A 57,671-nucleotide genomic window follows, 5' to 3' on the forward strand; every position below is an offset into this window, starting at 1 on the left:
ACAGCCAATAAATCTGAGTTTGCAAATGGTGCATGTATCTATACTTCAAATGCATCTTCGATTCGTTACTTCCGTGAAAATATCGATGCAGGAATGCTGGGAGTTAACTTAGGTGTTCCAGCTCCAATCGCTTTCTTTCCGTTCTCAGGATGGAAATCTTCCTTCTATGGAACATTACCTGCCAACGGAAAAGACGGGGTTGAATTCTATACGCATAAAAAAGTTGTTACGGCTAATTATAAAACACCAAAATTCGAATAAGTGATAGCAACATAAAATGCTATTATCCTGTCCTCTACGGTCAGGATAATAGCTATTACATAGATAGGAGAGGATTACAAGTTGAGTAAATTGCTCCGAAAGCCCAATCAAAAAGAAACGTCACCAGGAGTTACCATCGTTCAGGAAGTAACTAGTGAAAACTCCCCGTTAGAATATGTTGGTTTTAAAGTAGTAGATTTAGCCCCAGGTGCTAAGTATACAGAAGACTTAAGCAAAGTGGAATGCTGCATCGTTGCCCTAACAGGAAAAATAAATGTGTCGGCTGGCGGAGAAGTATTTGAGAATATTGGCACAAGGGAAAGCGTTTTCGAAAAGAGACCAACCGACAGTGTCTATGTTTCAAATGATCGTTCTTTTGAGGTAGAGGGTGTTACACAAGCTCGTGTGGCTCTTTGCTACTCTCCTTCGAACAATCAACTCCCAACAAAGTTAATAAAGGCTGAAGAGAATGGAATTGAAAATAGAGGAAAATACAGCAATAAGCGTTTAGTGCATAATATCTTACCTGATTCAGATCCGTCTGCAAATAGCTTGCTAGTTGTAGAGGTATTCACAGAAAGCGGAAACTGGTCAAGCTATCCGCCGCATAAACATGATCAAGATAATTTGCCGGATGAATCTTTTTTAGAAGAAAGCTACTATCATGAAATGAACCCGCGGCAAGGATTTGTCTTCCAACGCGTCTATACAGATGACCGTTCACTTGATGAAACCATGGCAGTAGAGAATGGTGATGTTGTATTGGTACCGGCTGGATACCACCCAGTTGGTGTGCCTGATGGTTATGAGTCCTATTATTTAAATGTAATGGCAGGACCAACACGTATCTGGAAATTCTACAACGAACCTGCCCATGAATGGATTCTAAACCGAAAATAAAGGAGTGGCTTTAATCATGAAAATTCAATTTCATTCTGATAGAGAGTTCGATCTTATTGCCATCGGCCGTGCTTGCATGGACTTGAACGCAGTGGAATACAATCGTCCAATGGAAGAAACGATGACATTTAAAAAGTATGTAGGCGGTTCACCAGCAAATATCGCCATCGGTTCATCAAAGCTTGGATTAAAAGCAGGATTCATTGGGAAACTTGCCGATGATCAGCATGGCCGATTTATTGAGCAATATATGAGCGGTGTGGGTGTGGATACATCCAACATGGTGGTGGATCAAGAAGGTCATAAGACAGGCTTGGCTTTTACAGAGATTAAAAGTCCGGAAGAGTGCAGCATTCTCATGTACCGTGATGAAGTGGCTGATCTTTATTTACAGCCTTCAGAAGTAGATGAAAATTATATTAAAAGAGCAAAAGTTCTGCTTGTTTCTGGAACCGCTCTTGCCAAAAGCCCTTCTCGTGAAGCGGTGTTAAAAGCGATTCAGTTAGCAAAGAAAAATGATGTAAAAGTAGTATTCGAATTAGACTATCGCGGATATACATGGACATCTCCTGAAGAAACATCTGTTTATTATACATTAGTAGCACAGCAGTCAGATGTTGTTGTTGGTACACGCGACGAATTTGATGTCATGGAAAATGTGACTGAAGGCAGCAACGCAGCAACCATCGAACAGTTGTTTAAGCATTCTCCAGAATTAGTTGTGATCAAACATGGTGTAGAAGGTTCCTATGCCTATGCAAAGTCAGGAGAAACCTTTAGAGGCCGCGCTTACTTAACAAAAGTATTAAAAACGTTTGGTGCAGGCGACTCTTACGCATCTGCCTTCTTATACGCTTTAATCACAGGCAAGGATATTGAAACCGCTCTTAAATTCGGCAGTGCCTCTGCAGCCATTGTGGTAAGTAAACACAGTTCTTCAGAAGCGATGCCAACCGTATCTGAAATTGAACAGTTGATTGCGGAAAGATCAGAAAAAGCTGAACAAACAGTTTGAGGTGAGAATAGCCATGGGGAAAATTAGATTAACAACGGCGCAAGCATTAATTAAATTTTTAAATCAACAATATATCCATGTGGACGGAAAAGAATTTCCATTTGTTGAAGGAATCTTTAATGTATTTGGACATGGAAATGTTTTAGGAATCGGGCAGGCACTTGAGCAATACTCAGGCCATTTAAAAGTGATTCAAGGCAAAAATGAACAGGGGATGGCACATGCAGCCATCGCCTACAGTAAACAGATGCTTCGACAAAAAATTTATGCCGTAACAACTTCTGTTGGGCCAGGGTCAGCGAACTTGGCCGCAGCGGCTGGAACAGCTTTGGCTAATAACATCCCTGTATTGTTTATCCCGGGTGATACCTTTGCATCCAGACAGCCTGATCCCGTTTTACAACAAGTAGAACAGGAATACAGCTTGGCTGTAACGACAAATGATGCATTAAAACCAGTCTCTAGATATTGGGATCGGATTACACGGCCTGAACAGTTAATGCCAAGTTTGCTTCGTGCCTTTGAAGTGATGACTGACCAGGGAAAAGCTGGTCCGGCAACGATTTGTATTGCGCAAGATGTAGAAGGGGAAGCGTTTGACTATGATGAAAAATTCTTTGAAAAACGCGTCCATTATGTGGATCGTAAAGCACCAGTTGAGCGGGAACTTAAGGGAGCTGCTGAACGGATTCGTGCAAGCAAAAAACCGGTCATATTAGTTGGCGGTGGCGCAAAATACTCCCAAGCACGTGAGATTTTGGTCTCGCTTTCGGAAAAACATAATATCCCATTAGTAGAAACACAAGCCGGTAAAGCTACAATAGAATCTGATTTCAAAAATAATCTAGGTGGAATGGGGATTACTGGTACACTGGCAGCCAATAAAGCAGCACGTCAAGCCGATTTATTTATTGGAATTGGTACACGATATACCGATTTTGCGACTTCTTCCAAAACGGCCTTTGACTTTGACCGAACCAAGTTTTTAAACATCAATGTCAGCCGTCTGCAAGCATATAAAATGGATGCCTTCCAAGTTGTCGCAGATGCAAAAACAACATTAGAGCAATTGGCTCCATTATTAGAAGGATATGAAAGTGATTTTGGCAGTGAAATTGCTGAATTGAAAGCGGAATGGAATGCTGAACGCGACCGTTTGAGTCATGTAACATTCCAACGTGAAAATTTCCTTCCGGAAGTAAAAAATCATTTTTCGCAAGAAGTACTAAATGAATATGCGGACGCACTTAACACAGAGCTTGCTCAGACGACCGCATTACTAGCTGTGAATGAGACGATTTCACCTGATAGCGTGATCATCACCGCAGCTGGTTCCCTTCCAGGTGACGTACAGCGGATTTGGAATACGTCTGAACCAAATACGTACAATGTCGAGTACGGATACTCTTGCATGGGGTATGAAGTCTCCGGTGCATTAGGGGTAAAATTGGCGGAGCCAACGAAAGAAGTGTATTCTCTTGTTGGTGATGGCAGCTTCCTATTGCTGCATTCTGAATTAATCACGTCTATTCAATACGGACAAAAAATCAATGTTGTCCTCTTTGATAATTCAGGATTTGGATGTATCAATAATTTACAAATGGATCATGGCGGAGGCAGTTATTTCTGTGAATTTAGAACCCATGATAATAAAATCTTAAATATTGATTATGCAAAAGTGGCTGAAGGATATGGTGCAAAAACCTACCGCGTCAATACTGTTGAAGAATTAAAGGCTGCGTTAGAGGATGCCAAGAAGCAGGAAGTCTCTACACTAATCGATATTAAAGTCCTTCCAAAAACAATGACAGATGGCTATGATAGCTGGTGGAATGTCGGTGTGGCAGAAGTATCCGATAAAGAAAGCATCCAAAAGGCATTTGAGTTAAGGAAGCAAAAATTAGAAACTGCAAAACAATACTAAAAAAAGTTAAAACAACATGAGGTTGGATCAAATTCACTTGAATTTGATCCGCCTTAATAAATTTGAAAATTCAGATAAGAGAGGTGGGATGGAAATGATCTCAACATCGTGTTTAGTTCCGATGAAAGAAATGCTTGAGAAAGCGAAACAAGAAAAATATGCAGTGGGGCAATTTAATATCAACAGCTTTCAATGGGCAGAAGCGATGCTAGAAGCAGCTGAAGAGGAGCGGTCTCCTATCATTGTCGCTTCATCTGATAGATTAGTAGATTATTTAGGCGGATTTAAGACGATTGCTACGATGGTGAATAGAATTGTAGAGGAAAAGAAGATTACGGTACCAGTTGCCCTGCATCTTGATCATGGGAAAAGTGTGGAAAGATGTAAGGAAGCCATTGATGCTGGATATACTTCCGTGATGATTGACGGTTCGCACTATTCCATTGAAGAAAACATTGCCATGACAAAGCAAGTGACGGATTATGCCCGACTTCATGGTGTGACAGTTGAAGCGGAGGTCGGGACCGTGGGCGGTAACGAAGACGGTCTCATCGGCGGTATTAATTACGCAGATCCACAGGAATGTTTACGGCTTGTACAAGAAACAGAAGTTGATGCACTGGCAGCGGCCCTCGGCTCTGTACATGGCCCCTACCAAGGAGAACCAAAATTAGGGTTCGCTGAGATGAAAGAGATTTCAGAATTAACCAATGTGCCGCTTGTATTACATGGCGGTTCAGGCATCCCGTTACACCAAATCCATCAAGCCATTGAACTGGGGCATGCCAAAATTAATGTGAATACAGAATGCTTGCAGGCATGGACGAAAGCTGTCCGAAATGTTCTAGAGAACGATAAAGAAGTGTATGACGCCCGGGCAATCCTTACACCAGGTAAGGAAGCTGTGAAAGAAACAGTTAAAGAGAAGATTAGAGAGTTTAGATCAAGCAATAAAGCATAAAATCAACCGGGCGATCTTTGCCCGGTTTTTTCTTAAACTTTATTAACTTGGAGGTGGTATGCCTGAGTACATTACGATCAAATAGAAACAAATATCTTTTTATTGTTGTTTCCTTTCTATTGTGGTTTCCGCAATTTCTCTATGTTCCTATTTTTTCACCTTATATGGAATCGCTGGGCGGAAAGTATACTTTCATTGGAATCGTATTGAGCAGCTACGGAATCATGCAGCTTTTATGCCGACTGCCGATTGGAATCTTTTCTGATGTAAAGAAAGTGCGGAAACCGTTTATCATTTTTGGCATGTTGGTCAGCCTGTTTAGTTGTGTGATTTTTCTACTTACAGATAGTTTGGGCTGGATTCTCGCAGCCCGCGCACTTGCTGGGATTTCAGCAGCAACATGGGTGGCCTTTGCAGTTTTATATCCAAGTTATTTTGCTGCTCATGAAGTACATCGGGCAATGGGGAGTATTTCATTCATTATCGTACTTGCCCAGTTTTTAGGCATGAGTTTCAGTGGGTCAATCGTAAGTGAATGGGGTTGGAAAGCTCCATTTTGGTTGGCTGTATCTTTCAGCATTCTCGGTGTAATTCTATCCCTGTTTATCTATGAATCAAAAGAAGGAATCGAGAGAGAGCCTTTAAAGGTGAAGGAATTAGCAGCTGTTATCAAAGAACCTTCATTGTTGAAGGTGGCTCTCTTATCGATTTTGGCACATAGTATTATTTTTTCAACGATGTTTGGCTTTACATCCAACTATGGCCTCCTAATTGGCTTTACGAAAAGTGAGCTAACTTGGATCGTGTTTGCGTTTATGATCCCTCATGCCATTGCGACTCTTTTTATGGGGAGAGTCCTGGTTCCGCTATTGGGAGAATGGAAGGCCCTAAAGACGGCCTTTTTCTTTGCTTCTGTTTTTACCATACTGACTCCGTTCGTTCAGAGTAAAGGATTATTTTTGGCCGTACAGATTTTTAGCGGATTTTCTCTGGGCTTAATATTCCCGTTGCTGTTGGGATTGGCCATTGATAAAATTGCACCCGAAAAAAGGGCGACGGCGATGGGGGCCTACCAGGCGATTTATGCTGTCGGCATCTTTGCAGGGCCATTTTTTGCAGGGATCTTTAATTCGCTTATGGGAATTAAAGCAGGATTTTATTTTGTTGGGATACTTGGATTATTGGCTACGCTCCTCATCATCATTTGGGGGAAAGATCATGCTGAAATGGCAATAGAAAAATCTATTGAAGAAAGTAAGGCTCGTGCCTAGTTAATCTTTGGAAGAAGAGCTTCCCCTTTTCAAAAAAGGACAGACTCTTCAAAGGGAACGCCATAAGAAAGATTAAAGGCACAACTAGCTAAAAATCCACTAGTTGTGCCTTTTTGTGGGCAAAACTTCCGATTGTCCCCTGTAAGAACCGTCCCCAGGTCCCTAACCCGATCTTTTTCCAAGATAGGCTTCCACAATTCGAGGATCTTCTAGTAAAGTTTCTGCTTTTCCGCTGATAATTACTTTTCCTGTTTCCAATACGTAACCATAGTCAGCGACTCTCAGAGCTTGCTTGGCGTTTTGTTCAACGAGGAGCACGGTTGTGCCAGCATCTTTTATTTCTCTTATAATCTTAAATATATCCGCTACAATTAAAGGAGCAAGTCCCATAGATGGCTCATCTAAAAGTAATAGTTTTGGCCGTGAAAGTAGTGCCCTTGCGATCGCCAGCATCTGCTGCTGCCCGCCTGAAAGGGTACCTCCCAACTGGTTCTGTCTTTCTTTTAATATCGGAAAGTGTTTCATGACATCTTCAATATCTTTTCCAATCTCTTTATCGTTTCGATGGTAAGCTCCCATTTCCAGGTTTTCCATCACCGTCATACTCGATAGGATCGCTCGTCCCTCCGGTACAAGCGCAATCCCCTTTCTAAGAAGCTGGTCCGGCCTAAAACCTGTCACATCTTCTCCTAAAAACTCCACGGATCCATTCTTTGGCTTTAATAAACCGGCGATGGTTTTCATGGTCGTTGTTTTTCCTGCTCCATTGGCACCAAGAATGGTTACAATCTTGCCTTGTTCCACTTCAAGACTTACTCCTTTTAGTGCCTGAATTTTTCCATAAAAGGTCTCAATTCCTGATACTTTAAGCAATATCGTCTTCCTCCTCTTTTCCGAGGTAGGCTTCAATAACAGCTTGATTGTTTTGAATTTCCTCAGGTGTGCCCTCAGCTAGTTTCTTCCCAAAGTTTAAAACGGTAATTCGGTCGCACAGCTTCATGACAAGAGGCATGTCATGTTCAATTAAAAGAACAGTAATCCCTCTTTGTTGGACTTTTTTAATTAAATCAAATAACTCCTCTGTTTCGGTTTCATTCATTCCTGCAGCTGGCTCATCCAACAATAATAGCTTCGGATGACTTGCTAACGCTCTAGCAATCTCAAGTCTTCTTTGCTGACCATAGGCTAGGTTTTCAGCATCCACATCTTTATAAGGGGATAAACCTACCAGCTCCAGAAGTTCTTTTGCAGTTTGGTGCAGCCTTTCTTCTTCCAGGCGCTGAGACTTTGTCTGAAAGACGCCGCTCAATACTCCTGACTTACTGCGGGAATGCCCGCCAACCAATACATTTTCTAAAGCGGTCATTTGCGAGAAAAGGCGGATATTTTGAAAGGTGCGGCAAATCCCCTTATCGGTAATTTTGTAGGGTTTGAGCCCTGTTATACTTTCACCAATAAAGCTAATCTCTCCAGAAGAAGGGGGAAACATGTTGGTAATCACATTAAACATCGTTGTTTTCCCAGCGCCGTTTGGACCAATGAGCCCATAGATTTCTCCTTCATGAATGGAAAAAGTAACATCGGTTAAAGCGGAGATGCCGCCAAAGTTTTTAGATATGTTTTTGATTTCCAGTACCATGAGCGGCCCCCTTTTTTGACTTTTTAAACCATTGCATGGTGGATACATCAATCAATCCTTGCGGACGGAATGCCATCATGAAAATCAGGATAAGACCATAAATGATGTACCGGTACTCGCTAATAAATCTTAGCGCCTCAGGCATGATTGTCATAAAAGTCGCTCCAAATACGGCTCCCCAAATGACGTCACTGCCGCCAAATATGGCAAAAATCAGGATTTCCACAGCGCGGTGATAGGAGAAGTCAGCCGGACTGATGAATCCCATGACATGAGCAAATAACGCTCCGGCAAAGCCTGACAGAACAGCGCCTTGAGCAAAGGATAAAACTTTATAATAGGTAATATTGATTCCCATGGCTTCGGCAGCTTTTTCATCCATTTTGATCGACGCGAAGGCCCGTCCCACACGGGATTTATTTTGTCTGATCAAAAAACAAATAAGGAAAAGGTTAATAACTAACAAAATGATGAGGACAAGTAAATAAACAAATTGATTATTTCTTAAGCCGAGGGTACTCGGGTCAAATCCAGCCTCTCGAAAAATCCGGAATAACTCTCTGCCGATTTGCGGAATACCGGAAATTCCGATGGCTCCATTCGTAACAGATTCCCAGTTTACAAAGAATACTCGGATGACCTCTCCAAATCCCAAAGTGGCAATCGCCAAGTAAACACCTGTTAACCTAAGAGACGGTATTCCAATCAAAATGCCGACGATCCCGGCAACGACAGCACCAGCAATGATACCAAGAATAATAGGAACATCATAATGGATAGTCAATATAGCAGATGTATAGGCTCCGATTCCCATAAACCCAGCATTTCCTAAAGAGAGCTGTCCGGAAGAAAGAGTAACGTATATGCTTAAGCCAAGAATAATATTGATCAAAATAAAGGAACCGACTTGTAGGTAGTAGGGATTGATTAATTCTCCAAGCATATCATGGCCTCCCCGCTCCAGCTGTCTTTTGCCCAAAAAGTCCTTGAGGTCTTAATAAAAGAATGATGATGATGATGATAAAGGCAATTGCATCGCGATATCCCGAATCTCCATACGCTACAACCAGCGTCTCCGACAATCCAAGAATCAATCCTCCTGCCATGGCACCTTTCACATTTCCCATTCCGCCTAAAATGATAATGGCAAGCCCCTTAAGCCCCATTGATAATCCCATTTGCGGGTTAACGGAGTTGAAGGCCATACCCACTAAAATCCCAGCAATACCTCCCATTGCTGATGCAATAATCACCGTTAGCGTAATGATTCGTTTTGTATTGACCCCCAGGATACTAGCCGTTTCCAAATTTTCTGCTGTTGCCCGGAGCGCTTTTCCAGCCTTCGTTTTGGAAAGCCAATACGAAAGAGCCATCATTAAAACAATCGAAATGACAAAAATTAAGATTTGAACTGCATAAATGGTGATGGAGCCAATCTGGAAACGAATCTCAGCAAACGCATTACTGAAAGGATGATTTCCTGCTCCGAATAAGTGATGCGAAAGATTTTCAAGTAAAATCGACACGCCGATCGTACTGATTAATGGAGCAAGGTGTGAGACGCCTTGCTTCCCGCGGAGTGGTCTTAGTGCAAAGCGCTCAAGCAAATAGCCCAAAATGACCGTTACAAGGATCGCAGCGGCAAAGGCCACCCAAAGCGGCAGCCCCAGCGTACTCGTAACGATAACTCCTATAAAAGCCCCAAACATAAAAATTTCACCATGTGCCATATTAATGATGCCCAGAACCCCAAAAACCAGTGTGAACCCAAGAGCAACGATGGCGTAGATGCTTCCTAGTGTAATTCCGTTAATTAGCTGCTCTAAAAACAAGACATCTCACCCTTTACTACTTTTTTATTCAAACAGTTGGAACTTGCCGTCTTTGATGATGAGTACGGTTGGGTCCATGACAACGTCTCCCTCTTTATCAAAGGAGAATTTACCAAGTACACCGTCTAAATCTTTGATTTCAGCAAGTGCATCGCGAAATGCATCTCTGTCAGCTTCACCTGCATTCTTCAACGCTTCCGCATAAATATACAGAGCATCATAGGCTTGAGCAGCAAATTGGTCAGGTTTCTTGCCGTACTCTTTTTCAAATTTTTGAACAAAGTCCTTTACTTTCGGATCATCTTTTTCCGCAAACCATGGAGTGGCAACAATTAATCCCTCAGAAGCTTTTCCTGCAATATCAATAACCTGCGGAGAGTTAAAGCCATTTCCTCCTACAAAAGGTACATTAATCCCCATTTTTCTTGCCTGATCCATGATAACCGCACCTTCATTATACAGAGCCGAGCATAAAATCAAGTCTGGATTAAGGCCCTTGATTTTTGTTAATTGAGCATTATAGTCGGACTGTCCTTTTTGGAAGGTTTCAATCGTTAAAACATCAAGCCCCATCTTTTCTGCTTCTTTTTTCATCGTATCAAAGCCTGATTTTGTAAACACATCGTCATTACCATAAAGAATGGCAACCTTTTTCGCACCGTATTTATCGACTGCTTTTTTAATCGATGCCGGAATGGCAAGTGATTCAGGTATTGAATTTCGGAAAACATAGTCGCCAATCTGTGGAATTCCCACAGCAGTTGTTGATGTACCCATAATTGGAATTCCGTTTAAATCCGCCTCAGGCCCAACAACGTTCATTTCCGTACTTAAAGTAGGTCCTAAAAGGGCAACAATGTCATCATCACTCATTAGTTTTTGAGCTGCTGCTAAAGCTTGTTCCTGTTTACCCGCGGAGTCTTCAATCACAAGTTCAATGTTTACATCGCCCTTTGCGTTAATTTCTTTTTGTGCTAACTTAAAACCACTCGTAATTGCTTCACCATAAGCTGCACCAGGACCGCTTAAATACGTGATCACTCCTATTTTTGCTTTCAAACCCTTAGCCTGTCCCCCATCTTTCGCTGAATCCTTTCCTGAAGTTTCGGTACTTTTACCACAAGCTGCTAAAGCCACAAGTAATAGTACAGAAATCAATAGAAATGACTGTTTTACAATCTTCCTCATTACTCTACCTCCTAGTTTTTTGAAAATTTGAAATATATTTATATTAAATAACAATTATATTACAAAGTAAACGTTTTCAATGTAATTTTTAGAATTTTTGCAGAATAGTAAAAAACCATAGGGACGGTTCTTTCAGGAGACAATCGGAAGTTTTGCGCCCAAAAAGGCAGAAACTATTCTATTATTTGAAATGGCAATACGATGTGTGTAACGCACAAGGTATTCCATTACTGCTATAGGACCTGAAAAAGTTTTTTTGGTGTAACTGCACCAATTAATTAAAAATTATTAGTATTTTCTAAATTGTGTTAAAATTTTATATATTATGATTGGGGGGGAAACGATGAAAAGAAATAAGTTAGTAGTTGTGGGAGTAGGACATGTGGGCTCTTATGTTCTGGCGGATGCCATGAAATTGGGACTATTTGCCGAAATAGCTGTCATTGATATTGATAAGGAGGTTGCTTATGGCGAAGCTCTTGACCAAGAACATGCAACCGCTCTGACATATATGTCAAATACAACGGTATACGCCGGAGATTATTCCGAATGCGCAAATGCAGATGTAATCATCTGTGCTGCCGGTCCCAGCATGGTAAAAAGTGATGAAGATGCGATGCCGGACAGGGCACAATTAGCTGTTGTCAATTCAGAGGTAATTCGTGAAGTCATGACGGGAATTACGAAATACACAAAAGACGCAATCATTATTCTCATAACAAATCCATTAGATACCATGGTCTACATAGCAGAAAATGAATTTGGCTATCCAAAAGGACGATTATTCGGAACTGGAACGATGCTTGATTCTGCACGTCTTCGCAAAATAATTGCTGCTAATTATGACATCGATCCAAAAAGTGTAACAGCTTATATGATGGGCGAACACGGCCATACCGCTTTCCCGGTATTAAGCCGTTTAAGTGTGCAGGGGTTTAGTGAAAAAGAATTAGACCAAGTTTTTCAAGGAAAAGAATTATTAAGCCGGGAAGGTATTAAAAAACAAGTTGTTAAGGCAGCCTTTGATGTGTTAAATGGGAAAGGGTGGACAAATGCAGGGGTTGCCCAAGCTGCTGTTACTCTAGCAAAAGCGATTATGCTGGATGAACGTAGTGTTTATCCGGTGTCCACAACCTTACACGGACAATATGGATACGATGGAGATGTTGCATTAAGTATGCCATGTGTCATCGGGAGAAATGGAATAGAAAAACAATTAGAAATTGCTCTCGACTCCCAAGAACTTGAATGGCTTCATCAATCAGCGGAATATATTAAAGAAGCGATGAAAGTTGCAAAGTGTAGCTTTAAGCATTAGGATCAATAGCTTCTATTTATACTAGGGATCCAGATTGTGATCTAGTAGAAATTTCTAACTATTAAAATTTTATTTGCTGTTAATTAAATTTACGGGTGCGATGCTTGAAAAACAAGAGTATCACTTCCCTTGTTCAAGAAACGGGCGCCGTTGCTGAACAAAGAGCAGTGGCTTACTAGACGGATCCGAATAGTTCTATAATAATTGGATGTAAATAATTAAGAAACCCAGCTAATCTTCTCATGTGAAGGTAGCTGGGTTTTAAAGTTGTATGTGTAAAATAAATCCACTTTGTACGGACAATGCAATTGCTGTAATAAAAAACATAAGAAGGCTTCTAAATAATTCAAGATAAATCAATGAGGCTGGGACAAAACCCTCTCTAGAATCTAAAAAGCCTGTGAATTTTACTTAGAGTAAAATTTCACAGGCTTTGATTATTTTTTAAATAAAATTAAGGACCACTTCTGATAAAATAAAGTTATCACACAAAATTTTCATCGTAACGAATGATTCTATCGAAAACGTAAAATCGATATGGAGCCAGTTTTTGGATTCTTGAAGGCTAATTTGTGTTTTACTCGATTTTCTGTACGAGGAAAATCGGGGGTAGAAAACAAAATAGGACTCGCGTTAATGGCAGTAATTTTATGAAAATTCACTGCCACCAACTAAGGTAATAGAAGATTTACACGCAAAAATAATAGAAAAAGGTGAATTTGAGTGCGCTCAAATTCACCTTTTTTATTATTTAAAGCTAGTTATGTTCAAGCCTCATTTTTTGCTTTTTATGTGGATATCTAAAAGGGTAACGTTTACCCTACCCCTAAGAAATGATGAGAATATCATTTCTTAGGAAAGTTTACTTAAAAAGGTCTTTATAATTAGGATTCTCTTCTTCCTCGATTTAATAAATAAAATGTTGACTTGAGTATAAATGGATAATATAATCGTAAAAAAAGGGGTAACGTTTACCTAAAAAATATAATCATTTTCTTTCAGGTATAATCTACAATATTTTTTGCTTTAGAGGTTTAATAGATTCCTAATATTTATGAAAAAAGGAAAACGTTTTACTTAACAATAATCCAAAAAAAGGCAGGGATTTACGATGGAAAAGGTTAGGGTAGGGATTGTAGGATTAGGAAGATTAGGAAGACAACATGCAGAGAATTTAGCGTTTCGCATACCAAATTGCGAATTGTATGCTGTTTGCAGTGTGATTCTAGAAGAAGTTGAAAAAGTCCAAAAGGAATGGGATATACCATACGCATATACCAGCTATGATGAAATGCTAAAAAATAAAGAACTGGACGCAATCTTTATTGCTTCTCCGTCAGGGTTTCATTGCGAACAAATCGAGAAAGCATTACATGCAGGTTTTCATGTATTCAGTGAAAAACCGCTTGGTTTATATATGGAGGAAGCATTGCGCGTTCAAGAAGTAGTGAACAAGCATAAAGACCGAGTATTCATGCTCGGTTTTATGAGAAGATATGACAAGTCCTATGCATATGCGAAAAAGAAAATAGAGGAAGGCAAAATTGGTGAGCCATACTTAATTCGCTGTTATGGTTTTGATCCTGCAAAGGCAATACATGGATTTATGCAATTTGCAAAAAATAATTACAGTGGCGGTTTGTTTTTAGATATGGCTATTCATGATTTGGATCTTGCCAGATGGTTATTAAACGTTGAAGCTAAACAAGTTTGGGCAATTGGCGGCGCTTATGGATATCCTGAAATAGCGGAGTTGAACGATGCAGAAACAGGGACTGCCTTAGTGAAATTTGAAAAAAATAAAATGGGCGTTTTTATTGCCGGACGTAACTGTGCACATGGATATCATATTGAAACAGAAATCATTGGTACAAAAGGTACATTACGAATTGGAACCATTCCTGAAAAAAATATGGTCACGGTATTTGATGAATCTGGTGCTGTAAAGGAATGCTCGGATGGATTTTTAGAGAGATTTGAACAAGCCTATTTAAGTGAGGTCGAAGAGTTTATTTCTTGTGTCAGAGAAAAGAGACAGCCTAATGTTACGGTTGAAGATGGAGTATTATCAACAGCTCTTGGTTATGCTTGTAAAGAGTCGTTTGAAACAGGAGAATTGATAACTGTTCAATCACCTTATAAAATTTTTTCATCTAATTAAATTCATAAATAGGTTCTTTTTTTAGACAGTTTGCTTTAGGGCAGCACTGTCTATTTTTCTGATGTTCATGGCTTTAAAGTGTTATAATCACAACATAAAAAAGGTTACTGGGAAAGAAGGGTCAATTATGAAGGTAACCATTCATAGTGTCGCTCAGGAAGCAGGTGTTTCGACAACAACTGTTTCGAAGGTGATCAATCATACTGGCAGCATTAGTGAGCAGACCAGAAAAAAAGTATGGGAAGCAATGAAAAAACTTAATTATTCTCCCGATGTAGCTGCAGCCTCATTAAGGGGAAAGCGAACAAAAGCTTTCGGCCTACTAGTTCCGGATGTTTCGAATCCATTTTATGCAGAAGTTGCAAGAAGTATTGAAGACCGAAGTCATGATTTTGGATATAACGTGATGATGTGCAATACAGATAATGATTCTGAAAAAGAGAAGAGCTATTTATCGCTGTTAACCAGTCAAAGGATAGATGGTCTGGTTGTAGCATCTGCTTTCCGAAGTCCGGATTTACTTGAAGAGATGCTGGATAAAGGATTCCCGATGGTATTATTAGCTTCAGATATTCCAAAATTATCCGTAAATACTGTGACTGTGGATGACTATAAAGGGGGATATTTAGCAACTTCCCATTTACTTTCCTTGGGCCACAAAAGAATTGCAATCATCATCGAAAATGTTCGTAGTAATACCGCGCGGATGGATGCATTTAAGGAAGCAATGCTTGAAGCGGACTTACCGATACCGGATGGCTTTATTGTAAAAACAGAAGCAACCATTCGAAAAGGTTACCAAAGCGGAAAAAAAATTCTTTCAATGAAAGAGAGGCCATCAGCAATTTTTGCGAGCAATGATTTATTAGCAGCAGGGGTATTACAGGCTGCTAAGGAAGTTGGTTTAAACGTACCACAAGATTTATCGGTTGTTGGTTTTGATAACACTGTGCTTTCTACCACAACATCCCCAATGTTAACAACCATATCACAGCCGATTAAACTAATGGGAGCGAAAGCGGTTGAATTGTTAATCGGGGAAATGAAGGAGGAAAAGATGAACAAGGAACGTTTGTTACTTTCTCCGGAATTAATTATTCGACAATCAACAGCTAAATTTAACACAGCCAAAAAATAAAATTTTTCCATGAGAAACTTTAAGGCAGGGCATCACTGGCCATAAAACCATCCATTTAAAAGGTCGAATGGAGAGATATTACAATTCGTAGAAGAACGAAAGGTCATGTGAAAAACACCAGCCCATTCCCACTGTTATTTTTTGAGAATAGGCTGGTGCTCATGTTGATATATCTTTTGGTTAACTTTTGGCGAAATACTTGAAAACAAAAACATTAGTCATGTACGCGTGTAATATTCTCGAATATCTTTTTTTCCCTACTTACCGTTGTTTTTCTTGATTCATTTGGCTAAAAACAGTAAGCGTGAAACATAACCTGTTGACTTGATTTTCTTTAAGTTTATTATTTTAATAAAACTTTCAAAAAATTACAAATACTTTTAAAATAAATATTGAATTCTCTCTTGTGAGGGGTTATTATTAATAGGGAAAGCGCTTAACCTAATAAATCTGTAATATATTAATTTCTTAATAGATTTAAAATAAGGAGGAAAACTATGAGAAAAATCCGATGGGGAGTTTTAAGTGCAGCTAATATAGCATACGATGAGCTTGTCCCGGCATTACGCCGTTCAAACCGTGCAGTGGTAACTGCTATTGCTTCAAAGAGTTCTGATAAGGTTAAGCGCTTTAATTTTCCTATTGTTTATCAAAAGTATGAACAACTAATTGAGGATCCATCCATTGATGCTGTGTATATTCCACTTCCCAATTCATTGCATGCTGAATGGGCTGTAAAAACAATGAAAAATGGAAAGCACGTTCTTCTGGAGAAGCCGGCTGCATTAACAGAAGCCGAAATGGAGTCAATCCACCATGCTGCACAAGAAAATAACGTAGTTTTTTTGGAAGCGTTTATGTATCAATTTCATTGTCAGCATGACCGTGCAAAAGAGTTAATCAACTCGGGAGTCATCGGTGAATACAGTCATATCAAAGCCCATTTCTCATGGATGCTCGAGGATCAGGGGGATATTCGATTAAATCAGGAATTGGGCGGAGGTGCTATGAGGGATGTAGGCTGCTACGGACTTCATGCAGTAACTCAAATGATCGGCTTTAAACCAGTTCAAATCTCTATGAGCGGAAAGATTCATCCTGAATACGGTGTTGATACAACTTCCGTCTGTGTTTTAAAAGACGAACAAAATCGGATCGCTGAAGTGTCCGCTTCGATAGAACTCCCATTTATTAATCGCTATGAAGTAATAGGACCAAAAGGTTCCATAACAGTAGATTCCTCTTTTCGGCCTGACGTTTCTGATGATAAATGCGGAAAAATTACTATCAGAGATGAAAATAATAATGTTATTCTTTTTGAAAGATTGAAAGATGATCAATATTTAAGACAGGTTGAACATTTCCAAGACTGTATACTTAGTAAGGAAAATCCAGTATATAATTCAGATCACTCCATTCAAATGGCACACTATCTGGAAAAAGCCTACTGGTCATTGTCAAACGGATCTGTTATGACAAATATTAAACATTAGGATGGTAGTATTTTAAAATTTTTACAACATTTATCCAAAATATGTTCAAAGAATATTCAAAATATTGTTGCATATTGAGAATATGATGATATAATTTTAGATAAAGGGAAAGCGCTTACCTAAAAAGTTCTCGTTACATTTAGGGGAAAACGAAGAAAGGGGATCAGATATGGTTGTACATACAAGGAGCCTCCTCGAAATAAAAGGAATTAAAAAAAGCTTCAATCAAAACCATGTACTAAAGGGGATCGACCTCGATGTAAAAGCTGGTGAAGTTCATGTGTTGCTTGGGGAAAACGGAGCAGGCAAATCAACTTTAATCAAAATTTTAACAGGCGCTTATCAAAAGGATGCTGGAGAAATTTACTGGGAAGGGAACCTGGTTCACCTAAATAACCCGGTTGATTCAATGACATTAGGTATTGCGACAATCTATCAGGAACTGAATGTTATTCCAGAACTAAAAGTATATGAAAATATCTTTCTTGGAAGAGAATTAAAACACGGCGGCAAAATGTCCTTGCTTAACCGCAGAGCAATGCGAAAAGAAGCAGAGCGCTGTTTGGAGTTGCTTGGGCAGGACCCAAAACTTGCAGATGAGCAGCTTGGGAAACTAGGCATTGGGCAGCAACAGCTGGTTGAGATTGCGAAAGCGATCGCACTGGATGCGAAATTAATTATTATGGATGAGCCGACTTCCAGCTTAAGCGCCCAGGAAGTAGAACAGTTATATAAGGTGGTCGAAGAACTTAGGAAAAAAGGAATCGGGATTATCTTCATTTCCCATCGTCTTGAAGAAATTAGGCACCTTGGTGACAGAATTACCATTCTACGTGATGGATTCAAAATTGCAACTTTACCAGTAAAAACAACTGAAACCGACCTCTGGATAGAATTAATGGTTGGACGTTCACTGGATGAAAAATTTCCAAAGCAATCCTTTAATTTGGGAAAAGAAGGATTCCGGGTTGAAAATTTAGTTGTAGCAGGCACAAATGAGCCGGTTGATTTTTCAGTCCGATATGGCGAAATTGTAGGGATCTCAGGACTTGTTGGCGCAGGACGTACCGAATTGGCCAGAGCGATTTTCGGTGTTGATCAACATAAAGGCGGGAAGGTCTTTATTGATGGTCAGGAAATCCGGATTAAATCTCCACGGGACGCTATCAACGCAGGAATTGCCTTTATAACAGAGGATCGCAAAAGTGAAGGCCTGTTGCTTGATATGACGCTTGACTTTAATATGGCCATAGCTAATATGGATAAGTTTAAAGGAAATACAGGATTGCTCGATTTAAAAGCAATGCGTAGAGAAGCAGTAAATTATGTGAAAGAGTTAAAAATTCGTCCAGGAAACATTGAACTTCACTCTCGGAACTTGAGTGGAGGAAATCAGCAAAAGGTTGTTATCGCCAAGTGGTTATGTACCCAGGCAAAGGTATTTATTTTTGACGAACCGACAAGAGGAATAGACGTAGGTGCAAAAGTTGAAGTCTATCGTTTAATGAATCAATTAGTTGAAAACGGTTCTATCGTCATTATGATTTCATCAGACCTTCCTGAAATTCTTGGGATGTGTGATCGAGTGTTAGTTATGAGTGAGGGAAAATTAACAGCAGATTTGCCGATTAGAGAAGCTTCACAAGAGAGAATAATGAAAGCGGCTACAGGAGGATGAAAAAATGAGTCAAGTTCAAGTCGTAACAAAATCTGAAACCGAATTACCAAAAGATAAAAACACATTTAAGAAAGTAATCAGTAAGCTGGGACCTCTATTAGCTCTTATCATCTTGGTTGTAATCCTTTCTTCCCTGTCAGATAAGTTTTTAACGGTTAATAACCTCATGAATATTGCCAGTCAATCTTCCATTAATGCTCTCCTTGGGATCGGAATGCTTTTGGCAATCTTGACTGCTGGGATTGACTTGTCAGTAGGTGCAATTCTTGCAGTATCGATTATGATTATGGGAATTGTAACCGTCAACATGCACATGAACCCGATTATCGGAATCATTGTTTGTCTGGGTGTAGGCACTTTCTTCGGTTGGATAAATGGAATTTTATTAACAAAACTGCATTTACCACACCCATTCATTTCAACTCTTGGAACACAATTTATAGGCCGGGGAATTGCCCTTATTGTAACTGCGGCTGCACCAATTGCAGGTTTCCCGCTTATGATTCAATTTGCTGGAAATCAATTCGTTGGTCCGATTCCAGTAAGCTTTCTTCTAGTAATTGTTGTTTATGTAATCTTTCATATTTTCCTCACAAGAACTAAGACAGGCCGCTATATTTATGCGATTGGTGGCAATCCGGAGGCCGCTCGTCTATCAGGGATCAAGGTTGATCGTGTGCTTATGATCGTTTATTCATTAAGTGGTTTGATGGCAGGTCTTGCAGGGTTAGTAATGGTAGGACGTGTTAACTCAGCATTCCCGCTTGCAGGACTTAACTATGAATCTGATGCGATAGCAGCTGTTATCATCGGTGGCGCCAGTTTCTTTGGCGGGGTTGGTACAGTTTCAGGTACATTAATCGGTGCATTAACAATTGCTGTTCTTCGGAATGGTTTAAACCTTCTGAACGTTTCTGCAGACTCGCAAATGGCTGTAATTGGAATCGTTATCATCGCGGCAGTTTATGTAGACGTAATCCGTCAACGCAGAGCAAAGAAAAAGTAATTCTTTTGTTTGTATCTTGTTCGCCAAATATCTATACAAAACGCGACTTCTTTATCACTATGTGGTAGTCATAAAACTTCATTAAAAACAGGAAAAGTGGGGGAATACAAATGAATACGAATAAAATTAAATTAGTTGGTGCTGCTGTAGCCTTATCCTGCATGACATTTATCGCCGGTTGTTCATCAAGTACTAGTAAAAGTACCAGCGCAACCGCAAGTAATAACAGCGATAAAAGCGTCACTGTTGTATTAAAAACATTATCAAGCCCTTATTGGCAATATGTCCAGGCTGGTGCTGAGGCAGCAGGTAAGAAGCTGGGGGTTAATGTAAATGTAGTAGGACCATCAGCTGAATCACAAGTTATGGAACAAGTTAACATGATTCAAGACCAAATCAGCCAGTCACCAAGTGCAATTGTTGTATCTCCATCGCAGCCAACCACGGTTGTACCAGTATTAACCAGTGCGGTAAAAGCGAAAATACCGGTGCTTTTAATTGATTCAGACGCTACATTTGATGGCAAAACTACCTTCATCGGTACGGATAATGCAACAGCAGGTGCTCAAGCAGGTAAATTGCTTGGTTCCATGCTTCACAAAGGTGATAAAGTTGTCCTTATTGCAGGAGCACTCGGTAACCCTGCCACTGACCAACGGATTAAAGGTGCTAAGGACGAACTTATTAAAGAAGGAATAAAAGTCGTTGCACAACAGCCTGCCGATAGCGACAAAGCAAAAGCATTGTCAGTTATGGAAAATATTATTGAGAAACACAGTGACGTAAAAGGTGTATTTGCAGCTAATGATGATATGGCACTTGGAGCATTGCGTGCGGTTCAGGCAAAACACTTGGATATTAAAGTAATCGGTACTGATGGTACTCAAGAAGCAGTTCAATCAATTCTTAGCGGAGGTCTTGCTGGTACTATTGCACAAAGTCCATATAATATGGGATACCAAGGTGTTGAAAATGCTTTAAAAGTAGCTGATGGCAAAAAGATCTCAAACCGCATCGACAGTGGAATTCAAGTTATTACGAAGGATAATGCTCAAAAACAACTTGATTTCTTAAAGAGTATTTCAAAATAATTAGTCCTGGTATTACCCCCAAAATTCCTTCATGGTAAAATGGTATCAAAATAGGACAGTTTAGAAGGAGTTTGAAAGTGGATGAAGCCGACGATTTACGATGTAGCTGAAAAGGCGGGGGTCTCCATTGCAACCGTATCAAAGGTAGTTAATAATTCAGGTCGGATCAGTGAAAAAACCAGAAAAAAAGTGACTGAAATAATGCGGGAACTTGACTATCAGCCAAGCAGTGTTGCAGCGGCATTAACAGGAAAGCAAACATATACGATTGGAGTTCTTGTTCCTGATATTTCAAATGCCTTCTTTGCAGAAGTTGGGCGGGCGTTGGAAAACAATGCACGCGAGATGGGCTATGCAATTATTATGTGTAGCACTGATTACCAAATTGAGCGGGAAAAGGAATATTTGGATCTTTTATTAAAAAAGCAAGTTGACGGGATTATTATCGCGACAGAGCAGGAAGATTGGAAGGTATATAAAAATCTACAAAGAAAAAACATCCCCCATTTAATGTTTTCAATTGATAACCTCCGTTTTTCATCACACATTGTTACTACTGATGATGTACGAGGTGGATATATGGCAGGCCGTTATTTATTAGATAAAGGACATACGGATATTGCGATCATAGCCGAATTAAATCGAGCCAGCGGACGCATGCGTTTAGAGGGATTCAAACAATCGTTAGCTGGTGAAGGGATTTCGTTAGAGGAAGAATGGACGGTCAACGCGATGTCTACTATTGACGAGGCAAAAGCCGCAGCAAGGAAAATATTTTCTTTAAAGGATAGGCCTACTGCTGTGTTTGCCTCAACAGATTTGATTGCTGCTATCCTTATTAATGAGTCCCGGAAAGTAAATATTCGTATACCGCAAGATTTATCAATTGTTGGTTTCGATAATACCATTTACGCTGAATTAGCAGATCCAGGTTTAACAACAATTGCTCAGCCGAAAGAAGAATTAGCCCACTATGCGATTGATCAGCTCTTAAAATTAATGAAAGACCCAACGATGCCACAGCAGCGGATCATGCTCTCACCTATGCTGGTAGAACGGAATTCTGTAAGAAGTTTAAAAAATATTGAAGGAAAACCCAGCTAGGTCGGGGTTTTTCCCTTTTAGAGTAAGCGCTTAATCACTTTAAGTTAAAATTAAGGAAATTCAAATAACTGATCGATGAAAATATATAGAAAATGTATAATCGTTGTTAAGGAAAACGCTTAACCGAATAATATTATTGGAGGAATCATTTCATGACTTCATTGACAATTGGGATTATTGGTGCAGGACGGATTGGAAAATTACATGTAGATAATTTAAGAAAGATACCACAAATTCGCATTAAAAGTGTTTCAGATGTTTTTATAGATCACCTTGAATCATGGGCAAAAGAAAAACAAATTGAGGTTTTAACAGCTGATTATCACGAGTTGCTAAATGATCCGGAAATTCAAGCCGTTTTCATTTGTTCACCAACCAATACACACGCTACTATCATTAAAGAAGCAGCTCTTGCCGGCAAAGATATCTTCTGTGAAAAACCGGTTAGCTTTTCAGTTGAGGAAACAGAAGAGGCATTGGCAGTTGTTGAAAAAGCCGGTGTAAAACTGCAAATTGGTTTTAACCGCCGCTATGATCCTAACTTCCGCAAAATTCAAACACTTGTGAAAGACGGCCAAATTGGCGAGCCTCATATTTTAAAAATTACCTCACGTGACCCGCAGCCACCAGGTGTTGATTATGTGAAGGCTTCCGGCGGATTGTTTATGGATATGATGATCCACGATTTCGATATGGCCCGTTATGTAATGGGTAGTGAAGTAGTAGAGGTATCAGCTGCAGGGGCAGTCCTTGTTGACCCGGCAATTGGCGAAGTAGGTGATATCGATACTGCAATCGTTACGCTAAAATTTGCCAATGGAGCTTTGGGAGTCATTGATAACAGCCGCCAGGCAGTGTATGGCTATGACCAGCGTCTTGAAGTTTTCGGTGCCAAAGGGGCAGCACAAGCCGATAACAATCGTGCCACTAATGTAGAAGTATCAACAGCAGAGAGTGTTACGAAAGAAAAGCCGCTTTACTTTTTCCTTGAGCGTTATAATCAAGCATATATCGATGAAGTGGTAGAATTTGCTTCCGCTATTCTCAAAAATACAGAAGTTAACTGTACGGGCTTTGATGGCTTACAAGCTCAGAAAATTGCAAAGGCAGCAAAAGAATCGCTTGAAAAGGGTGCACCTGTTCAATTAAATCAAGCAGCTTTAGTAATTTAATAGAAATGAAGAAATAAACTACGAACCTCCTAATAGTAGAGAAAATCATCCGCTTGATCTGCCGTTTTTAGGAGGTTATGTATTACTAAATGGCAAAGAGAAGAATAGGCCATTATTACAAACTCAGAACAAGATGAAGGAGGATATGATCATGTTTAGCGCAAATCAAGTAAAATTGGCCATTGCCCCAATCGGCTGGACGAATGATGATATGCCTGAACTCGGAAGTGAAGTGACCTTCGAGCAATGCATAAGTGAAATGGCACTTTCCGGTTTTTCGGGAAGTGAAGTGGGAAACAAGTATCCGCGAGACACAGAGGTTTTAAAAAAGGCCCTTTCTTTAAGAGGATTAGAGATTGCAAGTGCTTGGTTTAGTTCCTTTTTAACTTCAAAACCATTCGATGAAACCGCAAAAGCCTTTATCGAACATCGTGATTTTCTTCATGATATGGGCGCAAAAGTAATTGTTGTCTCGGAACAAGGCAACAGCATCCAGGGCCAAATGGAAACACCGCTATTTGCAAGTAAACCTGTAAATACTGAAGAAGATTGGAAGCTCTTATCGGAAGGGCTGACTCGCCTTGGCGACCTGGCGGCTGAAAAGGGCATGAAAATTGTCTACCATCACCACATGGGTACAGGCGTGCAAACCACAACAGAAATAGACTGCTTAATGGAAGGAACCGACCCTGAAAAAGTATCCCTTCTTTACGATACAGGCCATCTGGTATTCTCCGGCGAGGATCATCTGGCAGTATTAAAAAAATACGTTTATCGGATCCATCACGTTCACTTAAAGGATGTCCGTATGGATGTTATGGAAAGAGTACATAGTGAAAAAATGAGCTTTTTGCAGGCAGTAAAAGCAGGGGTTTTCACCGTACCAGGAGACGGCGTCATTGATTTCAAACCAGTATTTGAGATCCTAAGCGAAGCAAACTATAATGGATGGTTTGTAGTTGAGGCCGAACAGGATCCGGCAATTGCCAATCCATTCGAATATGCAGTGAAAGCAAGAGAGTACATCCGGGAAACAGCCGGGCTGTAAAGAAAAGAAAATCCCTTTTTAGTCAAAATAATAATTATTAAAAGCAAATGATAGCGATGAGTAAGGGCTGAGGAAGAACTCTTAAAGGGTTCTTCCTTAAGGTGGGTCAGGGGGAAAACTGCAGCTTTGTTTGTCCAACAATCTATTGAAAAAAGTAAGTCTGCCATCTAGAATGTATTTAACCATTAAAAAAATGTACAAGGCAAGTCGGAATAATGAAGAAATCAATAGACTATAAACCTTTAATAACTAAGATAAGTTGGATAGTCCCAAGGATGTTCAGATTTAATTAAAATATCATATAAAGCGTTTACATAAATTTGGAAAAGGAGTGCTTATATTGGATTTAAATAAATACCTATCCGGAAAAACTTCTTTGAATGATTATGTCCATCGTTTAAACCAAAATGGCGCTTCTTTTCAAATTCATTATTGGGGAGTCATGCCACGGCATTATGATAATCAATTACATAAACATTCATTTTTCGAAGTGTGTTATGTAGTGGAGGGGGAAGGGACTTACCAAGATGATCAAAATACCTTTACTCTCCAAGAGAATACACTTTTTTTATCGAGACCTGAAATACCCCATCAAATAAAAAGCGAGAAGGGGCTGTCTCTCTTATATGTTGCCTTTGATTTACTTGAATCGGAGTCCAGTGAAAGCTGGATCAGAATCATGGAAACGGCCAAGCAATGCTCCGGAGTAATTTTATATGAAGAAGATGTAATAGAAACCGCCTTATTATGGAAATCGCTGCTTATTCAGGCAACAAAGCGGCAGAATGAGTTTTTTGAAGAAATGCTTTCCAATATTGCTTATTCTCTTATTCTCTCCATCTTGCAAGATTTTGTCCCTGCTTTGAATAAGAGTAATCATAAACATGATCCTGAACAGCATTCCGTCCTCCTTACGCAGGCGCAGTTATATATTCATGACAATCTATCAAATTCCTTGAAACTTACGGAAGTAGCTAAACATTTACACATTTCCGGAAGACATTTGTCACGAGTTTTTGTATCGGAATTAGGAGTAAGTTTTTCAAAGTACGTTCAAGATGAACGAATAAAAAAAGCTATGATTTTACTTAAAAAATCGAATTTATCGTTAAAAGAAATTGCTGAGGAAACGGGTTTTATGAATGTTCAATATTTTACCCGTGTTTTTACTTCTATGATGCAAATATCACCAGGAAGGTTTCGCTCTCTGTTTATAGACCAAAATACAACTACATTTTCGCATAACTGACACCCCCACCTCCTATGTTGGGGGTGTTTTTTGCTATGAAAATATAATCATTTGGAAAAAAGATGTCCTTAAAGTATAAAAACATGTCTCTATAATTTAATTACTATTCTGAATTCTTTTTATATAATTAGCTATGTAAACAAGGTCATGACAGGATAATAGAAGGTGATACATTGGAAAATACAGACATGGGAAAATGAAAGCGAATCCCCCCAAAACAGGTTGATTTGCAAGATGTCCTTAAATGTAAAAACCAAACACTTTTATTGAATAAAGGATTCAGAAATACACAGTGGTGAAAATGAGGAGGAAAGAATTCTATGAAATTATCATATGTAACAGATAGCTTAGGTCACTTGCCATTTGAAAAAATGCTCGATACGGTGGCTGAAATGGGGATTGATACTATTGAAATGACCACAGGAGGCTGGTCACCGGCTCCGCATTTACGTTTAAATGAATTGCTGGAAAGTGAAGCAAAAAGAAGTGAATTTCTAGGTGAATTAGAAAAGCGGAATATTAAGCTTTGTGCATTGAATTGTTCCGGCAATCCTTTAGATCCAGGTGAACTTGGCAAAGAGCACAGAGAAGTAACTGAAAAAACAATGGAATTATCCGGATTACTTGGTGTGAAGAAGGTCATTATGATGAGCGGTCTCCCGGCAGGAAGTCCGGAAGATAAAATTCCTAACTGGATTACCTATACAGTCAGCTGGCCTCCCGTATTAAAAGATATTTTGGATTATCAATGGAATGAAGTAGCCATTCCGTATTGGAAAGAGTTAGTGAAAAAAGCGGAAGCATGCGGTGTTGAAAAAATTGCCCTTGAAAATTTCAGTTCAATGTTGGTGTATAATCCGGAAACATTATTTAGATTACGGAATGCAGTTGGACCGATGGTTGGTTTGAATTTAGACCCAAGCCATTTAATCTGGATGGGTGCAGATCCAATTTTGTCAGCTAGAGAACTAGGAGCAGCGATTCACCATGTGCATGGTAAAGATGTAAGAATTGAAAGGCATTTATCAGCTGTTAATGGTGTATTGGAAACAAAAGAGGTTACGGACACAGCAAATAGAGCATGGAATTATGTGGCTGTCGGCTGCGGTCAAGATTTGCAATGGTGGAAAGAATTCTTCTCTGTTGTTCGCATGATGGGATATAACGGTGAAGTGTCACTAGAGATGGAAGATTTAACAATGTCCGTTGAGGCAGGAATAAGAACATCGATTGATGCTTTAAAACAAACCCTTAGCTTTTGATTTAACGGAAATTTCTGAAAAAACATTAAAAGTTATACAATTGAGAGGAGTTTTTACGATGTTAAATGGAGAGAAAAAGATTGTAAAACCACTACGCTGGGCTATGATTGGAGGCGGACGAACTGGCCAGGTTGGTTATAAACACCGCATTGGTGCCCTAAGGGATAATACAGCTTATCAATTGGTCGCGGGTGCATTTGATATTGATGCAGAAAGAGGAAAAGACTTTGGTGTTAATCTTGGTGTGGATGCGAACCGCTGCTATCCTGATTATTTAAAAATGTTTGCGGAAGAAGCGAAACGGGAAGATGGTATCGAGGTTGTCTCCATAGCCACTCCTAACGGAACCCATTTTGAAATCACGAAAGCAGCATTGGAAGCTGGATTGCATGTTATTTGTGAAAAACCTTTGTTCTTTACTGTCGAAGAGGGTGAAAAGATTAAAGCTCTAGCTGAGAAAAAAGGAAAAATTGTTGGGGTAACTTATGGTTTCTCCGGAAATCAGTTGCTGCTTCAAATGCGGGCAATGATTGAGCAAGGTAAGATCGGTGATATTCGTGTCGTTGATTTGCAGTACACACATGGTTTTAGTGCAACCGAACAAGGGGATAAATCAAATGCTGCCCAAAAATGGCGTGTAGACCCTAAGGTTGCTGGTCCAAGTTTTGTTTTGGGTGATCTTTCCACCCATACTTACTATATGTCCGAGCTGATTATGCCAAACATGAAAATTAATAAATTATTATGTGACCGACAAAGTTTTGTTGGATCCCGTGCTCCTTTAGAGGATAATGCTTTTGTTCTGATGCAATATGAAAACGGAGCAGTTGGCAGACTATGGACATCATCTATTAATGCAGGCTGTATGGACGGCCACAGAATTCGCATTGTCGGATCGAAAGCAAGCCTGGAATGGTGGGATAGCAAACCAAATGAACTAAGATACGAAGTTCAGGGAGAACCGATTCAAACGTTAATTCGTGCCATGCCTTACTTGGATGAAACCTGTAATGCGGATGAGCGTTTAGGAGCATTGCATCAAGAAGGATTATCCGAATCTTGGGCCAATATTTATCTGAAATTTGCTATTGCCATTGATGCCAAAAATCGCGGCGATGAGGAAACTTTGAAAAATCTAGTATACCCTGATATTAATGCTGGAATTGAAGGGATACGCTGGATTGAAAACTGTGTTCGTTCTGCAGACAACGGATCGGTTTGGGTAGAATATGAGAGCAAAAAACCACAGCTAGTATAAAAAAGGATACGATAAAGGCCGGGGGGCAATTACCTAGTTTGCTCCCCGGTTAGCTAAAATACATTTTTTATCTAACCGGAGAGCAAAATGAAAGCGTTTTAAATTAATCCCGAATAAGCAAGGATCTTATGGGAGTCTATTATTCCAATCTGACTTAAACAAGGAATCTAGCAGAAGAAATTGTTATAAAACAATTAAACAAAGGGGAAATTTAATATGCAAAATCTCAAAGCATCTGATGTTCCAGTTCAAATGGAACTTGATGAGAAAAAGAACCCAAAAAAGTTCTTAAAATTAATTACGACTGTATCAACATTCGGGGGTCTATTATTTGGATATGATACAGGAGTCATTAATGGGGCACTTCCATTCATGGCTAAACCAGACCAATTAAATCTGACTGCTTTTACAGAAGGGTTAGTAGCGAGTTCATTAATCCTAGGTGCGGCTTTTGGTTCAATAACGGGAGGTCGGTTATCTGATAAAAAAGGACGCAGAAGCCTAATCATGTATCTAGCAATCTTATTTTTATTTTCAACAATAGGCTGCGTTCTTGCACCAAATGCATCCATCATGATTATATTCCGATTTTTGCTTGGTCTTGCTGTCGGTGGTTCTTCCGTGATCATACCATCGTATCTTGCAGAAATGTCTCCTTCGGACCGGCGGGGCATGATGGTTACTCGAAATGAATTGATGATTGTAACTGGTCAGTTTCTAGCTTATATATTTAATGCAGTCATCGGAAATACCTTCGGTGATACAGGACATGTTTGGCGGTACATGTTAGTCATTGCAACATTACCAGCTGTGGCTTTATGGATTGGCGTGGTTATTTTACCAGAAAGTCCGCGCTGGTTAGCCTCAAAAGGAAGAATGGGCGATGCACTAAAGGTGCTTCAAATGATTCGTAATGAGAGTACAGCACAACAAGAATTAGATGAAATAAAAGCACATATCCAAGCAGAAAAGAAAATGGAAAAAGCAACACTTAAAGATTTAAGGATCCCTTGGATTCGAAAGATGGTATTAATAGGGGTTGTAATCGGGTCAGTCTCGCAGTTAGTCGGTATAAACTCTATTATGTATTATGGGACACAAATTCTTGAAAGTTCCGGTTTTGGAACAAAAACGGCTTTGATTGCAAACGTCGCAAATGGATTAATCGCCGTTATTGCTGTTATAGTTGGTATGTCCATCATGCACAAAGTGAATAGACGGACAATGCTGCTTACAGGTTTAACGGGTGTAACAGTTGTACTTATTACGATTGGTATTTCTACTTTCGCACTTGCTGGTTCACCTGTATTGCCATTTGTAGTATTATCACTGACAGTCCTATATTTAGCCTTCTTCCAAGGAGCGATTGGTCCTTTAGGCTGGCTGATTATTGCTGAAATTGCTCCTGCTCGCTTACGTGGTGTTGGTATGGGAATTGCTACATTATTCTTATGGCTTTGTAATTTTATAGTAGGTCTATTCTTCCCTACTCTTTTGAAGGTTGTCGGACTCTCAGGAACATTTTTCCTATTTGCTGTATTTGGGTTCATTGGGGTGGCATTTGTAGCGAAAAACTTACCAGAGACAAGAGGGCTTTCGCTTGAGCAAATAGAAGAGAACTTTAAAATGAAGGCGTAGAAAAAAATAAATGCATAACTGAAACGCGGAGATGGTCTAGAGGATCGCTCCGCGTTTTTTTGTATAGGCTTTGTTAGATGAGATTATTTCGCTTAAAGCAATCATACTTTTGTAAAAATATACGTGCTTCACCATATTGATCCATTGAATGGTTAATACATACCCTTATTTATACATTTCTTAATTAAATACAGTAAATCTAATATTATTTTAGTTTTCCTGGGTACATAATTTTATTACTATATAATGGTAATTTACTGTTAATTGAAGGAAGGGGCAGATTCTAAATTATTTCTAATAATGGAGGTTTTAAGATGCGGAAAGGTTTATTTGAAAAAACGATGAAAAATTAGTTATTTTTTCAACCATTTCTTTGTTAACGTTTACATTACTCCCTGTATCAGCGCAAAACCAGACAGAACATGATCAATCTTTTGAAACACCAATACAAATGATGGAACTGTCAGCCTGTAGCACCTCCCCCATTTGCCTTCAGAATGCTGCTGGCAACACTACCAAACTAGGAGGAAAGATCAGTGAAAAAAGCCAAACTAGCAATTGCAACAGCATTAATGATGACACTCTCAACACCTTCACTACACGCATTTGCTGGAGACGCCATGCCCCCTACAGGGGATGCTGTCTTCGGGAAGAATCAACCGGTGACTCACGGATATAGAGCTATGGACATTGAGCATTGGTCTCCAGAAACAGATCCGAATGCGGAGCGCTTAAGAGCCTTTGTGCCTTTACAAGCAAGAAACGAAGCGTTTGCTGCAACGCAAGCGAATCCAAAACTTAGTCCAGAGACCGAGTTTTTTAACTTGACAGGGGATTATGATAATTATTTCTTTGGCGCAACTCCTTATAATAACGAGTTCTCAAACTATTTATTTAACTTCTGGCAGTATACCGATTACTATGGCGGGTGGCATGGGACAGCAACAGAGGATGTGCCGCCAACCTTATATGATCCTGCAGAATCCTGGGAAAGAAGAGCATTTGAATTCGGTATCGTAGATTTACCTAATCCGGCCTATACGAATGCGGCCCATAAAAATGGTGTGAAATCCGTAGGAACTATTTTTATACCGCGCTCAGGACAACCTTATGATCTTATTCTCAAACAACGAGAAGACGGGACGTTTCCGGTAGCTGAGAAGCTCATTGAAATGAAGGAATACTTCGGCTTTGACGGGTATTTCATTAATCAGGAAAGCTCGATTAAACCTGAGCATATTAAGAAATATAAGGCATTCACCAAAACATTAATAAATGCGGGTGTGTATACACAGTGGTATGACACGGTGGACGATGAAAAGGGTAAACTGAGCTACCAGCCTTCGCTTATTCCTTCCCATAGCTCTTTCGTTCGAGATGACGAAATGGGAGGAACTGTTAATAACTCCATCTTTATGAACTACAACTGGAACTCACCGGACGGCTGGAATAACGGAGATAGTACGAATCAAGTTTATATTAAAAAATCCGTAGAAGAAGCTAAACGAAGAGGAATTGATCCTGTCAAAACAGTCTTCTCCGGTGTTGAAGCAGGAATGGGAGGCTTCGGGGGAGCTCATAACTCGACTCGAAATCTGGATGTTATTCTAGATCAAGATACAGGGAATCCTCTGACAGCACTTGCAACATTGGGAGGAAACTTTGTACAACATGCGCTAGACGAAGACCTTGGAGATCCAAGCAAGAATCTTCGAGCAGATGACGATCATCAGTGGATGATCGCTGAGCGCGAGCGTATGTGGTATACCAGCGTTAAGATTGATCCAACAGATACAGATGAACAGAAGGGGTATGCAAGACCGGATGTTGGTGTGAAAGATGCATCAGAATGGACAGGGATATCCAGGTACATCACAGAGCGTTCAATCGTTGATGGAAGTACCTTTGTTACAAACTTTAATACTGGGCACGGCATGAAATATTATATGAATGGCAAAGTTTCGGATGATGAAGAATGGTCAAACATCAATTTACAAGATATCCTTCCAACGTGGCAATGGTGGATCGATACAGAAGGAACCAAGCTGCAAGCGGATTTTGATTATGGAAACTCCGTTGAGAATGGCGATAAATTCACCTACCAGCCGATTGGCGGATATAAGGGCGGAAGCTCACTAGTCGTGAATGGAACTTTAGATGCGAAGAATTTCCTGCGCCTATATAAGACAGATCTAAATGTTAAGAGTACAACAACAGCTTCAATTACGTATAACAAAACTTCAGCTAATGATCGTTCTGAGATCCAGTTAGGAGTTATCTTTAAGGATTCTCCTGATCAAGTTGAATATATCTCTATACCACATAGCGGGAAGAGAACGAAAGGATATGTTACAACGGAATTGGATTTAAGTGCTTACGCCAATCGTGAAATTGCTGCTCTGGGACTTTCCTTTGATCCAAAGGGTAACACTGTTCAAGATTACCAGGTCAATATAGGTGAGCTTAAAATCACAGATGGGCAGGATTACACACCAAGTACACCTACAGGATTTGAAATTAATAATAGGTATCATACCAATGAACTCAATGTCGTATGGGATCGTGAAGATTATAACAAGGTAAAACAATACCATCTCTACGCACAGCTTAATAATGGCAAGGAGGAATTTTTGGGCGGCTTATATGGCGACAACTTTTATATAAAGAACTTAGATAAACATGTCGTGGCCCTTAAACTGACTGCTGTTGGGTCCGATCATTCCGAGAGTAAACCAGCTATTATATCTCTGAATCATAAGAACTTCATCTCAAATGTGAAGGTTAATGAAGATACAGAAGGATTTAATATTAGCTGGGGTAAAGAAAACAAAGGCAATAAGATCCGATTGGACTTAAGCTTTACCGATGGAAGAAAAGATACGTACACCAAGACGGTAGATAAAAAATTGGCTTCTACTAAATTTAAAGTACCTATGAAAGACAATGATCGATACCTTTTAAAAATATCTACCATGGATTCGAATGGTAAAGCCATCGATACCGTCAATTACACAGGCAAAATGAAAGATATATATTCCGAACCATTCGACGGCGGCTACTATATCGATGGAAATAAATTAGGGATTGATGTACCTTCATCAAAAGATTGGTGGCATATGTACATTACAATCAACGGCGAGGTAGTACAACCTATGAAGAAGTATAACGGCGTGGCAACTGATTACTTTATAAGGGGATATCATGATTTTAATGGACTTCCTGTACCTAAAGAGGGATCCATTATAGGTATTACATTGGAAGATTATAATGGGAATATGTCAGAGGTTAAAAAAATAACAGTAAAATAAATATGCATCACCGAGATGCATTGTTATCAAAAGTAAGCCGCATAATTGCGGCTTATTTGTTTAATATTCACCTCACGATGGAGTTTATCCATGTGCCTATAGAATAACTCCCATTCCAAGCCTAAGTAATAAAAAAGGCATAAAGGACTTTTTCTACAAAAAATCCTTTATGCCTTACGATCAATTATGAACAGATTGATTATGATAGTACTTTTCCAATACTTTTAAGGTTGTTTCTTTTGCCTTTTTGATGACTTCTTCCGGATCCATTTGATAATATTCTGGTCGGAATAACTCAACGGATGCGACAAAATCATAATTCAATTCTTTTAATCGTTTTAAATGTGCTCCTAAATCAATCACACCGTGCCCAGGCCATACTCTATCACTATCACGCATTTGGCCAATCGGATAACCCTCCACATCATTGATATGGAAGATAAACAGTTTATCTGCTGTTTCATCTGTTACATCTTCTAATCTTGACCCCATTCCAGTAAATTGGAACGTATCATACACGAGACCTACATTATCTCGATCAACCGTTTTTACAATACTGTATGCTTGTGCGAATGTGTTCACTGTATTTTCCTGAATTCCAATAAACTCAATCGCAATCTTTACTCCGTATGGTTCGGCTAAATCAGATAGATGGGTTAAAACTCGAATACAACTTGCATTTACTTCTTCCGTCAATGTCTTTCCTTTTTCCGTCACATCGATATTAGAAGGGACCACGCAAATATACGGACAATCTATTTTTTTGCAAATCTCTAAGTATTCCTTGAACTCCTCAATAATCTTCTCTTCATCTTCTTTCGTACGGTTATTAAAAAAGCATAATGCGTTCAAAGAAAGTGGTTTAATATGGTGGGTGTCAAAAAAGGCCTTTAAATCATCTAATGTATATTCTTTAAGATAATCTTTTAACTGATCAATGGAGCGAATTTCAATAAAGTCGTAACCGTGTTTTTCACAAAACTCTAAATTCTGTTGAAGAGAAGCACTTTCGAATGTTGTTCCTTCATTAAATGATAATTTCATAGGTAAACCTCCATTTAATTACTTATGTATGCGATTTCAGTTTAATGGAAATTTTCCATGTTTACTCTATATAATCTTGCTTTAAAATTGTATTTTGGTGCTATTTTTTATTTCGTTTTGAAAATATTGGTAGTTTATTATAGACACTTCGGGATATTCAGAGAATATTCTCTGTGCTATTCTATAAAGTATTCGAATAGTTCCAAAAAATAGACCATTATCCTTTGAGTCAGTATAAAATATACTATAGGTATTTATTTTAATTAGTGTTTACCATTAGTGAGAGGTGAAAAAGTGAACTTCTATATTCCAAAAGTAGAACCTGGCATCAAGTCAAAAAAGGGATTATATTTTTATGAACCTTCTGCTTTAACGAAAGAATTATATCATTATGTCCTCTGGGGAGGGGAATATATAGTAGATGTTCCCTACAGCATTCAGCGTGATTACATGAATGCCTTTCTCTTTTTTTATATAAAAAAAGGATCGATGCAATTCCACTATCTTGACCAATCATTTGTAGCCTCGAAAGATGATATTGTTCTTCTAGATTGTAAAGAAAAAAATAACTACTATGCACTGGAAGAGACGACCTTCCAATTTATTCACTTTACAGGTAGTCAAACGCAAGCTATGTATAACGAGTTATACAAAAGAAAGGGTTGTATTTATAGACTGCCTACTGAAAAAAACAATATTCCTACTATTTTATCCCTAATAGAGTCGAAACAGGAAATTGATTTTAAAATATCATTAGAAATTTATGAACTGCTGGGTAATTTAGTAGAAAGTACCCGAAATACGTTTGAAAACAGAGATGCAAATGTGGCAAAAGCAGTACCAAACGAAATGCAAGCCGTCCTGACTTATATAAGTAAGAATTACTCATCTAAAATTAGCGTCGAGCAGCTGAGTGAAATATCCAATTTGAGTACCTATCATTTTTGTCGTACGTTTAAAAAGTATATAGGAACCAGTCCCCACCAATATGTACTAAATTACAGATTGATCCAGGCTAAGAATCAATTGGTGGAAACCAATCTCTCAGTTGAGCAAATAAGCATGGAATGTGGATTTAATAGTATTGGTCATTTTATTAAGGTGTTCTCCCAATCATCTGGAGGTATTACTCCTGGAAAGTTTAGAAAACTTTGTTTTTAATTAAATGTTTTAAAAAGATACCCTTTTCTTTGGGTATCTTTTTATTAAATGTTGATACTATTTAAGTAATTTAGCAAGAAATGATAATTTGATAGCAATTATATATAATACATCGATTCTTCATAATTTATAAAATAAGGTCAACCGGTTAAACAGTCCTACTTTAAAAAGGAAGAGGGTTAAACGATGGAAAATAAAAAAATCACATGGGGGATCGCTCCAATTGGATGGCGAAATGATGATATCCCGGAAATTGGCGCAGAGAATACCTTGTCTCACTTACTCAGTGATATTGTAGTGGCAGGATTTGAGGGAACAGAAGTTGGCGGCTTTTTTCCAGAACCGAAAGTATTGAACAAAGAACTTCAACTTCGCAACTTAAAAATTGCCGGACAATGGTTTAGCAGTTTTATTATTCGCGACGGTGTGGAAGCAGCATCACAAGCTTTCCATAAACATTGCGAGTATTTGAAAGCGGTTAACGCGGCTGTTGCTGTTGTATCAGAACAAACCTATAGTATTCAAGGAACAGAGAAAAATGTGTTTAAAGAAAAACCATCCTTCACAGATAAAGAATGGGATCAGTTATGCCAGGGACTCAATGAATTAGGAAAAATTGCCGAAGGCTATGGTTTGAAGCTAGTTTTTCACCATCATATGGGGACGGGCGTACAAACATTAGCCGAAATTGATCGTCTGATGGAAAACACGGATCCGAATCACGTTCATTTGCTGTATGATACCGGCCATATCTTTGTATCCGATGCTGATTATATGACTTTATTAACTAGCCATATCAATCGTATTCAACACGTTCATTTTAAAGATGTGCGTCCAGCCGTAAAAGAACAATGTGAAAAAGAAGGAAAGTCTTTCTTACAATCCTTTCTGGCAGGAATGTTTACCGTTCCTGGTGATGGCTGCATCGATTTTACAGAAGTATACAATCAGCTTTTGGAAACAAATTATTCAGGCTGGATTGTCATTGAAGCAGAACAAGACCCCTCAGTTGCACATCCGTTGGAGTATGCGTTGAAAGCCCGTCATTACATTAATGAAGAGTTACTTCCATTAGAAAATAGTTCATTAATCAAAGGTTAAAAAAACGAACCCTGGGGAGGGAAATTATGAGTAATCAGGCGATTGAAAGACCACGTGATTACAAAAAGGCTTTAAAGAAGATTACAGTTATATCCACTTTCGGAGGGCTTCTCTTCGGATATGACACAGGTGTTATCAACGGTGCATTACCATTTATGGCTAAATCTGACCAGCTAAATCTAACCCCTGCTACTGAAGGTCTCGTTACAAGTTCACTTCTTTTCGGTGCGGCACTTGGATCAGTATTTGGCGGGCGCTTATCAGACCGTTTTGGACGCCGCAAAATGATTCTTAATCTTGCATTACTATTTTTTATAGCAGCAATAGGATGTACCCTTTCACCGTCTGCTGGTGTGATGATTGTCTTCCGATTCTTACTGGGTTTAGCGGTTGGGGCTGCATCCGTCATGGTACCATCCTTTTTAGCTGAAATGTCTCCGGCCGAGATGCGGGGAAGAATGGTTACCCAGAACGAATTAATGATCGTTTCCGGTCAATTGTTAGCGTTTGTATTTAATGCCATTCTTGGAAATACAGTTGGTGAAGGGGTTTCACATGTTTGGCGTTATATGTTAGTGATTGCGTCCCTTCCGGCTGTGATCTTATGGTTTGGAATGTTAGCGGTTCCAGAGAGCCCGCGCTGGCTGGCGTCAAAAGGAAAACTGGGCGATGCGCTTAGAGTCCTTAATGAAATACGTGATGCAAACCGTGCCCAATCGGAACTTGATGAAATTAAAAATAATATTGCACAAGAGACAGGGACTCAGCATGCAACATTTAAGGATTTAAATGTACCGTGGGTCCGCCGGATTATCGGGATTGGAATTGGTATTGCGATTGTCCAACAAATAACGGGTGTTAATTCCATCATGTATTATGGAACTCAAATTCTTCAAAAATCAGGTTTTTCAACAAATGCAGCACTGATTGGAAATATTGCTAATGGTGTCATCTCAGTAGTAGCAACTATTGTCGGGATCTGGCTATTAGGAAAAATTGGTCGACGTCCGATGCTTATTGCTGGATTGACGGGAACAACAGCAGCTCTTGCCTTAATTGGAGTATTCTCGTTAGTACTTAAGGGATCTCCAGCACTTCCATTTGTTGTTCTCGCCTTGACTGTTACCTTCCTTGCATTCCAACAGGGAGCTATTTCTCCGGTCACCTGGCTCATGTTATCGGAAATCTTCCCGCAAAAATTACGCGGACTTGGAATGGGTGTTACGGTTTTCTGCTTATGGATCACAAACTTCCTTGTTGGGCTATTTTTCCCAATATTACTAAGTGCAGTGGGCTTATCGATCACCTTCTTCCTTTTCGCTGTGTGTGGAATTGCCGCCATTCTATTTGTGAATAAAATTTTGCCAGAGACAAGAGGAAAGTCACTTGAGCAGTTAGAAAGTTATTTCCGTAACTATGGACAAGAAAGCCATCAACAAGCTTCCAATCAATAATCTTTTAAAAAAATATTTGAATGATGAATTAACTAGTAAATGAAAGCGTTGTCTAGTTGTAATACATTAATTACGTAAACATAAAGGAGAGTATCAACATGACTTTAAGATTTGGTGTAGTAGGAACAGGTGCAATTGGAAGAGAACATATTGATAGAATTACCAATAAATTATCAGGTGGAAAAATTGTTGCTGTAACAGATGTCAATCAAGAATCTGCTAAACAAACAGTTGATGCCTATCAATTAGATGCAGTCGTCTATCCTGATGACAAAGCGCTAATTGCGGATGAGAATGTGGATGCCATCTTGGTTACAAGCTGGGGTCCTGCACACGAAGCAACAGTAGTAGCTGCTGTTGAGGCTGGTAAATATGTATTTTGTGAAAAACCATTAGCTACTACTGCTGCAGGCTGTATGAGAATTGTAGAAGCAGAAATGAAGCAGGGTAAGAAGTTGGTTCAAGTTGGTTTCATGCGCCGTTATGATAGCGGATATGTTCAATTAAAACAAGTGATTGACAACAATGAAATTGGTGAACCATTAATGATTCGTGCTGTACACCGTAACCCGGCAGTTGATGAAAACTATGTGACTGAAATGGCCGTTCAAGATACATTAATCCATGAAATTGATGTTCTTCACTGGTTGGTTAATGATGACTATAAATCCGTTCAAGTAGTTTTTCCAAGGAAAACCAAATATTCACATGAAAAATTACAAGATCCGCAATTATTTACAATTGAAACAATTGGGGGCATTGTAATGAATGTGGAAGTATTTGTGAATTGCAGATATGGCTACGACATTCAATGTGAAGTTATTGGTGAAGATGGAATCGCGAAATTGCCGGAAGTTCCAAGTGTTGTTATGCGCAAAGATGCAAAATTAAGCACAGCGATCTTAACTGATTGGAAATACCGTTTTATGGACGCATATGATGTTGAAATCCAGGACTTTATTGATTCAATTACTAAAAAAGGTCAGCCTCAAGGACCAACTTCATGGGATGGCTACATAGCAGCAGTAACATCTGATGCATGTGTCAAAGCCCAGAAAACAGGTGAGAAAGAATCTATTGAACTTCAAGAAAGACCGGCATTTTATGGTGAAAAAGAACTTCAAACGGTATAAATTTTTATTAAACACAATATCTCTTTCGAAAAAGAGTAGAACACTATTTTACTAAAGAAAAAGCCCGATTTTCCTACCACTAAGGAAAGTCGGGTTTTTCTTCCTTTATTTTAGATATTTGCTGGATAATCATTTGAAATCACTTCAAACTGGGGATTCATATGACCTATTTAAGAGATTCATAATATAATTCAGGAAACATACGATTTATTTTACGGCATTCTTTGGAAAAATATAGGGATCGTTGTAAGTAGAGATACATATGACAGAACCGTCCCCTTGGTCTCCACTTGGGAAAAAATATCATTAAAAACCATATGGAAAGACTTCTCGCTTTTCAATACCTTTTAAATAATTTAAAATTGTCATATAATAATAGTAGATATATTAATATTAAATAATGTTATAGATTATGAGTTTGGAATACTTTTGAGACAGAAAAGGTGTGTGATTAGATCGCGCATTACCTTGGTGTAACACCTACATCTTTTTTGCCAAATTTCAGGGGATAAGGTGGGTTAAAATGAACAACGGGGAAACAAAAACAGACGTCATTTTAATTGGTGCCGGAATCATGAGTGCGACTATTGGGACACTCTTGAAAGAATTAGTACCAGAATGGGAAATTACTGTGTATGAGAAACTCGAGAACGCGGGTGAGGAAAGCTCTAACGAATGGAATAATGCAGGAACAGGGCATGCGGCACTTTGTGAACTTAATTACACAGTTGAAAAACCAGATGGATCTTTAGATATTAGTAAAGCGATAAGAATTAATGAACAGTTTCAGGTTTCCATGCAATTTTGGTCTTATCTAGTAAAAAACAATTTGATTGATAATCCACAGGACTTTATTAGACGCTTGCCACATATGAGTTTAGTACAAGGGGAAGAAAATCTAGCTTTTTTGAAGAAACGTTTTGAAGCGCTGTCAAAAAATCCTTTATTTCAAGGAATGGAGTTCTCTGAAGATCATGAAAAACTGATTGAATGGATTCCGCTGATCATGGAAGGCCGTAAATTGAATGAACCGATTGCTGCAACAAAAATTGACTCTGGAACAGATGTCAACTTTGGTGCATTAACACGCATGTTGTTTGACCACTTAGAAACTAAAAATGTCCAGATAAACTATAATCATAATGTTAACGGTATCAAGCGTACTAACGACGGCCAATGGGAATTGAAAGTACAGAATCAATTTAGTGGTACAGTCAAACGCCATACCGCAAAATTCGTCTTTATCGGTGGCGGCGGAGGAAGCCTGCATTTACTGCAAAAATCGGGCATTCCAGAAGGAAAACATGTCGGAGGATTCCCAGTAAGCGGACTATTCATGGTATGTAACAATCCAGAAGTTGTAGAACAGCATCATGCAAAAGTATACGGCAAAGCTAAGGTTGGTGCTCCGCCAATGTCTGTTCCGCATCTTGACACGAGATTTATCGATAATAAAAAATCGCTGCTATTTGGACCATTTGCCGGTTTCACACCAAAGTTCTTAAAAACTGGTTCAAATATGGATTTAATTACTTCTGTCAAACCTAATAATGTTTTGACTATGTTATCTGCAGGCGCAAAAGAGATGGCACTAACAAAATACCTGATTCAACAAGTAATGTTAACGAAAGAACAGCGTATGGAAGAGTTACGAGAGTTTATCCCGAATGCTAAAACAGAGGATTGGGATATAGTAGTAGCCGGCCAACGTGTACAAGTAATCAAAGATACCGAAGCAGGCGGCAAAGGAACACTGCAATTTGGTACGGAAGTGATTACTGCCGCTGATGGCTCAATTGCAGCGTTGCTAGGTGCTTCACCGGGTGCTTCTACTGCCGTTCACGTCATGCTTGAGGTCATCAAAAAATGCTTCCCAGAACATATCAAAGAGTGGGAATCGAAAATCAAAGAAATGATCCCTTCTTATGGCATGTCATTAATGGAAAATCCAAACCTTCTGGATGAAATTCATACTACCACAGAGCAGACACTTGGACTAAGAGAAAAAGAGCTGGTCTTTAGTTAATTCTTTGAAGTAGCAACCAAGGTAAAAAAATACCGAACCTTTAATCTAACTTTGGATTGAAGGTTCTTTTTGTTATGATGTTAAAATGGAATTATAAGAATATGGATAGCCCATATTCTGGGGCCTGTTTATCGCCAGAATATCGGTATGACATTAGAATAACGGAGGAATTAAAAAATCAATAGAAATAAAAATGAACACGGGACTAGGCTTCCGTGTTCATTTTCATAATTAGTATTGGACTTCCAAAGTACTTTTTTGAAGAGGTTCGGAAGATAGACTATACGCGATGACCTTCTTCTTGTACTGTTTGACGACATCAATGCGATCGTTGTAACTGTAAACAAATAATCGAACCTCTTTTTTGCCGCTTTTCGTATCAATAACCAATGGAGGCTGACTATTTTCAGGATGTAAAAATAATTCCTCCGTCCCTGGGTAGATATAATGCTGCTTTAAAAAGACAGCTTCGTTAAAGTAATGAATCAATTGAAGTTTGTCTTCACCTGTTAAGTTTTTTCCGTCAATGGTTATGGTGGCGTCTGTTTCATTTAGTTTTGAGTGAATTTCAAATTTCCTTATAAGCCATTCCACTGGCCCGGTTGGAAGACAAGTCATTAATATTTTAATCGTACTTACGATAATTATCGAAACCACAGCCCAGGTCATTTTCATCATCTCCATTAAAGATTAATAGGTTAATAGGTTTATAATAGCTCAACTGGATCAATCATTAACCATCCAATTGGATTAAAAACACACCATCCACTTTCATCAATTTCGTAAAAATAGAACATGGCCGCCCTTTCGGCAGCCATGTTAATGAGAGTTACCAAGTCATTAAGACAAACTTGATGATAAGTTTTGTTCGACCACTTTCTTCTTTAACCATGGTTTGGAGACCCAGCGCTTTAGGGCAAAAAAACCTCGGATACATTCATCCAATCCTTGGGCAAGCCAAATTCCTAACAGTCCCAAACCAAGTGTAATTCCGAAAAAGTAACTTAAGACGACGGCAATTCCCCACATACTGATGATACCGATGACAACAGGGAAGCGTACATCACCGACTGATTTTAAAGAACCCATGAGAACGATATTCATGGCCCGGCCCGGTTCAATGAACACAATCGCCCACAATACTGGGAGAGCGATCGCGATTATGTCAGCATCGCTTGTAAAAATAGTTAAAATTGGCTTGCCGATTAAAGCAACCGCAAGTGATACCGATGCCGAAATAATCACGGCAATTTTTAAAGTCTTCAGGCCCCTTTTTAGGGCCCGGTCATATTGCTTGGCTCCGATATAACGGGCAATCAACAGTTGTGTCCCTTGGCCAATGGCAAATGTAAATAGGAAGCAAACCATGGATATATTTAAAATATACACCCGTGCTGCTAACCCAGCATCCCCAGTTAGTGCTACAAAGCTTGTAATCACCACTTGTGAAAATTGATAAGAGAGGTTTTCTCCAGCAGATGGGATCCCAATCGAAAGTAGCCCCTTAACATCCTTTTTATTAATTTTAAACAAATCTTTCATATGAAACTTTAAAGCTAGTTGCCTATAAACAAAATAAAAAAGTGCTGCAATGATAAAAATTCGGGCAGCCAACATGGCATAGGCAACCCCGGCAACACCTGTTACAGGGAGGCCGAACCATCCTTTAATGGCAATAAAGGAACCGACCATACTAATCACATTCATGATAACCGTAACAACCATAGTTTCTTTTGTGTGTCCGTAGCTGCGCAAAACAGCACTTAATGCTAATGCAATGGCTTCGAGGAATAGAGACATCCCTATGATAGATAGGAAGGTGTAAGCAAAATCGTAAACTTCCCCGCTCAGGCCGTAAAAGTTTAAAAATACACCGCCAAATGCCACTACAACGATGGTCATCACAATACCAATCCAGAAGTTCACCCCAAATGCAGATCTTGCAAGGCGTCGTGCCCGGTCTAATCGGTTCGCCCCCAAATTTTGACCGATTAGAATGGTTGCTCCGATGGCTGTGACATTAAATACTAAAATAAATATATTAATAATCTGATTGGCTACGCCAACTCCTGCCACTGCGTTATCAGAATATCCGCTTAAAATTAACGTAGCAACAATTCCCATACCCATATGGAGCGATATTTCGATAAAAAGAGGCCACGTGATGCTAAATAATGATTGGTCCTGGTACTTATTGTTTTCTGTAGTCAATAGATTTTCCTTCTTTACTTAAAGTCATATAAAATCTATTCTAACTATATTTGTACGAATTTAAAATAGATATTTCTAAAATTTAGGAGGTCTATTTTGATTAATGGATTAGTAAGTTTTCAATTTTGCTTTTCCTTGATCTTTTCACGGATTTCTTCCAGTTCTTTTAATGACAGTTCACCTAGAGATTCTTTAATTTCTTCCTCCAGTTGTTTTTTATTACTTTCTCGATATTGATCCCACCAATCCCGTAACCCTTCTGTATCATCTAAAAGGTATTCAATGTCAAGTTCCTCTAATTCATCATCCGATAGATAACTCATTACAGCACCTAACATACGTGAAAGTTTATCGATATCATCCTCTTTTTTTTGGTTAGTTTGCGATACAACATTCTCTTCGGTGTCAGGCACCTCGTTATTTAGTGAAGCTTTTCGTGGCATTGTTTACCACTCCTTACCTATTTTACTTTTATCGAATATATTTTAGTATTACCATTAAAAATTGGATTGATGAACGGTATTGAATTTTTCTTATTGAGGACTAAGCTATTATTAATAAATCATTGTAAAAAAAGGATAAATTTGTAATATAATAATATTAACTTGTTTGAGAGGTAAGGAGGTATGCGAGAGAGATTGCATTTAAAAACCGGACCTCCCACGATGAAAGCTAAATTAATCGAAAAAGAAAAGTAAAAAAAAGACAGGAGTTAATTAAGATGATCAAAGGTTTTGGTGGAGTATTTTGGAGGACAAAGAATCTTGAGGCTGTAAAAAAATGGTACAGTGAAGTGTTAAAGATCGAAATAGATAATTGGAATGGAACTATTATTAAACCCCAATTAGGAAATGAGACTGTTTTTTCTTTCTTTGCCGAGAATGACAGTTATTTTCCAACAGAACAACAAGTGATGTTAAACTTTCAAGTACATAATCTAAACGAGACCATTAAGCATCTTGAGCAAATTGGTGTACCTTTCGCTAAGGAAGAAGAGGTTAGTGATTATGGCAAGTTTATTTGGATTAAGGATCCTGAAGGTCGACTGGTCGAGCTTTGGGAGAAATAGCGGGTTGTAATTTATTTGCTGCTGAGTGATTGGCTGCATAGTTGAATATGACATAGAAAAAGACCAAATCGGTCTTTTTTTCTGGCTGTTTTCGGAATAATTGTTGTTTTTGGAACCGATTTAATCATAAAAACCTAAAGAAGGAATTATCATTCGGACATGATTGCCTTTGAAATCGCCAAAGCTGTCCGAAGGCGACCGAAGTTCGGACATGATTGCCTTTGGAATCCCCAAAGCTGTCCGAAGGCGACCGAAGTTCGGACATGATTGCCTTTGAAATCGCCAGAGCTGTCCGAAGGCGACCGAAGTTCGGACATGATTGCCTATGAAAACACCAGAGCTGTCCGAAGACGACCGGAGTTCGGACATGATTGCCTATGAAAACACCAGAGCTGTCCGAAGACGACCGGAGTTCGGACATGATTGCCTTTGAAATCGCCAGAGCTGTCCGAAGGCGACCGAAGTTCGGACATGATTGCCTTTGGAATCACCAAAGCTGTCCGAAGACGACCGGAGTTCGGACATGATTGCCTTTGAAATCACCAGAGCTGTCCGAAGACGACCGAAGTTCGGACATGATTGCCTTTGGAATCCCCAAAGCTGTCCGAAGGCGACCGAAGTTCGGACATGATTGCCTTTGGAATCACCAAAGCTGTCCGAAGACGACCGGAGTTCGGACAAGCTTGCCTTTGAAATCACCAGAGCTGTCCGAATAGTCCACGAATCGAATACAGCAACAAAGTTTACGATAAGAGCCTTTTTTTAAGTTATAAACACCTATTGATTCTTTCATAGTCCTCTCATCCATATAAATGGGGTAGAGGGGGGGAGAGCATTGCAAAGAAATATGATTTCCGTATGGGATGAACATTTATTTTGGTTAGAAGTTTTACAGGATCATGCGTATTTTGTGAGAGACAATCTTTCTGTTAGCGAAGCTGAATACGTTAACACTGCGCAACAATATATTAATTTATTTGGGGATTTAATTGCATCATTAGACAATATTCCACGTTCAAGTAACTATACAGACGAAGCTATGATCTATTTTTCCCAAAGAGCATGGCCTGTTGCAAAAGGATATTTTGAATTTGAAGGGAAATTGCAGGCGCTTAGAATTGATAATAAGGTGAATTTAAATTTATCGCCAACCTACCTGAACGGAACATTAGCTGAAAATCAAGAATATTTGCGGTTTTTAAGTCTGTTGGTTTATGGAAGAGAGCCTGTACCTCTTCCATTACCAGACCTAATGGATTTATGGCTTGAAGATCAACTGGGACACGCCGTTCTGTTTAAGAATATTATTGACCCCATTGAAATCATGGCCAGTACTCAAGCGGAAATGTATATCAACAAATTTCAAGTTTATATCGTTCAAAATCACCACTTAAAGGGTTATTTGCGGTTCAAAGAGCCAGGGTTCGCCCGTCAAACTGAATTTGCTGATGAAGTGGGAAAAACAACTCTAGAGATGAGCCAATTTGTCTACAACATGGTGATTAAATATAAGGAAAATAAATTGCTTAATAAAACAACCTTACGATTTTTAGAGCATCATTTTCCAGAAACCTGTTACTTTATAAAAAAGCTTAGCTTCTTCGCTCCGAATTTACAGGATGCAGCAAGTAAATGCTCTTTAAAAAGACCATCTTATCAATAAAAATGGGGGCCATCATGACGGCCCCCACAAATCTTATAACACCGATTTACTTTCCAATGATGCTGACTTCATTTGAGACTTAGGCCATTTAACGTTCGCGGCCATAATCCCCCCTAAAATAAGGACAACTCCAAGCCATTGTGACAAGTTAACATTCTCGGCTAGAACGATAGCAGACAAGATAACAGCAATCGGTAGCTCAGAGGCTGTTAAGATGGTTCCGAGGCTTGGTCCGACATGCTTCATTCCAATAGAAAATAAAAGCGGCGGCAAGGCGACGCCTAGTAATCCTAGGAACAATCCATAAGGAGCCACTCCCATCATTACGGGTAAATGAAGTAAATTTGTTGGCTGAAAAATCAATAAAACTGTGATTAATCCGCCAGTGGACATGAGTGCACTTTTCTGTACTGGCGGTGTACCCTCTCCCACAGAACTGCTGAGAAAGATAAAAGCAGTATATGAAATCGCGGAAAGCAGTCCCCACACTGTTCCCTGCAAGGTTAGATCTACGCCGCCTTCAGTAATAATGCCAGCAGCAAGAATCGAGCCAATGATTAGAATCCCAATTGAAGCCATTTTCCCCATACTAGGTATTTTTTTATAAACCATCCATTCAATAAAAGTGCCAATCCATACAAATTGAAATAAAAAGATAATCGCAAGTGAAGCATCAAGGGTCTGCAGGGATTGATAATAAAATATGCCCGTCAACCCAACTGGAATTCCTGCTAAAAGCAATCTACCTATGTTCAGCAGTGTAAGTTTTGCCTTCTTTGAAAACAGTGCGACGATCCAGATGAGTAAGGTACCGAGTATGAATTGACTCCCTGTAACCTCTTTTACCGTAAACCCAGCAGAGTAAGCAAGCTTAACAAAGGTCGATAATACACCGTAACAGCATCCTCCTAAAAAAACAATCAATGCATAGTGCCAAGTTTTCATTTTTTCTACCCCTTTTTGATTTTTTTAATCCTTCGATCAAGTTTCCAAACAACAAAAAAGCCACACAGCTCTCACGTGGGAACTGTGTGGCGAAAATAGAGATATTTCTCTAGAAAAGTCCACAAACAAATGAATTTTGTTATTTAATTATTGCCTTTGTTACTTTAAAACAATTGTCATGAAATGTCAATAACTTTGAATGTTTTATTTCCTACGCCATATGACCAGATTTTTTTACTTTCGTCTGTAAGTATTTTTCGTTGTACTCGGAGATATCGCCCCAAAGAGGAGTTCGTCCAGAAACTGTTGCACCTGCTGCTTTTAAGGCCTTAAGCTTTTTCGGATTGTTCGTGATGAGGGTGACGGGTTTGCTTCTTAGCGCTTTAAGCACTTCAATGGCATCCTCGTAATTCCGTGAATCATCTGGAAAACCAAGTCCTTCATTAGCCTCGACTGTATCGTAGCCATTTTCTTGTAGAATATAGGCCATTGCCTTGCTAAATAAGCCTATTCCTCGGCCTTCATGATTGGCTAAATAAAATAACGCTCCGGTTCCATGCTCGGCAATCATTTTCATCGATTGTTTCAGTTGAAAACCACAATCACAGCGCTTGCTTCCAAAAATATCTCCAGTATGACAAATCGAATGCATTCTGATAAGAGCATCCTCACCATATTCAAAATCCCCATAAACGAGGACACTGGATTGTTGGTATTCAGCTAAATTCGCTGAACTTAATTGATCAATGACTTGCTGGAAATCTTCTGTTACATGTTCACTCTTCAGCCAGCTGTACCACTTAAATTCAACCGTTTCCCCGTATAAATTGACCGGAAGCTTGATCGGTCCCACTAGGTAAATCGCTTCCTCACCTTTTTTAACTAACTTTATTTTATCCTCTAAAAAAGAGAGAGTATCTGCTTTTAATTGAATTTGTTCCACTATGAATTCCCCCAATCCATATTTTCATAGATTCCTGCTGCCATTTCTGTCAAGAAAGGACTGGCACGGCAAAATTATCCCGATAGTTTTTTTCTTTCTCTCGTTGCTGTTGTTGCAGCTTTTCTGTATGATCCCGTCGTTCGTGTTCGAATCTTTTTAATTGTGCCGCACTATGGTTCTGTTTGTCGAGTGCTTCGCTCAGTACATCAGCTAATACATCTGCATCTAATAGTGCACAATTGATCCCAAATGCACCAGTTGGACTCATCGTATGTGCGGCATCGCCCATGATCACCAACCCGTCTTTCACCCATGTTGGAGAATGTGAGCTTTGCACTTTTAATAAAATAAAATCGTCCCAGGATTGAATCTGGGTACGGATGGTTTCGGTTAACTCTGGAAATGCATCTATCACTTGTTTGATAAAAGGTTCACATGATTGCTTTTTTAAAGATGGATACGAATCTTCTTCAATATTCCAGCCTATTTGAATGAACCCGCCTGCCTGGGTAAACAAAGCCAGCTGATTTTCATTCACTAAAGTGTTTTTAATAGTTGGCTCCCAATTAGCTGGGCTTTGAATTTTCGCCCATAACAAATCGTATCCATGTGTTTTCTTTGTAAAAGGCATCTCAGCCAGTTTCCTTACTGTTGAGAATCTGCCATCAGCACCGACAACAATCTTGCTGTTTATTGTTACTTCTTGCTCGCCATATAGTGCTTTTAAACCAGTTACATAACCCATATCATTAAACATTAATTCTATCACCTTTGTCCCCATCATCAGTTTGAAATTCTGATAAGGTTCAGATGCCTGAATTAGCACGCTTAACAAATTCTTTTGCGGGACATGGATGCCGACATGCTGCTCCCCAGCACCAGGTGTGATGGTCTTTATTGCCTTTCCGTCCTGCCAATATTCCACTCGTTCCATTAATAATAACCCAGCAGCTTCTACTTGGTCATAAAGATTATATTTTTTTAATACTCGTTCTCCGTCCTGATTGAGATGTTCACCACGGAATTCTTTATCAATCCCTTTGTGGCGTTCGAGTACAATCGTTGAAATTCCTTTTTTGGCAAGCAAATATCCTAGTAACGCGCCTCCGGGACCTGCACCTACAATACAAACATCTGCCTCAAGGTTCATGTTAGAAAACCACCTTATTCTATCTGATGTATTGACGAACCATAAATGGTTAAAGTAAAATATTCATAGTTAATAATTATTTGTTAGTCAGTTACTTTATGTAAGTAATTATATTTTTAAAAATCGATTGTGTCAAATAAATATATATTTTGCAAGGTAATTATGTTGCTAATTGCGAAGAGGGGGAAAGGTCAATGGATGAGTCAGTCATTTGTCCTCGATTTGAAAAAGCGATGGGGATGTTAAGCCAGCGTTGGACAGGATTAGTTATTTATCAACTGCTATCAGGCCCAAAACGCTTCTGCAGCTTGGAATCTTCAATGGGGATTAGCGGAAGAGTCCTTTCCGAGCGGCTCAAGGATTTAGAAGGTCAGGGGATTGTGAAACGAGAGGTGTTTCCGGAAACACCTGTCCGAATTGAGTATTCTCTTACAGAAAAGGGACTTTCTTTAAAACCAATCATACAAGAACTTGAAAAATGGTCACAAACCTGGCTGACCATGGAATAAATGATATTAGGCAGCCTTGGCCAAGGTTGCCTGTTTTTTGCTGTAAGCTATTTAAAAGCATGAATAGAGCCGGCCGGAAATTAAAAGAATCAGGCTGATTGACGACTGGGAATAATAAAAATGGGGCAACAAGGTAGTCAATAGCTATTTGTTTAACCCCTATGGCTGCTATAATCAATCCTTTTGTTTGTTGAGAAAATTCGTGAATCAAATCGCATAGCCCGCAAAAAAGTTAGCAAACTAAAATGGCGGGTGTCGATTTATTAATTGGCATCTTGAATTAGGAAACGACAAGGGTGGTGAACGTATGGCTAAAAATAAGAATAACCAATTGAAGAACAATAAAAATGCTCAACCAAATGATCAAGAGTTTGCAGGAGAAAATGGACTTGAAAAGGTAGTTAGACAAGCCCAAAAAAAGCCGAAATAAGTTATGGACTGTAAAAGATCGTCATTTTGGCGGTCTTTTTATATTTGGCATTTAACACAATTTTATAGTTGAGGACATATGTCCTATTCAAACAAGCGTGTGATACCTTTTAATATAGACAGAAATAAAAATTAGGGGAGAAGAGAGAATGAAGGGAATTATCTTTGCGTTTTTAGGCGGGGCATTTATTACCTTGCAAGGAATTGCTAATACACGAATTAGTCAAGATATAGGTACATGGCAGGCAGCAACCATTACCCAGCTTACGGGTTTTGTAATGGCTTTTATCATCTTAATGTTCGTTCGGGACGCCAATTGGTATGGCTTCAAACAAGTGAAGCCCTTATATTTGATCGGTGGCGCTTTTGCAGCGATTGTTATCTTTAGTAATGTCAAATCGATTGAGGAAATCGGTGTAACCCTTAGTATATCGGCTATTCTGATTTCGCAGTTAACATTAACTTTTATTATCGATAGTAGCGGATGGTTCGGCCTGGAAAAGCAAAAGATGAAACTGCCACAGTTTATTGGTATCGGGATGATGATTGCAGGTGTGGTCATCCTAAGGTCTTAAGTCTCGCAAGATGCAGTTAAAAACAGAGGTGAAACCGAGTGAGGGAACAAAAGAATCAGGAGCAATTGCTCGCCTATATCCAAACATACCAACTAGATTCGATATTTCATGAACCATTGATTCCTCATTTGTCGCTGTACAGTTTTGACCAAGGAGAACTGATTTGCTCCCAGGGGGAAGCTTCACAGTATTTGTATGTTCTGGTTAAAGGAAAGGTCAAAATCTATACTAGTTCGCCGGAAGGTAAAACACTCATTCTCTCTTTTAAGAAACCGATTGAAGTGATCGGGGATATTGAGTATGTCCGCTGCATTGATATTATTAACACGGTGGAGGCGGTATCACCGGTTTGGATGATTGGAATTCATTATCGCTGGTTGAAGCAATATGGAAGTGACCACGCGCCATTTCTGCAATTTTTATTGGATATTATCACCAGGAAGTTTCAGCTAAAAAACAATTTAATGACCTTTAATATTATGTATCCGGTCGAAGTTCGTTTGGCTAGTTACCTTTTGTCGGTTTCCTTTGATGAAGCTGATTCACACGATAAAGACCAACTGAGTATCAGCATTAAGGATGCGGCCAATTTAATCGGAACGAGTTATCGTCATTTGAATCGAGTCATCACACAATTTTGTGAAGAGGGTCTGATTGAACGGAAGAGAGGTTCCATTTTAGTTAAGGACAGAAATGGATTGAAAGGTCTCGCAGGCGATAATATTTATGAATAAGTTTGAAAAAAATCAACACAAGGGAGAGAAAGCGGATGATTTTGGGATTATTATTTGCAATTATTGCCGGTTCGCTGGTAGCCTTGCAAAATATTTTCAACAGTAAAGTCAATGAACGAGCGGGGTCATGGGCGACGACGACCTTAGTATTAGGGATGGGTTTTCTTGCCTCACTGACTTTCGGCCTCATCTTTGAGGGAAGAGGATTATTCCACCTAGAAAATATGAAGACGTGGTACTGGTTTAGCGGGATGATCGGCGTAGGAGTAGTTGTTTGTCTTGTTCAAGGAATCAAACGGCTCGGACCAACCTATGCCATTGCAATCGCGTTAACATCACAGTTGTTGTTTGCCCTGCTGGGGGACTCACTAGGCTGGCTAGGTCTGAATAAGGTTCCGTTTACGTTCAATCAGTTGATTGGCGTGCTGGTCATCGTCGGCGGAATTGTTGTGTTTAAATTTGCAGGCAGCGGTGAGGGCCAGAAAGTGTTTGCTTGGCCATTTGCGAAAGGGAATAAAGTGCCGGAATATCAACAGAGAGAAAGCTAAAATGTGCTGAGAACTGGGCAGCAGAGTCTTAGTAGAAGACGGAAATAGTTTAACTTTCATAGGGATCTAAAAAGCAGAATGGCCAGTTGAGCATTCTGTTTTTTTTATTTGCTAAAAAAACTTATCGCCCTTATAAAAGTAACCATTTTCGCTAAAAGACGGCTATTTTTTCTTAACAAACCGACTGGACAAATAATTTTATACTTTTTTTAGAATTGGTTTAGAAGTGGTTTATCATTCGCGGTTATGATAAATAACAGTAGCAGATGAATTATTGTATGAGGAATAAATGCGTTAAGGAGATTTGCTCATGTCAATCAAGACGAGACTTTTGCTTTCCTATATGGCCATGACCTTCATGCCCATCGTGTTGTTCGCCTTTATTGCAGCAACACTTGTTTCCACTTTTTATAAGGATATGGCAGGAACCATGGATGGGAAGGGAATACCAGCCTTTTGGGAAACGACCAATGAACGCCGAGATTTGATTGCCGGCGTGAAATTTATGTCACAAAATGACCCAGACCGATTCAATGACATCCGATTCTTGAAAAACACAGACGAACAATTAAATGGTGTTCATTCAGGAATCGTAGTGATGAAAAATAATCAAGTGAGCTTCACTTCCTCTTTTGTGAACAGCCTTGATATAGATGCTTCAGAGATTCAGAAAATGCAAAGCAGTCAGACTCAAGACCGCTGGGGAAAAACTCGTTTTTTAGTTGAAGCATTCAATATCACCCTTAGCGATCACACTACAGGTACGGTATATGTACTTTCTGATCTATATCCCTTTTTCAAGGAAGTAAGAAAGTTTTTCCCACTGCTAGTATTGTCGCTGCTACTTGTTATTGGATTAACGAACGGTGTCCTTACCTATTTAGTTTCCCGGAGCTTTATTAAACCCTTGTTTACTTTAAAACATGCTGCAGAACAAATTAAAAAAGGGAATCTGGACCATGGAGTGGAGTTGGAACGCAAAGATGAATTCGGAGAATTAGGAGCTTCCTTTGAAGAAATGCGCGTTCGTTTGAGAGAGTCAATCCATCTTCAACTACAGTATGAAGAGAACCGGAAAGAGCTAATTTCAAATATTTCACATGATCTGAAAACGCCGATTACGGGAATTAAAGCCTGTGTTCAAGGTATTCAAGATGGAATCGCAGATACTGTTTCGAAAAAGGAAAAATATATAAATATGATTGCAAAAAAAGCGGATGATATGGACCATTTGATTGATGAATTAATGCTGTATTCCAAGCTGGATTTAAATCAACTGCCATTTCATATGGAGCCTTTGGACATTCGGGCATACTTACGGAATTATATAGAGGAATTACGTCACGACCCGCGGATGGATAACATTAAGATTACGTTTTCTTCTGGCAGGGCCAGTCCGGTTCGTGTTATGGCAGACCACGAAAAGTTGAGCAGAGTCATAATAAACATTATTGAGAACAGCTTAAAATATATGGACAAGGCACATAAGGAAATTAATGTGGAATTGTTTGACGACGAGGCAAAGGCAACAATACACATCCAGGATAACGGAACGGGAATTGACAGCAATGAACTGTTCCATATTTTCAATCGTTTTTATCGGACAGAACCTTCGAGGAATACAGATACGGGAGGCACGGGTCTTGGTCTTGCTATTGTCAAACAGATAGTAGAAGGCCAAGGTGGGACCGTTTGGGCTGAAAGTCAATTAGGAGAAGGGACCAGCATATATTTTACGCTGTCAAAGATCAATCATGAGGGTGAGGACGAGTGAAACGAATTTTAATCATAGAGGACGATCAGGTCATTTCGGAAGTGGAAAAAGATTATTTAGAGGCAAGCGGCTATGAGGTAGAAATTGCCGCAAGTGGGGACCTAGGTCTGAAAAAGGCCTTAGAAAATGAATATGATTTGATTATTCTTGATCTCATGCTTCCAAATACAGATGGATTTGAAATCTGCCGGCGAGTCCGACAAGCGAAAAACATCCCAATTTTAATGGTATCCGCTAAAAGGGAAGAAATCGATAAGATACGAGGCCTCGGTCTCGGTGCAGATGATTTTGTGACCAAGCCCTTCAGTGTGGGTGAGCTGATGGCCAGGGTCAAAGCGCATCTTGCCCGCTATGACCGATTAATATCAAATAATGTTGGGACACACAAAGAAGAAATTCAAATCCGAGGTATTCGTATTGATAAGTTATCTAGAAAAGTGTTCGTAAATGAAACTGAAATTCCTTTTACATCGAAGGAGTTTGACTTGCTGCTATTTTTGACCACCCATCCGAATCGGGTGTTCAGCAAAGACGAACTATTTGAGAAAATCTGGGGATTGGATTCCAACGGGGACAATGCCACGGTAACAGTTTTTATTGGTAAATTGCGTGAAAAAATTGAAACGAATCCCTCAAACCCGAAATATATTGAAACCATTTGGGGTGTAGGGTATCGGTTTAATGTGTGACAAGGGGGGAATGGTATGAGGAAATTGAATCTTACCCAGAGAAGATGGCTGCTTATCTTACATTTATTATTTGCAGCAATTATGTTCGGGGTGGCCATTGTTTTTTTAATTCTGAGTATAACTGCCGCAAACACGAACGATGCCGGTATGCTCAAGGCATGTTATACAAGTATGCATGTTCTTGCTAAAACTTCCGTTCGTGCTTCAACAATTGACAGGGATATTACTATCTGTGCTAACGCAATGGGGATTGTTTAAATATTACTGGATAATCGTTAAGGAAGGGTTGACGCTCCTCTCGATTCTATTGGGACCCTTCGCTATGTATACCTTAACACTCAAGGCGGTAACATTGACATCCAAGGGAGGAATGAACACTCTTTTGAACCCATCGTTTACTGTAAACCAGTGGCAGCTCTGGATTGGAATTATCCTTCAGATTATTTCGCTTGGTGCGATGTTTGTAATTTCGGTGTTTAAACCATGGGGTCAGCGAAAACAGAGGAAAGCGGCGAACCAGGCCTGAAGAAGAAAGGGAGAAGAGACTTAAATGACTTCCCTTCCCGGCGGGAGAGAAAAGATGATCGAGGAAGTTCTGAATGTGAATATCTGGGCAGGGTTGAGCGTCAATTTCATAATCGTTGAGTGGAGAATCCTTCGTAAAAACGAAAGACTTAAGGTGTCAGGCACCGTGTGAAAAAATTCACATGGTGCCTGACACCAATCTTTTGACTATCAACAGGTTTTTTAGATTTTTTCATTGACAGGATCCATCGGAGGATGTTACTATCCTAATAAGTAATCATATGGGTATTATTGGAATTAGATAAAATGATTTAATCTTTAACAAGTCAGTTAATTAATAATCGTTACCAGACAACTGGAGACACAAATCAATGTGTCTCCTTTTTGACTATAAAAATTCATTTCACTAGTCGACTATTCTGATAGAGACTTCTCCCTCCCGTGAGAAGTCTTTTTTTATTCAAATTGAAGGAGCTGATTCTATTCTAAGACTTCTTTTTTCATTAAACATTGTTGATTTTGAATTCGCTCAATAATACACTTGATTCGCTCATTGATGCTAATAATTCGCTCATTGCCCCCCTGAATTCGCTCACAAAACTCAAAAATTCGCTCATAACAGGGAAAAGTCGATAAAAATCCAAAAGGTTGAGTGTAAAATGACAAAAAATATGATATCTCGGTGGTATTAATAAGTAACTCTTATCAAAACACAAGCAAACTGACAAAGGGAGAGGATGGTATGGAGAATATCCTTCGGAATGCTGTAGAACAAAGAAGGAAAACATTAATAAATATATTGCTTACCTTTAAAGTATATGAAAATGAGGAGCAGCTTTCGAAGTTTTCTTTAACTGAATTAGAGAATGAATACAAACGATTAAAGTCGAATAGTCATCCTCACAGTGATAGCGGATCAATTAAATGGAAGAAGTAAATATAAAAAGATGGCGCACAGTGAATGTCACCGTGCGCCAAGTATTTAATCTAGTATTCCCCACTATTACACATATTTGTCACGGCCGGACATCATCCCGAACAGCATAACGATGAAAGAGATTATGATTAAGGTAATTAGTGGAATCATCCACATATGGGTGAAATCATACAAAAATCCAATAAACAAGGGACCTACTGCTGCTAAGATATAACCCGTTGATTGTGCCATCCCAGATAAATCGGCAGCCTCGCCGGCACTCTTAGAGCGGAGGCCAATATAACTTAGAGCTAGTGGAAAAGTTCCTCCCAATGCGATTCCAATAATGATAATACTTACGATTAAAATCGGATAAGAAGAGCCTAACAGTAATCCTCCATAACCAATGATAGAGCATATGCCTAACACAAAAGATATCCATACTTGTGAACGATACCGTCCAGCAATTACAGGGATGAAGAAACTAGCCGGTAATCCGACAATTTGACTAAATGACAAGAGCCAGCCTGCTGTTTCCATACTCAATCCATGGCTATGTAAGATTTCAGGTAACCAGGAAATGGTTACATAAAATAAAAAAGATTGAAACCCCATAAATATAGCGATTTGCCAGGCAAGCGGCGATCGCCAGATATGATTCGAGCTCGGAGTGACTTTTCTAATCTCCTTTTGTTTTCCTTGATTAAATTTAGAAAGGAATATCCACACCAAAATCGCTGCGACAGCGGGAATCCCCCAAACGTTTAAGGCACCCTTCCACCCCAGGTTCATTCCCACTGCTAACGGAACACTAACTCCGGATGCTAAGGAGGCAACTAATCCCATGGATGTTGAATAAACACTTGTCATCAGCCCAAATTGGTCTGGGAATTTGTCCTTTGCAATCGCAGGTAATAAGACATTTCCAATCGCTATCCCGACCCCAATAAACAAAGTCCCCGAGAAAAGAAAAAACGCCATGGGAATAGATCGAATGACAATGCCTAATAAAAGAGAGATCAAACCAACTACTAAAGCTGTCTCATTTGTTAAACGGTTGGCGAGCTTTGGTACAATTGGTGACATGATGGCAAAAACAATTAAAGGCAAACTCATTAATAAACCCGCGCTCCAATGGGCTAGTCCTACATCTTTCTGAATCATTCCAACTAACGGTCCTACTGATGTAATCGCAGGACGCAAATTAAAGGCAATTAGTACAATCCCAATAATGAGCCATATGTTATAAGTCGATTTCGAATAGGTATTTGATTTTAGTAACTCCACTACTTAAACCTCCACTGTAGAACAAACTTTCTAAAGTATAACACAATTAAAGTTGTGAGGCGCAACACGGGCTAGAAAGATCATCTATTGAAATGGAGTCTTAAAGATAGGAGAATAATAGGATTAAAAAAGGGTCAGCCTTCCATTACGGTGAAGTAGTGGGAGTCTGACCTTTTTTGGAGATTTTTAATTCCAGCTTTTCGCTCAAGAACGTGGAGCCTAAGACAAAAGCACCGCCTATCATTTGAATTAGTGACATGCCTTCGTTTAAGAAAATCGCGGCAATAATCACGGCTGATATCGGATCGATATAGCTGAGTACGGCAATCGTTTGCCCCTTTAGTTCTTGGAGAGAAGTAAAGTATAAAAAATAGGCAAAACCAGTATGTACAATCCCTAGAATTAAGATGAAAATAATGGAGGTTGTGTCTAAACTACCCAGGTTTAAATTACCCTGCCAGAGTACATATGGAAGCAGAACCAGAGCTCCTGCCATTAATTGCACTACCGTTGTTTCAAAACCTGATAAATTTTTGATGAATTTGTTCATTAGGACCACACTGGCATAAAATGCTGCCGCTAAAAGGCCGTAAAAAATCCCTAACGTATGATTCTGTGATCCGCTTGTGCCGCCAGCACCAGGATTAACGATTAAAAACAAACCGATCATTGCCAAAGCAATGCAAATAATCTTCACACTTGTCAATTTTTCTTTAAGAATCCATGGTGCTAAGATCATCACAAAAATCGGTGCGAAGTAATAGCTTATCGTGGCATTGGATATAGTCGTATAGCGATAGGACTCAAAAAGAAAAATCCAATTGAATCCAATTGCTGCACCCGATAATAGAAGCAGAAGCGCATTTTCTT

General features: G+C 39.3%; 52 protein-coding genes and 2 pseudogenes (2 of these 54 cut by a window edge). 39 read left to right on the top strand and 15 right to left on the bottom strand.

The genetic code is table 11. The annotated features are described in order from the left end of the window. The 6 genes from M3610_RS17030 to M3610_RS17055 form a co-directional block, all read left to right on the top strand. Positions 1-261 carry the end of a CoA-acylating methylmalonate-semialdehyde dehydrogenase gene (locus M3610_RS17030; RefSeq protein WP_251460868.1) on the top strand. 1,215 nt of this gene lie to the left of the window's left edge, so only the last 261 of its 1,476 coding nucleotides appear in the window; its start codon lies beyond the left edge, outside the window; its stop codon occupies positions 259-261. Between the two features lie 81 nt (positions 262-342). Continuing rightward, on the top strand, positions 343-1,161 hold the full coding sequence (iolB, locus tag M3610_RS17035) for a 5-deoxy-glucuronate isomerase (protein ID WP_251460870.1): 819 nt from the start codon (positions 343-345) through the stop codon (positions 1,159-1,161). Positions 1,162-1,177: 16 nt separating this feature from the next. Continuing rightward, positions 1,178-2,176 (top strand): 5-dehydro-2-deoxygluconokinase, encoded by a 999-nt coding sequence (iolC, locus tag M3610_RS17040; RefSeq protein ID WP_251460871.1) that lies wholly within the window; start codon positions 1,178-1,180, stop codon positions 2,174-2,176. 13 nt (positions 2,177-2,189) lie between these two features. After that, on the top strand, positions 2,190-4,100 hold the full coding sequence (gene iolD / locus M3610_RS17045) for a 3D-(3,5/4)-trihydroxycyclohexane-1,2-dione acylhydrolase (decyclizing) (protein ID WP_251460879.1): 1,911 nt from the start codon (positions 2,190-2,192) through the stop codon (positions 4,098-4,100). 94 nt (positions 4,101-4,194) lie between these two features. Then, a complete protein-coding gene (gene fba / locus M3610_RS17050; RefSeq protein WP_396953654.1) occupies positions 4,195-5,061 on the top strand; it encodes a class II fructose-1,6-bisphosphate aldolase in 867 nt (288 codons plus the stop codon). Positions 5,062-5,123: 62 nt separating this feature from the next. Then, positions 5,124-6,332, top strand: a complete 1,209-nt coding sequence (locus tag M3610_RS17055; protein ID WP_251461019.1) for an MFS transporter — start codon at positions 5,124-5,126, stop codon at positions 6,330-6,332. A 162-nt stretch (positions 6,333-6,494) separates the two neighbouring features. Here the strand turns inward: M3610_RS17055 and M3610_RS17060 are convergent, their stop codons facing one another. From M3610_RS17060 to M3610_RS17085, 6 genes and pseudogenes are all read right to left on the bottom strand, one after another. Further along, the gene (locus M3610_RS17060) at positions 6,495-7,205 is read right to left on the bottom strand and encodes an ABC transporter ATP-binding protein (protein ID WP_251460881.1); all 711 of its coding nucleotides are present in this window, start codon (positions 7,203-7,205) and stop codon (positions 6,495-6,497) included. Then, entirely contained in the window at positions 7,198-7,971 is a 774-nt protein-coding gene (locus tag M3610_RS17065) for an ABC transporter ATP-binding protein (RefSeq protein ID WP_251460882.1), read from the bottom strand. Before M3610_RS17065 ends, M3610_RS17060 begins: the two co-directional genes overlap by 8 nt. Then, the gene (locus tag M3610_RS17070; protein ID WP_251460883.1) at positions 7,943-8,914 is read right to left on the bottom strand and encodes a branched-chain amino acid ABC transporter permease; all 972 of its coding nucleotides are present in this window, start codon (positions 8,912-8,914) and stop codon (positions 7,943-7,945) included. Before M3610_RS17070 ends, M3610_RS17065 begins: the two co-directional genes overlap by 29 nt. A gap of 1 nt (position 8,915) precedes the next feature. After that, entirely contained in the window at positions 8,916-9,803 is an 888-nt protein-coding gene (locus M3610_RS17075; protein ID WP_251460884.1) for a branched-chain amino acid ABC transporter permease, read from the bottom strand. Between the two features lie 24 nt (positions 9,804-9,827). Continuing rightward, positions 9,828-10,991, bottom strand: a complete 1,164-nt coding sequence (locus M3610_RS17080; protein WP_251460885.1) for an ABC transporter substrate-binding protein — start codon at positions 10,989-10,991, stop codon at positions 9,828-9,830. Positions 10,992-11,165: 174 nt separating this feature from the next. Then, positions 11,166-11,264, bottom strand: a pseudogene (locus M3610_RS17085) (transposase); the annotation flags it as partial. Between the two features lie 70 nt (positions 11,265-11,334). Between M3610_RS17085 and M3610_RS17090 the strand changes: the two are divergent. From M3610_RS17090 to M3610_RS17165, 16 genes and pseudogenes are all read left to right on the top strand, one after another. After that, on the top strand, positions 11,335-12,309 hold the full coding sequence (locus M3610_RS17090; protein ID WP_251460887.1) for an L-lactate dehydrogenase: 975 nt from the start codon (positions 11,335-11,337) through the stop codon (positions 12,307-12,309). Between the two features lie 516 nt (positions 12,310-12,825). After that, positions 12,826-12,963: pseudogene (locus tag M3610_RS17095) on the top strand (hypothetical protein); the annotation flags it as partial. A 457-nt stretch (positions 12,964-13,420) separates the two neighbouring features. After that, positions 13,421-14,470: a Gfo/Idh/MocA family oxidoreductase gene (locus tag M3610_RS17100; RefSeq protein WP_251460890.1), complete on the top strand. Its 1,050-nt coding sequence runs from the start codon at positions 13,421-13,423 to the stop codon at positions 14,468-14,470. A gap of 127 nt (positions 14,471-14,597) precedes the next feature. Further along, positions 14,598-15,608, top strand: coding sequence for a LacI family DNA-binding transcriptional regulator (locus M3610_RS17105; protein ID WP_251460891.1), 1,011 nt, complete (start codon positions 14,598-14,600; stop codon positions 15,606-15,608). A gap of 497 nt (positions 15,609-16,105) precedes the next feature. Continuing rightward, positions 16,106-17,101 carry a Gfo/Idh/MocA family protein gene (locus M3610_RS17110; protein ID WP_251460893.1) on the top strand — a complete coding sequence of 332 codons (996 nt, stop codon included), beginning with the start codon at positions 16,106-16,108 and terminating at the stop codon, positions 17,099-17,101. Between the two features lie 169 nt (positions 17,102-17,270). Then, entirely contained in the window at positions 17,271-18,779 is a 1,509-nt protein-coding gene (locus tag M3610_RS17115) for a sugar ABC transporter ATP-binding protein (RefSeq protein ID WP_251460895.1), read from the top strand. Positions 18,780-18,783: 4 nt separating this feature from the next. Further along, on the top strand, positions 18,784-19,785 hold the full coding sequence (locus M3610_RS17120; RefSeq protein WP_251460897.1) for an ABC transporter permease: 1,002 nt from the start codon (positions 18,784-18,786) through the stop codon (positions 19,783-19,785). Positions 19,786-19,895: 110 nt separating this feature from the next. After that, a complete protein-coding gene (locus tag M3610_RS17125) occupies positions 19,896-20,876 on the top strand; it encodes a sugar ABC transporter substrate-binding protein (RefSeq protein WP_251460899.1) in 981 nt (326 codons plus the stop codon). Positions 20,877-20,957: 81 nt separating this feature from the next. After that, positions 20,958-21,980 (top strand): LacI family DNA-binding transcriptional regulator, encoded by a 1,023-nt coding sequence (locus tag M3610_RS17130; protein WP_098575930.1) that lies wholly within the window; start codon positions 20,958-20,960, stop codon positions 21,978-21,980. A 152-nt stretch (positions 21,981-22,132) separates the two neighbouring features. Further along, entirely contained in the window at positions 22,133-23,152 is a 1,020-nt protein-coding gene (iolG, locus tag M3610_RS17135; RefSeq protein WP_098575929.1) for an inositol 2-dehydrogenase, read from the top strand. Between the two features lie 151 nt (positions 23,153-23,303). After that, complete coding sequence (gene iolE, locus M3610_RS17140; RefSeq protein WP_251460900.1) at positions 23,304-24,200, top strand: myo-inosose-2 dehydratase; 897 nt, start codon at positions 23,304-23,306, stop codon at positions 24,198-24,200. A gap of 340 nt (positions 24,201-24,540) precedes the next feature. Continuing rightward, a complete protein-coding gene (locus M3610_RS17145; RefSeq protein WP_251460902.1) occupies positions 24,541-25,449 on the top strand; it encodes an AraC family transcriptional regulator in 909 nt (302 codons plus the stop codon). A gap of 320 nt (positions 25,450-25,769) precedes the next feature. Beyond that, the gene (locus M3610_RS17150) at positions 25,770-26,711 is read left to right on the top strand and encodes a sugar phosphate isomerase/epimerase family protein (RefSeq protein WP_251460904.1); all 942 of its coding nucleotides are present in this window, start codon (positions 25,770-25,772) and stop codon (positions 26,709-26,711) included. A gap of 58 nt (positions 26,712-26,769) precedes the next feature. Then, positions 26,770-27,969, top strand: coding sequence for a Gfo/Idh/MocA family protein (locus tag M3610_RS17155; RefSeq protein ID WP_251460906.1), 1,200 nt, complete (start codon positions 26,770-26,772; stop codon positions 27,967-27,969). A 216-nt stretch (positions 27,970-28,185) separates the two neighbouring features. After that, on the top strand, positions 28,186-29,607 hold the full coding sequence (locus M3610_RS17160; RefSeq protein WP_285851303.1) for a sugar porter family MFS transporter: 1,422 nt from the start codon (positions 28,186-28,188) through the stop codon (positions 29,605-29,607). 536 nt (positions 29,608-30,143) lie between these two features. Next, positions 30,144-32,915 (top strand): endo-beta-N-acetylglucosaminidase, encoded by a 2,772-nt coding sequence (locus M3610_RS17165; protein WP_251460915.1) that lies wholly within the window; start codon positions 30,144-30,146, stop codon positions 32,913-32,915. A 180-nt stretch (positions 32,916-33,095) separates the two neighbouring features. Here the strand turns inward: M3610_RS17165 and M3610_RS17170 are convergent, their stop codons facing one another. After that, positions 33,096-33,959 (bottom strand): sugar phosphate isomerase/epimerase family protein, encoded by an 864-nt coding sequence (locus M3610_RS17170; RefSeq protein ID WP_251460917.1) that lies wholly within the window; start codon positions 33,957-33,959, stop codon positions 33,096-33,098. Between the two features lie 279 nt (positions 33,960-34,238). Between M3610_RS17170 and M3610_RS28335 the strand changes: the two genes are divergently transcribed. The 5 genes from M3610_RS28335 (at position 34,239) to M3610_RS17195 (ending at position 40,834) form a co-directional block, all read left to right on the top strand. Then, positions 34,239-35,120 (top strand): AraC family transcriptional regulator, encoded by an 882-nt coding sequence (locus M3610_RS28335; protein WP_251460919.1) that lies wholly within the window; start codon positions 34,239-34,241, stop codon positions 35,118-35,120. Positions 35,121-35,306: 186 nt separating this feature from the next. Continuing rightward, positions 35,307-36,221, top strand: a complete 915-nt coding sequence (iolE, locus tag M3610_RS17180) for a myo-inosose-2 dehydratase (RefSeq protein WP_251460921.1) — start codon at positions 35,307-35,309, stop codon at positions 36,219-36,221. A gap of 26 nt (positions 36,222-36,247) precedes the next feature. After that, the gene (locus M3610_RS17185; RefSeq protein ID WP_251460924.1) at positions 36,248-37,675 is read left to right on the top strand and encodes a sugar porter family MFS transporter; all 1,428 of its coding nucleotides are present in this window, start codon (positions 36,248-36,250) and stop codon (positions 37,673-37,675) included. Between the two features lie 98 nt (positions 37,676-37,773). Beyond that, entirely contained in the window at positions 37,774-38,808 is a 1,035-nt protein-coding gene (iolG, locus tag M3610_RS17190) for a bifunctional inositol 2-dehydrogenase/D-chiro-inositol 1-dehydrogenase (protein ID WP_251460925.1), read from the top strand. A gap of 523 nt (positions 38,809-39,331) precedes the next feature. Next, complete coding sequence (locus M3610_RS17195; protein WP_098575917.1) at positions 39,332-40,834, top strand: malate:quinone oxidoreductase; 1,503 nt, start codon at positions 39,332-39,334, stop codon at positions 40,832-40,834. Between the two features lie 231 nt (positions 40,835-41,065). Here M3610_RS17195 and M3610_RS17200 read toward each other — a convergent pair whose 3' ends face one another. From M3610_RS17200 to M3610_RS17210, 3 genes are all read right to left on the bottom strand, one after another. Beyond that, positions 41,066-41,503 (bottom strand): YfmQ family protein, encoded by a 438-nt coding sequence (locus tag M3610_RS17200; RefSeq protein ID WP_251460927.1) that lies wholly within the window; start codon positions 41,501-41,503, stop codon positions 41,066-41,068. 171 nt (positions 41,504-41,674) lie between these two features. Beyond that, entirely contained in the window at positions 41,675-43,045 is a 1,371-nt protein-coding gene (locus tag M3610_RS17205; RefSeq protein WP_251460929.1) for an MATE family efflux transporter, read from the bottom strand. A gap of 119 nt (positions 43,046-43,164) precedes the next feature. Continuing rightward, positions 43,165-43,488, bottom strand: a complete 324-nt coding sequence (locus tag M3610_RS17210; protein WP_251460931.1) for a hypothetical protein — start codon at positions 43,486-43,488, stop codon at positions 43,165-43,167. Positions 43,489-43,766: 278 nt separating this feature from the next. On the opposite strand from M3610_RS17210, the gene M3610_RS17215 reads away from it, so the two are divergent. Beyond that, positions 43,767-44,114 carry a VOC family protein gene (locus M3610_RS17215; RefSeq protein WP_251460932.1) on the top strand — a complete coding sequence of 116 codons (348 nt, stop codon included), beginning with the start codon at positions 43,767-43,769 and terminating at the stop codon, positions 44,112-44,114. Positions 44,115-44,949: 835 nt separating this feature from the next. Next, positions 44,950-45,777: a DUF2935 domain-containing protein gene (locus M3610_RS17220; protein WP_251460934.1), complete on the top strand. Its 828-nt coding sequence runs from the start codon at positions 44,950-44,952 to the stop codon at positions 45,775-45,777. 33 nt (positions 45,778-45,810) lie between these two features. Here the strand turns inward: M3610_RS17220 and M3610_RS17225 are convergent, their stop codons facing one another. The 3 genes from M3610_RS17225 to M3610_RS17235 form a co-directional block, all read right to left on the bottom strand. Next, complete coding sequence (locus tag M3610_RS17225) at positions 45,811-46,722, bottom strand: EamA family transporter (RefSeq protein WP_251460945.1); 912 nt, start codon at positions 46,720-46,722, stop codon at positions 45,811-45,813. 211 nt (positions 46,723-46,933) lie between these two features. Further along, a complete protein-coding gene (locus tag M3610_RS17230; RefSeq protein ID WP_396953655.1) occupies positions 46,934-47,656 on the bottom strand; it encodes a GTP cyclohydrolase II in 723 nt (240 codons plus the stop codon). Between the two features lie 58 nt (positions 47,657-47,714). After that, positions 47,715-48,815, bottom strand: coding sequence for an FAD-dependent monooxygenase (locus tag M3610_RS17235; RefSeq protein WP_251460949.1), 1,101 nt, complete (start codon positions 48,813-48,815; stop codon positions 47,715-47,717). 194 nt (positions 48,816-49,009) lie between these two features. Between M3610_RS17235 and M3610_RS17240 the strand changes: the two genes are divergently transcribed. The 10 genes from M3610_RS17240 to fbpA all read left to right on the top strand — a co-directional run bounded on the left by M3610_RS17240 (position 49,010) and on the right by fbpA (position 55,535). Then, positions 49,010-49,324: a winged helix-turn-helix transcriptional regulator gene (locus M3610_RS17240; RefSeq protein WP_098575907.1), complete on the top strand. Its 315-nt coding sequence runs from the start codon at positions 49,010-49,012 to the stop codon at positions 49,322-49,324. Between the two features lie 307 nt (positions 49,325-49,631). Beyond that, the gene (locus tag M3610_RS28040; protein ID WP_257148591.1) at positions 49,632-49,754 is read left to right on the top strand and encodes a hypothetical protein; all 123 of its coding nucleotides are present in this window, start codon (positions 49,632-49,634) and stop codon (positions 49,752-49,754) included. A gap of 148 nt (positions 49,755-49,902) precedes the next feature. After that, positions 49,903-50,328 carry a DMT family transporter gene (locus M3610_RS17245; RefSeq protein ID WP_251460951.1) on the top strand — a complete coding sequence of 142 codons (426 nt, stop codon included), beginning with the start codon at positions 49,903-49,905 and terminating at the stop codon, positions 50,326-50,328. A gap of 38 nt (positions 50,329-50,366) precedes the next feature. Then, positions 50,367-51,062 (top strand): Crp/Fnr family transcriptional regulator, encoded by a 696-nt coding sequence (locus M3610_RS17250; RefSeq protein WP_251460953.1) that lies wholly within the window; start codon positions 50,367-50,369, stop codon positions 51,060-51,062. A 35-nt stretch (positions 51,063-51,097) separates the two neighbouring features. Next, positions 51,098-51,610, top strand: coding sequence for a DMT family transporter (locus M3610_RS17255; RefSeq protein WP_251461023.1), 513 nt, complete (start codon positions 51,098-51,100; stop codon positions 51,608-51,610). Between the two features lie 310 nt (positions 51,611-51,920). Then, a complete protein-coding gene (locus M3610_RS17260; RefSeq protein ID WP_251460955.1) occupies positions 51,921-53,384 on the top strand; it encodes a sensor histidine kinase in 1,464 nt (487 codons plus the stop codon). Further along, complete coding sequence (locus M3610_RS17265; protein WP_251460957.1) at positions 53,381-54,073, top strand: response regulator transcription factor; 693 nt, start codon at positions 53,381-53,383, stop codon at positions 54,071-54,073. The genes M3610_RS17260 and M3610_RS17265 overlap by 4 nt, the downstream gene beginning before the upstream one ends. A gap of 15 nt (positions 54,074-54,088) precedes the next feature. Next, positions 54,089-54,331 carry a hypothetical protein gene (locus M3610_RS17270; protein ID WP_251460958.1) on the top strand — a complete coding sequence of 81 codons (243 nt, stop codon included), beginning with the start codon at positions 54,089-54,091 and terminating at the stop codon, positions 54,329-54,331. Positions 54,332-54,556: 225 nt separating this feature from the next. After that, a complete protein-coding gene (locus tag M3610_RS17275) occupies positions 54,557-54,718 on the top strand; it encodes a hypothetical protein (RefSeq protein ID WP_251460959.1) in 162 nt (53 codons plus the stop codon). Between the two features lie 622 nt (positions 54,719-55,340). Further along, a complete protein-coding gene (gene fbpA, locus M3610_RS17280) occupies positions 55,341-55,535 on the top strand; it encodes a Fur-regulated basic protein FbpA (protein ID WP_251460960.1) in 195 nt (64 codons plus the stop codon). A gap of 66 nt (positions 55,536-55,601) precedes the next feature. Here the strand turns inward: fbpA and M3610_RS17285 are convergent, their stop codons facing one another. Beyond that, positions 55,602-56,801: a CynX/NimT family MFS transporter gene (locus tag M3610_RS17285; protein WP_251460961.1), complete on the bottom strand. Its 1,200-nt coding sequence runs from the start codon at positions 56,799-56,801 to the stop codon at positions 55,602-55,604. 145 nt (positions 56,802-56,946) lie between these two features. Then, positions 56,947-57,671, bottom strand: the 3' portion of a protein-coding gene (locus M3610_RS17290) for a DMT family transporter (protein WP_251460962.1). The gene runs 178 nt beyond the window's last position; the window shows 725 of its 903 coding nt (coding positions 179-903); its start codon lies beyond the right edge, outside the window; its stop codon occupies positions 56,947-56,949.

It is taken from the genome of Neobacillus sp. MER 74, assembly GCF_023714155.1.

Excerpts from the sequence above, each read along its gene's own strand:
- iolC (WP_251460871.1), top strand. The coding sequence starts at position 1,178 with ATGAAAATTCAATTTCATTCTGATAGAGAGTTCGATCTTATTGCCATC.
- iolD (WP_251460879.1), top strand. The coding sequence starts at position 2,190 with ATGGGGAAAATTAGATTAACAACGGCGCAAGCATTAATTAAATTTTTA.
- fba (WP_396953654.1), top strand. The coding sequence starts at position 4,195 with ATGATCTCAACATCGTGTTTAGTTCCGATGAAAGAAATGCTTGAGAAA.
- M3610_RS17065 (WP_251460882.1), bottom strand. The coding sequence starts at position 7,971 with ATGGTACTGGAAATCAAAAACATATCTAAAAACTTTGGCGGCATCTCC.
- M3610_RS17070 (WP_251460883.1), bottom strand. The coding sequence starts at position 8,914 with ATGCTTGGAGAATTAATCAATCCCTACTACCTACAAGTCGGTTCCTTT.
- M3610_RS17080 (WP_251460885.1), bottom strand. The coding sequence starts at position 10,991 with ATGAGGAAGATTGTAAAACAGTCATTTCTATTGATTTCTGTACTATTA.
- M3610_RS17090 (WP_251460887.1), top strand. The coding sequence starts at position 11,335 with ATGAAAAGAAATAAGTTAGTAGTTGTGGGAGTAGGACATGTGGGCTCT.
- M3610_RS17100 (WP_251460890.1), top strand. The coding sequence starts at position 13,421 with ATGGAAAAGGTTAGGGTAGGGATTGTAGGATTAGGAAGATTAGGAAGA.
- M3610_RS17105 (WP_251460891.1), top strand. The coding sequence starts at position 14,598 with ATGAAGGTAACCATTCATAGTGTCGCTCAGGAAGCAGGTGTTTCGACA.
- M3610_RS17110 (WP_251460893.1), top strand. The coding sequence starts at position 16,106 with ATGAGAAAAATCCGATGGGGAGTTTTAAGTGCAGCTAATATAGCATAC.
- M3610_RS17115 (WP_251460895.1), top strand. The coding sequence starts at position 17,271 with ATGGTTGTACATACAAGGAGCCTCCTCGAAATAAAAGGAATTAAAAAA.
- M3610_RS17120 (WP_251460897.1), top strand. The coding sequence starts at position 18,784 with ATGAGTCAAGTTCAAGTCGTAACAAAATCTGAAACCGAATTACCAAAA.
- M3610_RS17125 (WP_251460899.1), top strand. The coding sequence starts at position 19,896 with ATGAATACGAATAAAATTAAATTAGTTGGTGCTGCTGTAGCCTTATCC.
- M3610_RS17130 (WP_098575930.1), top strand. The coding sequence starts at position 20,958 with ATGAAGCCGACGATTTACGATGTAGCTGAAAAGGCGGGGGTCTCCATT.
- iolG (WP_098575929.1), top strand. The coding sequence starts at position 22,133 with ATGACTTCATTGACAATTGGGATTATTGGTGCAGGACGGATTGGAAAA.
- iolE (WP_251460900.1), top strand. The coding sequence starts at position 23,304 with ATGTTTAGCGCAAATCAAGTAAAATTGGCCATTGCCCCAATCGGCTGG.
- M3610_RS17150 (WP_251460904.1), top strand. The coding sequence starts at position 25,770 with ATGAAATTATCATATGTAACAGATAGCTTAGGTCACTTGCCATTTGAA.
- M3610_RS17155 (WP_251460906.1), top strand. The coding sequence starts at position 26,770 with ATGTTAAATGGAGAGAAAAAGATTGTAAAACCACTACGCTGGGCTATG.
- M3610_RS17160 (WP_285851303.1), top strand. The coding sequence starts at position 28,186 with ATGCAAAATCTCAAAGCATCTGATGTTCCAGTTCAAATGGAACTTGAT.
- M3610_RS17170 (WP_251460917.1), bottom strand. The coding sequence starts at position 33,959 with ATGAAATTATCATTTAATGAAGGAACAACATTCGAAAGTGCTTCTCTT.
- iolE (WP_251460921.1), top strand. The coding sequence starts at position 35,307 with ATGGAAAATAAAAAAATCACATGGGGGATCGCTCCAATTGGATGGCGA.
- M3610_RS17185 (WP_251460924.1), top strand. The coding sequence starts at position 36,248 with ATGAGTAATCAGGCGATTGAAAGACCACGTGATTACAAAAAGGCTTTA.
- iolG (WP_251460925.1), top strand. The coding sequence starts at position 37,774 with ATGACTTTAAGATTTGGTGTAGTAGGAACAGGTGCAATTGGAAGAGAA.
- M3610_RS17195 (WP_098575917.1), top strand. The coding sequence starts at position 39,332 with ATGAACAACGGGGAAACAAAAACAGACGTCATTTTAATTGGTGCCGGA.
- M3610_RS17200 (WP_251460927.1), bottom strand. The coding sequence starts at position 41,503 with ATGACCTGGGCTGTGGTTTCGATAATTATCGTAAGTACGATTAAAATA.
- M3610_RS17210 (WP_251460931.1), bottom strand. The coding sequence starts at position 43,488 with ATGCCACGAAAAGCTTCACTAAATAACGAGGTGCCTGACACCGAAGAG.
- M3610_RS17215 (WP_251460932.1), top strand. The coding sequence starts at position 43,767 with ATGATCAAAGGTTTTGGTGGAGTATTTTGGAGGACAAAGAATCTTGAG.
- M3610_RS17225 (WP_251460945.1), bottom strand. The coding sequence starts at position 46,722 with ATGAAAACTTGGCACTATGCATTGATTGTTTTTTTAGGAGGATGCTGT.
- M3610_RS17235 (WP_251460949.1), bottom strand. The coding sequence starts at position 48,815 with ATGAACCTTGAGGCAGATGTTTGTATTGTAGGTGCAGGTCCCGGAGGC.
- M3610_RS17240 (WP_098575907.1), top strand. The coding sequence starts at position 49,010 with ATGGATGAGTCAGTCATTTGTCCTCGATTTGAAAAAGCGATGGGGATG.
- M3610_RS28040 (WP_257148591.1), top strand. The coding sequence starts at position 49,632 with ATGGCTAAAAATAAGAATAACCAATTGAAGAACAATAAAAATGCTCAA.
- M3610_RS17245 (WP_251460951.1), top strand. The coding sequence starts at position 49,903 with ATGAAGGGAATTATCTTTGCGTTTTTAGGCGGGGCATTTATTACCTTG.
- M3610_RS17255 (WP_251461023.1), top strand. The coding sequence starts at position 51,098 with ATGATTTTGGGATTATTATTTGCAATTATTGCCGGTTCGCTGGTAGCC.
- M3610_RS17260 (WP_251460955.1), top strand. The coding sequence starts at position 51,921 with ATGTCAATCAAGACGAGACTTTTGCTTTCCTATATGGCCATGACCTTC.
- M3610_RS17270 (WP_251460958.1), top strand. The coding sequence starts at position 54,089 with ATGAGGAAATTGAATCTTACCCAGAGAAGATGGCTGCTTATCTTACAT.
- M3610_RS17275 (WP_251460959.1), top strand. The coding sequence starts at position 54,557 with ATGGGGTCAGCGAAAACAGAGGAAAGCGGCGAACCAGGCCTGAAGAAG.
- fbpA (WP_251460960.1), top strand. The coding sequence starts at position 55,341 with ATGGAGAATATCCTTCGGAATGCTGTAGAACAAAGAAGGAAAACATTA.